56 protein-coding genes are annotated in these 54,393 nt (G+C 63.7%); 37 read left to right on the top strand and 19 right to left on the bottom strand.

Going from position 1 to position 54,393, the window contains the following annotated elements; translation table 11 throughout:
• Window positions 1-84: 84 nt before the first annotated feature.
• Complete coding sequence (locus tag ACCQ08_RS20770) at window positions 85-1,308, top strand: MFS transporter (RefSeq protein ID WP_373450864.1); 1,224 nt, start codon at window positions 85-87, stop codon at window positions 1,306-1,308.
• A gap of 69 nt (window positions 1,309-1,377) precedes the next feature.
• Here ACCQ08_RS20770 and ACCQ08_RS20765 read toward each other — a convergent pair whose 3' ends face one another.
• From ACCQ08_RS20765 to arfB, 5 genes are all read right to left on the bottom strand, one after another.
• Entirely contained in the window at window positions 1,378-3,513 is a 2,136-nt protein-coding gene (locus tag ACCQ08_RS20765; protein WP_373450863.1) for a TonB-dependent receptor domain-containing protein, read from the bottom strand.
• Window positions 3,514-3,827: 314 nt separating this feature from the next.
• Complete coding sequence (locus ACCQ08_RS20760; protein ID WP_373450862.1) at window positions 3,828-5,096, bottom strand: hypothetical protein; 1,269 nt, start codon at window positions 5,094-5,096, stop codon at window positions 3,828-3,830.
• Window positions 5,097-5,481: 385 nt separating this feature from the next.
• Window positions 5,482-6,900: an ATP-binding protein gene (locus tag ACCQ08_RS20755; RefSeq protein ID WP_373450861.1), complete on the bottom strand. Its 1,419-nt coding sequence runs from the start codon at window positions 6,898-6,900 to the stop codon at window positions 5,482-5,484.
• Window positions 6,897-7,646 (bottom strand): response regulator, encoded by a 750-nt coding sequence (locus ACCQ08_RS20750; protein WP_373450860.1) that lies wholly within the window; start codon window positions 7,644-7,646, stop codon window positions 6,897-6,899. Before ACCQ08_RS20750 ends, ACCQ08_RS20755 begins: the two co-directional genes overlap by 4 nt.
• A gap of 73 nt (window positions 7,647-7,719) precedes the next feature.
• Window positions 7,720-8,136, bottom strand: a complete 417-nt coding sequence (arfB, locus tag ACCQ08_RS20745) for an alternative ribosome rescue aminoacyl-tRNA hydrolase ArfB (RefSeq protein ID WP_373450885.1) — start codon at window positions 8,134-8,136, stop codon at window positions 7,720-7,722.
• A gap of 333 nt (window positions 8,137-8,469) precedes the next feature.
• Here arfB and ACCQ08_RS20740 point away from each other — a divergent pair, with 333 nt between their 5' ends.
• The 15 genes from ACCQ08_RS20740 (at window position 8,470) to ACCQ08_RS20670 (ending at window position 23,897) form a co-directional block, all read left to right on the top strand.
• The gene (locus ACCQ08_RS20740; protein ID WP_312408954.1) at window positions 8,470-10,704 is read left to right on the top strand and encodes an NADP-dependent isocitrate dehydrogenase; all 2,235 of its coding nucleotides are present in this window, start codon (window positions 8,470-8,472) and stop codon (window positions 10,702-10,704) included.
• A gap of 522 nt (window positions 10,705-11,226) precedes the next feature.
• Window positions 11,227-11,592 (top strand): hypothetical protein, encoded by a 366-nt coding sequence (locus ACCQ08_RS20735; RefSeq protein ID WP_312836021.1) that lies wholly within the window; start codon window positions 11,227-11,229, stop codon window positions 11,590-11,592.
• A 129-nt stretch (window positions 11,593-11,721) separates the two neighbouring features.
• Complete coding sequence (locus tag ACCQ08_RS20730; protein ID WP_312462775.1) at window positions 11,722-12,051, top strand: hypothetical protein; 330 nt, start codon at window positions 11,722-11,724, stop codon at window positions 12,049-12,051.
• A complete protein-coding gene (locus ACCQ08_RS20725; RefSeq protein WP_373450859.1) occupies window positions 12,048-12,998 on the top strand; it encodes a CorA family divalent cation transporter in 951 nt (316 codons plus the stop codon). Before ACCQ08_RS20730 ends, ACCQ08_RS20725 begins: the two co-directional genes overlap by 4 nt.
• Window positions 12,999-13,089: 91 nt before the next feature.
• On the top strand, window positions 13,090-13,428 hold the full coding sequence (locus ACCQ08_RS20720) for a hypothetical protein (protein ID WP_373450858.1): 339 nt from the start codon (window positions 13,090-13,092) through the stop codon (window positions 13,426-13,428).
• Window positions 13,425-14,378, top strand: a complete 954-nt coding sequence (locus tag ACCQ08_RS20715; protein WP_373450857.1) for a CorA family divalent cation transporter — start codon at window positions 13,425-13,427, stop codon at window positions 14,376-14,378. Before ACCQ08_RS20720 ends, ACCQ08_RS20715 begins: the two co-directional genes overlap by 4 nt.
• The gene (locus ACCQ08_RS20710; protein ID WP_373450856.1) at window positions 14,375-15,283 is read left to right on the top strand and encodes a CorA family divalent cation transporter; all 909 of its coding nucleotides are present in this window, start codon (window positions 14,375-14,377) and stop codon (window positions 15,281-15,283) included. Before ACCQ08_RS20715 ends, ACCQ08_RS20710 begins: the two co-directional genes overlap by 4 nt.
• Window positions 15,284-15,444: 161 nt before the next feature.
• Window positions 15,445-16,623, top strand: a complete 1,179-nt coding sequence (locus ACCQ08_RS20705; protein WP_373450855.1) for a porin — start codon at window positions 15,445-15,447, stop codon at window positions 16,621-16,623.
• An 81-nt stretch (window positions 16,624-16,704) separates the two neighbouring features.
• Complete coding sequence (locus ACCQ08_RS20700; protein ID WP_373450854.1) at window positions 16,705-17,106, top strand: hypothetical protein; 402 nt, start codon at window positions 16,705-16,707, stop codon at window positions 17,104-17,106.
• Window positions 17,103-17,777, top strand: a complete 675-nt coding sequence (locus ACCQ08_RS20695) for a sensor histidine kinase (RefSeq protein WP_373450853.1) — start codon at window positions 17,103-17,105, stop codon at window positions 17,775-17,777. The genes ACCQ08_RS20700 and ACCQ08_RS20695 overlap by 4 nt, the downstream gene beginning before the upstream one ends.
• Window positions 17,774-18,382: a response regulator transcription factor gene (locus ACCQ08_RS20690; protein WP_373450852.1), complete on the top strand. Its 609-nt coding sequence runs from the start codon at window positions 17,774-17,776 to the stop codon at window positions 18,380-18,382. Before ACCQ08_RS20695 ends, ACCQ08_RS20690 begins: the two co-directional genes overlap by 4 nt.
• A gap of 374 nt (window positions 18,383-18,756) precedes the next feature.
• Entirely contained in the window at window positions 18,757-20,871 is a 2,115-nt protein-coding gene (gene efeU / locus ACCQ08_RS20685) for an iron uptake transporter permease EfeU (RefSeq protein ID WP_373450851.1), read from the top strand.
• A gap of 45 nt (window positions 20,872-20,916) precedes the next feature.
• Complete coding sequence (gene efeB, locus ACCQ08_RS20680; protein ID WP_369459399.1) at window positions 20,917-22,263, top strand: iron uptake transporter deferrochelatase/peroxidase subunit; 1,347 nt, start codon at window positions 20,917-20,919, stop codon at window positions 22,261-22,263.
• Between the two features lie 138 nt (window positions 22,264-22,401).
• Window positions 22,402-23,241, top strand: coding sequence for an iron uptake system protein EfeO (gene efeO / locus ACCQ08_RS20675; protein ID WP_373450850.1), 840 nt, complete (start codon window positions 22,402-22,404; stop codon window positions 23,239-23,241).
• Between the two features lie 149 nt (window positions 23,242-23,390).
• Window positions 23,391-23,897, top strand: coding sequence for a DUF6882 domain-containing protein (locus tag ACCQ08_RS20670; RefSeq protein ID WP_373450849.1), 507 nt, complete (start codon window positions 23,391-23,393; stop codon window positions 23,895-23,897).
• A gap of 59 nt (window positions 23,898-23,956) precedes the next feature.
• Here the strand turns inward: ACCQ08_RS20670 and ACCQ08_RS20665 are convergent, their stop codons facing one another.
• Window positions 23,957-24,310 carry a VOC family protein gene (locus ACCQ08_RS20665; protein WP_373450848.1) on the bottom strand — a complete coding sequence of 118 codons (354 nt, stop codon included), beginning with the start codon at window positions 24,308-24,310 and terminating at the stop codon, window positions 23,957-23,959.
• 160 nt (window positions 24,311-24,470) lie between these two features.
• Between ACCQ08_RS20665 and ACCQ08_RS20660 the strand changes: the two genes are divergently transcribed.
• The 3 genes from ACCQ08_RS20660 to ACCQ08_RS20650 are packed head-to-tail and all read left to right on the top strand — an operon-like array spanning window position 24,471 to window position 26,069.
• Complete coding sequence (locus ACCQ08_RS20660; RefSeq protein ID WP_373450847.1) at window positions 24,471-24,956, top strand: Rrf2 family transcriptional regulator; 486 nt, start codon at window positions 24,471-24,473, stop codon at window positions 24,954-24,956.
• Window positions 24,940-25,839 carry an FAD-dependent oxidoreductase gene (locus ACCQ08_RS20655; RefSeq protein WP_373450846.1) on the top strand — a complete coding sequence of 300 codons (900 nt, stop codon included), beginning with the start codon at window positions 24,940-24,942 and terminating at the stop codon, window positions 25,837-25,839. Before ACCQ08_RS20660 ends, ACCQ08_RS20655 begins: the two co-directional genes overlap by 17 nt.
• A 50-nt stretch (window positions 25,840-25,889) precedes the next feature.
• Window positions 25,890-26,069, top strand: a complete 180-nt coding sequence (locus ACCQ08_RS20650) for a hypothetical protein (protein WP_239811810.1) — start codon at window positions 25,890-25,892, stop codon at window positions 26,067-26,069.
• A 62-nt stretch (window positions 26,070-26,131) separates the two neighbouring features.
• Here the strand turns inward: ACCQ08_RS20650 and katG are convergent, their stop codons facing one another.
• The 3 genes from katG to ACCQ08_RS20635 form a co-directional block, all read right to left on the bottom strand.
• Window positions 26,132-28,339, bottom strand: a complete 2,208-nt coding sequence (katG, locus tag ACCQ08_RS20645; protein ID WP_373450845.1) for a catalase/peroxidase HPI — start codon at window positions 28,337-28,339, stop codon at window positions 26,132-26,134.
• Between the two features lie 330 nt (window positions 28,340-28,669).
• Window positions 28,670-29,656, bottom strand: coding sequence for an arginase (gene rocF / locus ACCQ08_RS20640; protein ID WP_312836000.1), 987 nt, complete (start codon window positions 29,654-29,656; stop codon window positions 28,670-28,672).
• Window positions 29,640-30,734, bottom strand: a complete 1,095-nt coding sequence (locus ACCQ08_RS20635; RefSeq protein WP_373450844.1) for an ornithine cyclodeaminase — start codon at window positions 30,732-30,734, stop codon at window positions 29,640-29,642. Before ACCQ08_RS20635 ends, rocF begins: the two co-directional genes overlap by 17 nt.
• Window positions 30,735-30,898: 164 nt before the next feature.
• On the opposite strand from ACCQ08_RS20635, the gene ACCQ08_RS20630 reads away from it, so the two are divergent.
• Window positions 30,899-31,324, top strand: coding sequence for an Lrp/AsnC family transcriptional regulator (locus ACCQ08_RS20630; RefSeq protein WP_239812681.1), 426 nt, complete (start codon window positions 30,899-30,901; stop codon window positions 31,322-31,324).
• 72 nt (window positions 31,325-31,396) lie between these two features.
• Here ACCQ08_RS20630 and ACCQ08_RS20625 read toward each other — a convergent pair whose 3' ends face one another.
• On the bottom strand, window positions 31,397-32,080 hold the full coding sequence (locus tag ACCQ08_RS20625; protein WP_373450843.1) for a DUF4336 domain-containing protein: 684 nt from the start codon (window positions 32,078-32,080) through the stop codon (window positions 31,397-31,399).
• 116 nt (window positions 32,081-32,196) lie between these two features.
• Here ACCQ08_RS20625 and ACCQ08_RS20620 point away from each other — a divergent pair, with 116 nt between their 5' ends.
• Window positions 32,197-33,477, top strand: a complete 1,281-nt coding sequence (locus tag ACCQ08_RS20620) for an NAD(P)/FAD-dependent oxidoreductase (protein ID WP_373450842.1) — start codon at window positions 32,197-32,199, stop codon at window positions 33,475-33,477.
• A gap of 43 nt (window positions 33,478-33,520) precedes the next feature.
• On the opposite strand, the gene ACCQ08_RS20615 is transcribed toward ACCQ08_RS20620, so the two are convergent.
• Window positions 33,521-34,111: a PAS and helix-turn-helix domain-containing protein gene (locus tag ACCQ08_RS20615; RefSeq protein ID WP_230776784.1), complete on the bottom strand. Its 591-nt coding sequence runs from the start codon at window positions 34,109-34,111 to the stop codon at window positions 33,521-33,523.
• 91 nt (window positions 34,112-34,202) lie between these two features.
• Between ACCQ08_RS20615 and ACCQ08_RS20610 the strand changes: the two genes are divergently transcribed.
• From ACCQ08_RS20610 to mnmH, 6 genes are all read left to right on the top strand, one after another.
• Window positions 34,203-34,904, top strand: coding sequence for a CoA transferase subunit A (locus ACCQ08_RS20610; protein ID WP_133855995.1), 702 nt, complete (start codon window positions 34,203-34,205; stop codon window positions 34,902-34,904).
• Window positions 34,905-34,914: 10 nt separating this feature from the next.
• Window positions 34,915-35,553, top strand: coding sequence for a 3-oxoacid CoA-transferase subunit B (locus ACCQ08_RS20605; RefSeq protein WP_312408976.1), 639 nt, complete (start codon window positions 34,915-34,917; stop codon window positions 35,551-35,553).
• A 161-nt stretch (window positions 35,554-35,714) separates the two neighbouring features.
• Window positions 35,715-36,461: an aldolase gene (locus ACCQ08_RS20600; RefSeq protein ID WP_256460968.1), complete on the top strand. Its 747-nt coding sequence runs from the start codon at window positions 35,715-35,717 to the stop codon at window positions 36,459-36,461.
• A 193-nt stretch (window positions 36,462-36,654) separates the two neighbouring features.
• A complete protein-coding gene (locus ACCQ08_RS20595; protein WP_373450841.1) occupies window positions 36,655-37,269 on the top strand; it encodes a helix-turn-helix domain-containing protein in 615 nt (204 codons plus the stop codon).
• Window positions 37,262-37,792 carry an N-acetyltransferase family protein gene (locus ACCQ08_RS20590; RefSeq protein ID WP_373450840.1) on the top strand — a complete coding sequence of 177 codons (531 nt, stop codon included), beginning with the start codon at window positions 37,262-37,264 and terminating at the stop codon, window positions 37,790-37,792. Before ACCQ08_RS20595 ends, ACCQ08_RS20590 begins: the two co-directional genes overlap by 8 nt.
• 183 nt (window positions 37,793-37,975) lie before the next feature.
• Window positions 37,976-39,034, top strand: coding sequence for a tRNA 2-selenouridine(34) synthase MnmH (gene mnmH, locus ACCQ08_RS20585; RefSeq protein ID WP_373450839.1), 1,059 nt, complete (start codon window positions 37,976-37,978; stop codon window positions 39,032-39,034).
• 7 nt (window positions 39,035-39,041) lie between these two features.
• Here the strand turns inward: mnmH and ACCQ08_RS20580 are convergent, their stop codons facing one another.
• From ACCQ08_RS20580 to ACCQ08_RS20565, 4 genes are read right to left on the bottom strand one after another with little or no spacing between them, the layout of a single operon-like run.
• On the bottom strand, window positions 39,042-39,710 hold the full coding sequence (locus tag ACCQ08_RS20580; RefSeq protein WP_373450838.1) for a DUF1294 domain-containing protein: 669 nt from the start codon (window positions 39,708-39,710) through the stop codon (window positions 39,042-39,044).
• On the bottom strand, window positions 39,700-40,206 hold the full coding sequence (locus tag ACCQ08_RS20575; protein WP_312408980.1) for a DUF523 domain-containing protein: 507 nt from the start codon (window positions 40,204-40,206) through the stop codon (window positions 39,700-39,702). The genes ACCQ08_RS20580 and ACCQ08_RS20575 overlap by 11 nt, the downstream gene beginning before the upstream one ends.
• Complete coding sequence (locus ACCQ08_RS20570; RefSeq protein WP_373450837.1) at window positions 40,200-40,643, bottom strand: hypothetical protein; 444 nt, start codon at window positions 40,641-40,643, stop codon at window positions 40,200-40,202. The genes ACCQ08_RS20575 and ACCQ08_RS20570 overlap by 7 nt, the downstream gene beginning before the upstream one ends.
• On the bottom strand, window positions 40,640-41,032 hold the full coding sequence (locus ACCQ08_RS20565; RefSeq protein ID WP_312835993.1) for a GFA family protein: 393 nt from the start codon (window positions 41,030-41,032) through the stop codon (window positions 40,640-40,642). Before ACCQ08_RS20565 ends, ACCQ08_RS20570 begins: the two co-directional genes overlap by 4 nt.
• A 434-nt stretch (window positions 41,033-41,466) precedes the next feature.
• On the opposite strand from ACCQ08_RS20565, the gene ACCQ08_RS20560 reads away from it, so the two are divergent.
• Complete coding sequence (locus ACCQ08_RS20560; RefSeq protein ID WP_239811823.1) at window positions 41,467-42,105, top strand: C40 family peptidase; 639 nt, start codon at window positions 41,467-41,469, stop codon at window positions 42,103-42,105.
• Window positions 42,106-42,326: 221 nt separating this feature from the next.
• On the opposite strand, the gene ACCQ08_RS20555 is transcribed toward ACCQ08_RS20560, so the two are convergent.
• From ACCQ08_RS20555 to ACCQ08_RS20540, 4 genes are all read right to left on the bottom strand, one after another.
• Window positions 42,327-42,929 (bottom strand): isochorismatase family protein, encoded by a 603-nt coding sequence (locus tag ACCQ08_RS20555; protein ID WP_373450836.1) that lies wholly within the window; start codon window positions 42,927-42,929, stop codon window positions 42,327-42,329.
• A 117-nt stretch (window positions 42,930-43,046) separates the two neighbouring features.
• On the bottom strand, window positions 43,047-43,598 hold the full coding sequence (locus ACCQ08_RS20550) for a hypothetical protein (protein WP_312408983.1): 552 nt from the start codon (window positions 43,596-43,598) through the stop codon (window positions 43,047-43,049).
• Between the two features lie 80 nt (window positions 43,599-43,678).
• Window positions 43,679-43,924: a GlsB/YeaQ/YmgE family stress response membrane protein gene (locus ACCQ08_RS20545; RefSeq protein WP_239811826.1), complete on the bottom strand. Its 246-nt coding sequence runs from the start codon at window positions 43,922-43,924 to the stop codon at window positions 43,679-43,681.
• Window positions 43,925-44,171: 247 nt separating this feature from the next.
• Entirely contained in the window at window positions 44,172-45,371 is a 1,200-nt protein-coding gene (locus ACCQ08_RS20540; RefSeq protein ID WP_373450835.1) for an amino acid aminotransferase, read from the bottom strand.
• 144 nt (window positions 45,372-45,515) lie between these two features.
• Between ACCQ08_RS20540 and uvrB the strand changes: the two genes are divergently transcribed.
• From uvrB to dnaQ, 9 genes are all read left to right on the top strand, one after another.
• The gene (uvrB, locus tag ACCQ08_RS20535; RefSeq protein ID WP_312835992.1) at window positions 45,516-47,609 is read left to right on the top strand and encodes an excinuclease ABC subunit UvrB; all 2,094 of its coding nucleotides are present in this window, start codon (window positions 45,516-45,518) and stop codon (window positions 47,607-47,609) included.
• 221 nt (window positions 47,610-47,830) lie between these two features.
• Window positions 47,831-48,367 (top strand): Fe-S cluster assembly transcriptional regulator IscR, encoded by a 537-nt coding sequence (gene iscR, locus ACCQ08_RS20530; protein WP_021025851.1) that lies wholly within the window; start codon window positions 47,831-47,833, stop codon window positions 48,365-48,367.
• A gap of 148 nt (window positions 48,368-48,515) precedes the next feature.
• A complete protein-coding gene (locus tag ACCQ08_RS20525; protein WP_373450834.1) occupies window positions 48,516-49,736 on the top strand; it encodes an IscS subfamily cysteine desulfurase in 1,221 nt (406 codons plus the stop codon).
• Between the two features lie 36 nt (window positions 49,737-49,772).
• Complete coding sequence (gene iscU / locus ACCQ08_RS20520) at window positions 49,773-50,171, top strand: Fe-S cluster assembly scaffold IscU (protein ID WP_021025849.1); 399 nt, start codon at window positions 49,773-49,775, stop codon at window positions 50,169-50,171.
• A 6-nt stretch (window positions 50,172-50,177) separates the two neighbouring features.
• Window positions 50,178-50,501, top strand: a complete 324-nt coding sequence (gene iscA, locus ACCQ08_RS20515; RefSeq protein ID WP_021025848.1) for an iron-sulfur cluster assembly protein IscA — start codon at window positions 50,178-50,180, stop codon at window positions 50,499-50,501.
• A gap of 115 nt (window positions 50,502-50,616) precedes the next feature.
• On the top strand, window positions 50,617-51,135 hold the full coding sequence (hscB, locus tag ACCQ08_RS20510; protein WP_312528642.1) for a Fe-S protein assembly co-chaperone HscB: 519 nt from the start codon (window positions 50,617-50,619) through the stop codon (window positions 51,133-51,135).
• A 123-nt stretch (window positions 51,136-51,258) separates the two neighbouring features.
• A complete protein-coding gene (hscA, locus tag ACCQ08_RS20505; RefSeq protein WP_373450833.1) occupies window positions 51,259-53,124 on the top strand; it encodes a Fe-S protein assembly chaperone HscA in 1,866 nt (621 codons plus the stop codon).
• A 29-nt stretch (window positions 53,125-53,153) separates the two neighbouring features.
• Window positions 53,154-53,492, top strand: a complete 339-nt coding sequence (gene fdx / locus ACCQ08_RS20500; RefSeq protein ID WP_239811831.1) for an ISC system 2Fe-2S type ferredoxin — start codon at window positions 53,154-53,156, stop codon at window positions 53,490-53,492.
• Window positions 53,493-53,563: 71 nt separating this feature from the next.
• Complete coding sequence (dnaQ, locus tag ACCQ08_RS20495; protein WP_373450832.1) at window positions 53,564-54,280, top strand: DNA polymerase III subunit epsilon; 717 nt, start codon at window positions 53,564-53,566, stop codon at window positions 54,278-54,280.
• Window positions 54,281-54,393: the final 113 nt, after the last annotated feature.

Raw genomic sequence — 54,393 nt, 5'->3', positions numbered from 1 at the left:
TCGCTGCACCATGGCGGCTGATGCTTTTCACCCGGCAGCGGCCCTTGGCCTGCGCGGGTTTGTACAGGACTTTCGCTTAGCGCGATGGCAGATTCTTCTTCGCTTTCCTCTCACCCATCTCGCTGTCTTGAACCCAGCTGCACCCCCCAAAGCGGCGGCCTGCCGCTGGCATCGCTGCTGGCGCTGGCGCTGGCGGGCTTTGTCACCATCCTGACGGAAGCCTTGCCGGCCGGATTGCTGCCGCAGATCAGCGCCGGTCTGGGGGTGTCGCAGGCCATGGCCGGCCAGCTGGTCAGCCTGTATGCGATCGGCTCCTTGGTGGCCGCGATTCCGCTGACGGCGGCCACCCAGCGCATGCGCCGCAAGCCCTTGCTGCTGGCGGCATTGGCGGGTTTTGTGCTGGCCAACAGCGTCACCACGGTGTCGGGCAGCTATGCGCTCACGTTGCTGGCGCGCTTTGTGGCCGGGGTGGCGGCAGGCCTGCTTTGGGCGTTGCTGGCGGGCTATGCCACGCGCATGGTGGCGCCGCACCAAAGCGGACGCGCCATTGCGATTGCGATGCTGGGTGCGCCGCTGGCGCTTTCGCTGGGCCTGCCGCTGGGCACCTGGATGGGCCAGCACCTGGGCTGGCGCCTGTGCTTTGCCAGCATGAGCGTGCTGGCGCTGCTGCTGATGGCCTGGGTGCAACTGCGCCTGCCCGATTTTGCCGGCCAGCCTGCGGGCCAGGCTTTTGGGTTGGGCCAGGTCTTCCGCCTGCCTGGGGTGCGGCCGGTGCTGCTGGTGGTGCTGGCTTATGTGCTGGCGCACAACCTGCTCTACACCTATATAGCGCCTCTGCTGGCGCCTGCCGATCTGGGCGCGCAGATCGACCGGGTGCTGCTGGTGTTTGGGCTGATGTCGGTGCTCAGCATCTGGATCACCGGCCTGCTAATCGACCGCCATCTGCGTGCGCTGAGCGTGGCGAGCACGGCCCTGTTTCTGTTGGGCGCCGTGTTGCTGGCTTTGGCGATGCAGCTGCCCGCTGCCGTCTATCTGGCTGTGGCCGTTTGGGGCCTGGGTTTTGGCGGGCTGCCGCCGTTGCTGCAGACGGCCTTGGCCAAGAGCGCGGGGCCGGCGGCCGATGTGGCGCAGTCGATGCTGGTGACCTCATGGAACCTGGCCATTGCCGGGGGCGGCATGGCCGGCGGCGTATTGCTGGCGCAGTGGGGCGTGGCGGCTTTCTCGCCAGTGGTGCTGCTGCTGATGCTGCTGAGCCTGGCGGTCGTGCTGATGGCCAAGCGCCATGGCTTTGCAGCGGCCCGGCCCTGACAGAGCATGCCTAGAAAAAGGCGCTGAGACAGGATCTCAGCGCCTTTGCCTTCAGGGCGTTAAATTCGCTTAGAAGCTGGCCTTCAAGGTGGCAAAGAAGCGGCGGCCGGGCAGGTAGAAATTGTTGCCGACATCGCGGTTGCCGCTGGCATTGCGGTCAAACAGGTTCTTCACGCCGGCGTTGATGCGCAGCGCCTTGTTGATGCGGTAGTTGGCAGCCAGGTCGTAGAGCACATAGCTGTTCTGGATGCGCTGCTCGCCAAAGTTGGAGTTGTCGGCCAGGCGCTGGGCCAGGCCCATCTGCTTGCCCACCAGCTCGGCGCCCAGGCTCAGGCCCAGGGCGGAGTTGACCTGCCAATCCAGCACCGAGGAGCCGCTCCACTTGGAGACGGTGGTCAGCGCCACGCCGGTGGTCTTGTTCTCGGCCTTGAGCATATGGGTCAGGCTGTTGTTCCAGGTGATGCTGCGGCTCAGCGGCACGCGCAGATTGGCTTCAAGCCCGCGCGTGATGGCCGCGTCGATGTTCACATACTGGGCCCAGTAGTTGCTGCCGCCCGGCAGGTAGCCAATGCCTTGCGAATCGATCTTGTCCTTGAAGTCGGTGTTGAAGAAGGTCAGGCCCGCTTGCCAGCCCTCATGCTCCCAGGCGGCGCCCAGCTCCCAGTTCTGCGAGGTCTCGGGCTTGAGGTCGGAATTGCCCCGGATGCTGCAACCGCCACCGGTGTAGCCGGCAAAGCCGCAGCCCGCGCCTTGCGACTGGCTCACAAAGTTCTCGTTGGACTGGCGCAGGTTGGGCGCGCGGAAGCCTTCCGAGTAGCCGCCACGCAAGGTCCAGGCAGCGGTGGGATGGTAGACCAGGTAGGCGCGCGGGCTGATGTGCGAGCCGTAGTCGTCATGGCGGTCACCGCGCAGGCCCAGGGTCAGGGTCAGGTTGTCGCGCAGAAAGATCTGGTCTTCGACAAACAGGGCCTGCGACTTGGCCTGCTTGTAGCTGAGGCCGATCACGCCTGCCTCATTGGCGACCGAGCCCACCGAGTTCGGGTTGTCCAGCTCCTGGCGCTGCCACTGCGCACCCACGGTCAGCATCTGGTCAAAGCCCCATTTAAAGGGCATGGTCACCGATCCGTCGAGGATCAGGTCTTCCGATACCGAATGGGTGCTGTAGGTCTGGGTAGCGGTGCCGCCGGGCACCGGCACAAACTGGCCGTTTTCAATCCGAGGCGCAGTCGTCTCGTTGCTGTACTTGCTGTGGCTGAGCGAGAGCTTGGATGTACCAAAGCTGTACTTGCCCTGGTGGGTCAGGCTGGTGCTTTCGCGCTCCATATTGGACGGGCCGCGCGTGGTGGCCGCAGCCGCAAAGCCGCCCGGGTTGCTGGTGGAGGGCGAGGGGCCGCCCAGGGTCTTCCACTCGGCGCGCTGCACATCCAGGCTCAGCTTGTGCTGGTCGTTGATGTCCCAATCCAGGCGTGCACCCAGCGATTGGCGCTTGGCGCCTTCACGCCCGCCGCCCCAGCGGAAAGCGGTGGTGCCGTCTTCGAGGCCGCTGTCGGCCTGCCGGTAGGTTTGCTGGCCGTTCAGCTGCAGCTTGAAGCCCTTGCCCAGCGGGCCGCTGATGTTGAAACCACCGTTGTAGTCATTGCCACGGATGGATTCGGGATTGATCTCGGCACCGGCAGAGACCTGGCCGCCCCATGTGTCGCCGCCTTTCTTGGTGATGATGTTGATCACGCCACCCATTGCATCCGAGCCGTAGAGCGAGGACATGGGGCCGCGCACCACTTCAATGCGCTCGATCGCTTCAGGCGCAATCCAGTTGAGCTCGTTGCGGGTGTAGCGGTCAAAGGTCTCGCTGGAGCTGCCCACGCGCACGCCATCGACGAGGATCAAGGTGTACTGCTGCGGCAGACCGCGAATCTGGATGCTGGTGCCGCCATCGGGCGTGGTGGCTTGCGTGAGGCCGGGAACGCGGCGCAGCACCTCGTTCAAATCGGTGGCCGGCACGCGCGCGATGTCTTCGGCGGTCAGCACCGTCAAGCTGGCCGGTGCGTCCTTGACGGCTGTGGCCGTGGCCGCTGCCGTCACGGTGATTGTGTCCAGCGTGGTACCGGGCTCGGCACGGTCTTGCGCAGAAGCGGCCGGCGCCAGGCACAGGCCTGCGGCCAGCGCAATGGGAAGAAGGGGGAATGAAGCAGCGGGATGGGACATGACAACAAACAATGGCAATAAGACGGCCTGCAGGCGGCGCAGCCCCGGGCAAAGCCGGGCGGGCCAAAGGTATGCAGAGCGGGGCTGGCTGGCGTGGAAGCGGCGCGGGGCCGGTCACGTTGGCTGGGGATGCAAGTTGATTCGCAATCAGAATCATTTGCGACGCATGTGGCGGGTGTTTGCCTGTTTGTGTCAGTTTGTGACTTGGTTCGCTGCTTGCTTTTCGCCGTGAAGGCAGCAGTGGGGGCTGTGGTGACGAAAAAAAGCGCCCCGACAGCCTGAGCTGAGGAGGCGCACTCGGCTAAGCGTTGACGTTACACAGAATCGCGAGATTTCACTTGCCGGGCGCCCAGGCCTACCAGCAAGCCACTCAGCACCAATAAGGCCCATGGCGCATCAGCAGGCACCGGCGTCGGTGTCGTCACCGGCGGCGTGACGGGTGTGATCACCTCAATGCTGGCCGATGCCGTGCACTGGGTGGCACTCGCGCCGCCCGAAGTGGCCGAACACTGTGTGGTTGTGGCGTCCGGCGTGGCTTGGACTGTGTTGGTCAGCAAGCCGGGCGTTGCATTGGCCTCCACGCTGGCTTGGAGGGTAAACCTCAGTTGTCCGCCAGGATCTCCGGCTGCGGCAGCCGGTGGCAAGGCCAGGTTGGCCAGATTGAGAGTGCCGGTGCCGCTGCTGGGAACCGGGCAGCTGGCGCCATTGGCAGCTGTGCAGGCCCAAGCATTCAGCGTGATACCGGCCGGCGGGGTGTCCGTCAGTTGCAACACCGTGGCCTGCTGCGAGCCTTGGTTGGTCAGCACAATGTCATAGCTGAAGGTTCCACCCGCATTGACCTGGCTTGCGCTGGCGTTTTTGGTGATGTCGACTGAGGTGGGTTTGCAAACGGCCGTAGGCTCAGCCTGCACGAGCAGCCCCGTGACCCAGCCATAGTCCAGCACTTGAAAAACGATTTCGTTCAAACCGGGTTTCCAGTCCTGCGTCAACGTGCGAGAGACGGGCGGCGTGGAAAATGCCGATCCGGGGTTCACGATGGGCGCATAAGCACTTTGGGCCACGCCGTTGACGTAGATCTCTGTGGCGCTGTCGTCCACCAGGTACGACAGCTGGACCGCCAGATCTGCCGGATCGACGGCAGGGTCCAAGTTGAACTGGTACCGGTAATAGCCCCAGCGTTGGGAATTGGCTCTGTCAAAGCCCAACGGCGAAACCCAATTGGCGTTGGCATAAGGTGACTCGCTCCAAGGCGCTGTCCAGTAAACCGTGAGGGGTGTCCAAGCAGCGGGGGGTATGGCGCTCAAGGCGACGGCGGGGTTGGTGACTGGCCTGCCTGCAAATGCGAATTGCCAAGATGGTTCCACCGCGTTTTGGGGCAGGGCACCTCCGGTTGCTGCGTTATGTCCCGTGCTGAATGCCGCCGATGACGAGTTGCACGACACCGTAGGCAGCGCCGCTTGCGCCTGTGCGCCAAAAGACGACAGCAGTCCCGCCAATGCAATGAACAGGCCTGTCGCTGCCGGAGCCACGGTGGCGCTGAAGCCCTTTGTCCGAGGCATGTTTGTAGAGGTAATGAACTTCACGATAAGACTTTCTGTCGGATGCCTACGCATGGGCGACTGGACTGAAAAAGGCACAGGCTTAACGTATCGTCAGTGGTACTGGGCTTATACGATGCGTGAATCGTCACCGCGAAACATTGTTTCTGTCAGTCGCATATTGTAAGTTTGGTCACCAAATAAGTCTATTGGCTGCGGGTGCGCGATGGTTTGGCACTAGCGGTTCGGCTGGGATCGCGCGCGCCGGTACCACGCGAGTGATGCGTCGCGATGTTCCGAGGGGAAAACTCGTGCAACGAGCTGCGTCTGACGCGCCGAGCGGTCGTAGTGCGCAGGGTGTAACCGCTCCAAAGAACTCGGCCGCGAATTTGCCATTCCAGACGTTGGAATGCCAACCGATAGAAGTCACTCAAGCCGGCAACTCAATCACCGCTCTCAACCCACCCTCGCTGCGGTTATGCAGCTTCAACTCACCGCCATGCGCGCGCACGCATGAGCGCGCAATCGCCAGCCCCAACCCAAAGCCACCAGTCTCTCCATTGCGGGCGACCTCCAGCCGGCTGAAGGGCCGAAACGCCTGCTCGATGTCCTGCGGCGCAATGCCGGGGCCTTCGTCTTCAATTTCCATGCGCACGGTGGCGGCAGTGCCCGGGGCTGCGGCATCCGGGCCGGCCAGCCGCACGTGGACCCTGCCGTAGCGCGCGGCATTGTCGATCAGGTTGGCGAGGGCGCGCTTGAGGTGGGCCGGGCGGCAGCGGTAGCTGATGCTGTCTGGCGGGCTCCAGTGCACCTGGCGGCCCAGGGTGCGCTGCTGCTCGACCACGTCGCCCACCAGCGCGTCCAGATCGACAGGCTGGGTAGTTTCGCGCATCGCGTCGTCCTGGGCAAAGTGCAGGATCTCTTCGACCATGCTGTGCATCTCGTTGATGGTGTTCACCATCGCCTGGCGCAGTTCGTCGTCGTCCACCAGCTCGGCGCGGATGCGCAGCGAGGTGAGGGGGGTGCGCAGGTCGTGGCCGATGGCGGCAACCATGCGGGTGCGGTCGTTCACGACGCCGAGCAGGCGGTCCTGCATCTCGTTGAAGGCCTCGATGATTTCGCGCACCCCTTCGGGGCCGGACAGCGGCAGGTGCGCGGAGCGCTCGCCCCGGCTGATGCGCTGGGCCGCGTCGGTGAGCATGCGCAAGGGCTGCATGATGCGCCGGCCAAACAGCACCGCAATGACGATGATGGGCAGCATGCCCACGGGAATGGAGAAGCTCAGCACCCGGCTCCAGTGGCTGAGCAGCATGGTGGGCAGGTGCCAGCTGCTGAGCCACTGGCCATCGGGCAGGCGCACATCCACATGCAGCATCCAGCTGCCATCGTCATCAAATGCCGGGCTGAGCTTGCCCAGGATGTCCTGGTCCACATCGCCAGCCTCGCTGGCGGCTGCAGGAGAGCGCATGCGCAGATGGATGCGCACTGGCGGGTCTGCAGCGTTGGCACCGGCTTCCAGCCCCAGACGTTCTTGCAGCCTGGCGGTGAGTTTGGCTTCCTGCTCGGTGACAGCTTGGCCGTCGTCAAAAGGGCGTGGGCGGATGCGGAACTGCGAATCGGGCAGGCTAATGCTGTGCACCAGGCGCTGGGCGGATTCGGGGCTGCCCTCCAGCGCGCGGTAGGCGGCGGCCACCCGGGTCTCGATGGTGTGGGCCGACAGCGGGTGCACGACATCGCTGTCCTGGCGCAGCCAGGTCAGCAGCAGCACGGCAACCAGGTGGGCGACGATCAGCGCCAGCAGCAACAGGGCCAGCAACTGGCCGGCTAAGGTGCGCGGCAGCAGTTTCATGGGGCGAGGCTGATGTTTCTGGCAGCCAGCAGGTAGCCGTCGCCGCGCACGGTCTTGAGCATGCGCGGCTGGCGCGGATCGGATTCGAGCTTTTTGCGCAGGCGGCTGATCTGCGTGTCGATGCTGCGGTCAAAAAAAGCGTCCCCTTCGCGCTGGGTCAGGTCCATCAGCTGCTGGCGGCTCAGCACGCGGTTGGGGTTCTCCAGCAGCGCGCGCAGCAGGTGGAACTCTGCCGTGGTCAGCGGCACAGGGCTGAGGTTGGGGTCCTGCAGCTCGCGGGTGGCCAGGTCAAAGGACCAGCCTTCAAAGGTGTAGCGCCTTTCTGCCGATACGTCGGCGGTGGGCGCCGCCTGGGCTGCATCGTCTGCCCGGCGGCGGGCGCCGCGCCGCAGCACGCTGCGGACCCGGGCCACCAGCTCGCGCGGGTCAAAGGGCTTGAGCACATAATCGTCGGCGCCAATTTCCAGGCCCGCCACCCGGTCGGCCTGGTCGGTCATCGCGGTCAGCAGGATGACGGGGGTGCCGATGTGCTCGGCCACAAAGCCGCACAGCGACAGACCGTCCTCGCCAGGCAGCATGACGTCCAGGATGATCAGGTCATAGCTGCGGTCCTTCAGCAACTGCCGCATCGCCAGCCCATCGCAGGCAGTGTCGACATCAAAGTCATAGCGGCGCATGAAAGTGGCAAGAGGGTCGCGGATGCTTTGGTGGTCATCGACGATCAGGATGCTGCGTCGCACATTCATGGAAATTCGGGCATTAGCAAATGAGATTACTTCTTATTATCACCGGCCATCTGCCAGTGGGTGCGGTGCATGGTCAATCCCGCACCTTGCCGCGCTGGGCTTTGACATTGGCGCGCAGGCTCTTGCTTTGCAGGCGGCGCTGCTGCGATCCCCAGGTCGGTTTGGTGGCGCGGCGCTTGCGCGGCTCCACCGCCACGCTGGCCACCAGCGCGTTGAGGCGCTCCAGCGCATCCCACAGGTTTAGCTCCTGGGTGCGGTAGCTCTGCGCCTTGATGACAACCACGCCTTCCTGGGTGATGCGCGAATCGGCCAGGGCCAGCAAACGGGTCTGCACGGGCTCGGGCAGGCGCGATGCACGCACATCAAAGCGCAGGTGGATGGCACAGCTGACCTTGTTCACGTTCTGCCCGCCGGGCCCCTGGGCGCGGATGGCCGTCCACTGCACATCGGCTTCATGCAGGGTGAGGGCGGAGGGCAAGGGCGTGGTCATGTCGGGAGGCGTATCGCGGTAAAGCGGCAGGGAAAGGCGGGGTGGGGGTTTCACAGCGCTGTCGTGCAGCTCTGGCATAACCTGTATTTTGCGGCAGCTGTCCGGGAAGCCTCAACAAATCGCTGGGCCAACTCTTGTATAAGACTTAAAAAGCAGCGACAATCCTTGGCGTTGAATTCCGTATTGTGATATTGCATTGCAGCATTTGAGGGACAGGCTTCCCAACGGTGGTCGAGCAGTACATCATGAGGGAGTTTACGCGGGCGCGCCCTGAGCCGTGGAGACCAGCCAAGGCGCGACGCACATCAGAACTTTTGCCACTTGAAAGACCAGATGACTACCCAGCAACCCACCATCATCTACACCCTGACCGACGAAGCCCCTCGTCTGGCGACCGCAGCGTTCCTGCCCGTTGTTCGCAGCTTTGCGAGCGCCGCTGGCATCAATGTGGCCGAGAGTGATATTTCGCTGGCAGCCCGCATTCTGGGTGAATTCCCCGAGTTTCTGACCGAAGCACAGCGCGTGCCCAACAACCTGGCCGACCTGGGCAAGCTGACCTTGACGCCGGATGCCAACATCATCAAGCTGCCCAACATCTCCGCATCGGTGGGCCAGCTGCAAGAAGCGATCAAGGAACTGCAAGACCACGGCTACAAGCTGCCTGACTACCCAGACAGCCCTGCCAACGACGCAGAAAAAGACATCAAGGCCCGCTACAGCAAGTGCATCGGCTCGGCCGTGAACCCCGTGCTGCGCGAAGGCAACTCCGACCGCCGCGCACCGCTGGCCGTGAAGAACTACGCCAAGAAGCACCCCCATTCGATGGGCGAGTGGAAGCAGTGGTCGCAAACCCATGTGTCGCACATGGAAGAGGGCGACTTCTACCACGGCGAAAAGTCCATGACCCTGGACAAGGCCCGCGAAGTCAAGATGGTGCTGGAGACCAAGTCCGGCAAGACCGTGGTGCTCAAGGACAAGGTCAAGCTGCAGGACGCAGAAGTGGTTGACTCGATGTTCATGAGCAAGAAGGCCCTGCTGGCTTTCTACGAAAAGGAAATCGAAGACTGCAAGCAGTCGGGCATCCTGTTCTCGCTGCACGTCAAGGCCACGATGATGAAGGTGTCCCACCCCATCGTGTTCGGCCACTGCGTGCGCATTTTCTACAAGGAAGCGTTCGAGAAGCACGGCAAGCTGTTCGAGCAGCTGGGCGTGAACGTGAACAACGGCATGGCCAATCTCTACGAAAAGATTGAAACCCTGCCCGCATCGCAGCGCGAAGAAATCATCCGCGACCTGCACAAGTGCCAGGAAGGCCGCCCTGCGCTGGCCATGGTGGACTCTGCCAAGGGCATCACCAACTTCCATTCGCCCAACGACGTGATCGTGGACGCATCGATGCCTGCGATGATCCGCGCTGGCGGCAAGATGTGGGGCGCCGATGGCAAGCCTTACGATTGCAAGGCCGTGATGCCTGAGTCGACCTTTGCCCGCATCTACCAGGAAGTGATCAACTTCTGCAAGTGGCATGGCAACTTCGACCCCAAGACCATGGGCACCGTGCCCAACGTGGGCCTGATGGCGCAAAAGGCCGAAGAGTACGGCTCGCACGACAAGACCTTCGAGATCAGCGAAGACGGCGTGGCCAACATCGTCGACATCGCCACCGGCGAAGTGCTGATGAGCCAGAACGTGGAGCAGGGCGACATCTGGCGCATGTGCCAGGTCAAGGACGCTCCGATCCGCGACTGGGTCAAGCTGGCCGTTACCCGTGCCCGCAACTCCGGCATGCCTGCCGTGTTCTGGCTGGATCCCTACCGTCCGCACGAAGCCGAGCTGATCAAGAAGGTGCAAACCTACCTGAAGGACCACGACACCAGCGGCCTGGACATCCACATCCTGTCGCAGGTGCGCGCGATGCGCTTCACCTTGGAGCGCGCAGCCCGTGGCCTGGACACGATCTCGGTGACCGGCAACATCCTGCGTGACTACCTGACCGACCTGTTCCCGATCCTGGAGCTGGGCACCTCGGCCAAGATGCTGTCGATCGTGCCTTTGATGCAAGGCGGTGGTCTGTACGAAACCGGCGCCGGCGGCTCTGCCCCCAAGCATGTCGAGCAGCTGGTGGAAGAAAACCACCTGCGCTGGGATTCGCTGGGCGAGTTCCTGGCGCTGGCCGTGTCCTTCGAAGAGCTGGGCATCAAGAACAACAACGAGCGCGCCAAGCTGCTGGCCCAGACCCTGGACCAGGCCACCGGCAAGCTGTTGGACGAGAACAAGTCGCCATCGCGCCGCACCGGTGAGCTGGACAACCGTGGCTCGCAGTTCTACATCGCCCTGTACTGGGCCCAGGCGCTGGCCGCCCAAACCACCGATGCCGAACTGGCCGCCAAGTTTGCGCCACTGGCCAAGAGCCTGAGCGACAACGAGGCCAAGATCGTTGGCGAGTTCAAGGACGTGCAAGGCAAGCCTGCCGACATCGGCGGCTACTACCAGCCGGACACTGCCAAGCTGGACGCTGTGATGCGCCCCAGCAGCACCTTCAACGCAGCGGTGGCTGCACTGGGCTGATAAGGCCCTGGCCTGGGCTGGCGGATGCTGCCCGGGTTGCGATCCTCCAAGTAGAACCGGCAGTCCCTTGTGGGCTGCCGGTTTTTTTTGTTGGCTACCGGTTTGCTGACTGGGGGTGTTCGGTTGGCGTATACCTTCGTATATGGCTCCCATGCCAATGGCAGTGGCATGCACCCCAAAGGCCACTGGCGATCCCGCGCTTGGCCTGCGAAAATCCTGTCTGTCGTCGCGAAAGCCCTGAGTCTTGTTACTGCGATGACGCTTCGCCCTGTGGCCATGTACCAGCTCGGCGATTGCCGCCGATGCGCACTTCAGTTGTTGAAGGCAACCCATGGGCATCTCTAGAACTGTTCAACCGGAGAAAAGCATGGACCCCGATCCTGAGCCTGAAATGCGCTGCTGCCAGCGCCACCTCCCCTTGCACTGCATTACCACCCATCCCCATCGGGCCAACGCCCCGAGGCTGTCACGCATCTAAATGCATGAGAGGCCTTGGCGGCACCTGGCCCCAAGGAGCATCTCATGCTGTTCTTTCACTCCCCATCCAGCGCGCTGCTGCAGCGCGTCATTCGAGCCGCTGTAGCATCTGACGCCCCGTCCGTGCTGTCTGCCTTTCTGGCATCGCAGGGCGACAAACCCTTTGCCCAGGCGCTGTCCGGCCTGTCTGGCCCGGTCATTGCCGATGCGCTGTCGAAGCTGCCTAGCCCCGAGCGTGCACGGGTACTACCCCATTTGAGCCGGCTCGCCCGACGCCGCTTGCAGAGCGTCGATAGGCCTGCCCGGCTGGCGCCTTATCGGCCCACGGCCCGCTCGCGCGCGCTGTGCTGGATATTTGGCCATCGGGCAGGTCTGCCTGTATCGGTGACGGCTGCAAGCGCCCGCCGCTAACCCCTGCGCTGCGCTTTGCCACACGCAAAGCCTGCAGCCGGCTTATTCCCTACTTGTCAATCCGCCAGGCCTTGGCACGCATTGCGTGTGCCATCGCCAGCGCGGAGCTGCGCCAACCGAGGACGCGCGATGCCGTACTTTCAACATTTCTCGTCCGGTGGACCGCCACCGGCCGCCAATACCGGCCTGAACCTGCACAGCCTTGTCTGGAGCCGCTCTGCACGCCGCCCCTATGCGCTGCCGCTGCAGCCGCCTCGGCCCTGGTCGCGGTATGAGCGCCTCTCTTTTTCGATGCTGGGCGTCACCTGGGGCATCTTGGTGCTAGCCGTGGCGGCTCTGCATTTTGGCAACTACCACCTGGATACCAAAACCTCGTCCACCTCGGGCTCGCACGCCGGTTTCTACGAAAGTGCGAGGTCTCTCAAATCCGATAGCCCTGCGCAGGAGTCTTCCCGATGAACATGCAACACCGATCTGATCTTTTGCAGCCCTCTGCAGGTGCCGCGCGGGAAGCCTTGCCCCAGTGGCTGCGCATCCGAGCCGATGAACCCGGCAAGCTGACCGGCATCCAGCAGAGCCTGGGCGTGGACATTGCCCATGGCCTGCAGCGCAATCTGAGCCAGGATGGCGAATTCAGCTACTTTGCTATCACTTTTCTGGGCGTTGAGCAGGGCCTGAGAAAAGCCAGCCGCGTCATCTTTGTGCTGGGCCCACGCATGTTGGTATCGCTGGAACCCGGCACCGCGCCGCAGGCGCTGGAGACGGCGCAATCCAGGCTGGAGCGCCAAGGGCAAGCCTTGCCGGCATTTGAGAACTTTGCCATGGTGCTCCAGGCCATCAACGATGCGACGGACGAGCTGCTGGATTCGCTCAACAGCGATCTCGGCCGGGTGCTGGTGCAAACCAACTCGGTGTTGAACAGCCTGGAAGCGCGGGACCGCGATTTTGGCGTGAGCGATGTGGTCTCTGCGCAGCTGGATCTGGGCGAAGTCGAAGAGCTGCTGTCCGACTGCCTGGAGAGCCAGTTGCAGCTGGCGCTGGCAGCGCGCCATGCACAGGCGCGCATGCCGCAGGCCGACACCGCCCTTCAAGCGCTCTATGCGACCTTGATCGAAGACATTGAAGCCGTGGAGGACCATGTCAGCTTTGTGCATGACCGCGTGCGGCTGCTGCAAGCAACCAACAACATGGCGCTGAACGTCAAGCAGAACCAGATTGTCAAGGTCTTCTCGGTCGTCACAGCCGTGTTTCTACCTGCCATGCTGATTTCCACCTACTACAGCATGAACGTCGCCCGCATGCCCATTCTGGAGTGGCACTACGGCGAGCCCATCACCATCGCGCTGACGGCAGGGCTGGCGTTGCTGCCGCTGCTCTATGTCAAACACCGTGGCTGGCTGCGCTGAGCCCAGACCTGCCTCTGCAAAGACTGCGCTCGGGCTTTTGTCAAAGACCGGCGTGCTGTCTGCGATTTCCCCCCCACCAGGAGTTATTTCCATGCCGCCAACGACTGACAAGAGCCGCTATACCTACACCACGCTGAACCGCCAACTGGAGGGTTTGGTCTGGAATGCCGACCTGAGCCTGCAGGATGCGGGCGAGGCCGCATCGCAGCGCCGCCAGGCCATCAACGAGGCGCGTGCGAGCCGTCCGCGCACCGCGCAGATCGAGCGCGAGATCATGATCGCGGTGATCGTGCTCTATGCGCTGATTCTGGGCAGCTTCGCCGCGCTGCATCTCTATGGCGGCCATGTGCTGGAGCAACAGAGCCAGGCCGCGCAAGCCGATGCAACCGCCGCGCCGGCAGGCACTGCCATTCCCGAGGTGCAGCAATGACCGAAGACCGTACCAACCCCCATGCGGCAGGCGGCCTGATGGCGGCGCGCCTGGCCCAGGCTGGCTGGCAGCGGCTGCACACGCAGCAAGCCGAGACGCTGGCGGCTGAACAACACCTGCATGGACTGGATCTTTCCCCGATCCGAGGCAGAGCCGCGACGCTGGAGGGTGAGTTCATCGTCAGCCCGATGGAGCTGGTCGTCTGCCAGCAGGGGGAGTTCCGAGAAACCGTCCTCGTCCTGGCACTGGGCAAGGAGCAGCTGATCAGTGTTGAACAAGGCCCCGCGTTGCATGCGCTGGACCGGGCCAGCGAACAGCTGTTGACCCACTTGGCCGATGGTGGCGCCCTCGAGCCCGGCAAGATGATGCTCTACCTGCTCGAAGCGCTCAACGATGCCGCCCATGCGAGCTTGCGCGCCATCGCCGAGCGCCTGGACGAGCGCAGTGATGCCGTGGCGGCGGCCAGCGGCGGCTTCGATACCGCCCAGCGGCAGGCCGGGGTGGCCGACATTGCCGGCACGGCAATGGCATTGGCAGAAGCCGAGGAACTGGTTGCCAAAGCGGTGGAAGGCCAGCTGATGCTGGTCCGTGCCGGACGTTGGCTGCGGCGTGCTGCAGGGGATGCCCGCTTGGGCCCGCGCCTGACGGTCCTGCTGGCGGACATCCACAGCCTGCGCCGTTATGCCCGGTTTCAGCACGACAAGATCCGCAACCTGCAGCAGTCACTGATGACCACGTTGGACATCAAGCAAAACCAGGTCATCAAGGTGTTCACCGTAGTGACTGCCGTGTTCACGCCGCCCACGCTGGTCGCTGCGTTCTATGGGCAGAACTTTGCCTACATGCCCGAGCTGGCGTTGCCGTGGGGAGAGTGGATGGTCATGGGGCTCACGGGCCTGTTCGCGCTGGTGCCGCTGGCCTACATCAAACGCAAGGGGTGGATGCGATGACATGGGACCAGACCTTGCCCTTATGGGCCCGCCTGCACGCCGCCAGCCCCCAGGCGCTTGATGACCTGGGCAGGCACCATGGCATGGACCTGGCGCCGGCCAGCGCGGCGCAGCGACCGGATGCCGGGGCGGCGATACGCATCCGCTGCGCCCGTGTACAGGACGGGCGCGTGTTGGTGGCCGATCTGCTGTGGCACCAGACCGCAGATGCGCAGACCCTCTACACGGTCGAGACGGGGCACCGCATGCTCCGGCCCGGTCAGGCGCAGCAGCGCTTCAGGGCGCAGGGTTTGCCTGCGGGCAGCGCGCATGCCGTGGCGCTGGTGCTGCTGCACCAGTTGCTGGGCCAGACCGGGCTGGTGCTCGATCGCATGGATGAGGGGCTGACGCGCTCGATGCGCTCGCTGCGCAGCTTCCAGCTTGCGGTGGGTGGGCCGGACTCCCGGGGCGCCGAGGACCTGATCGATGTGGACAGCCATCTGTCCATGCTCAGCCGACCGCTGTCGGTCGTGATGCAGGCGCTGGATGATCTGGAACAGGCTGCCAAGCAACTGCGCCGCAGCGTATTGCAGGGCTCGCAGCTCGGGTGTCAGCATGTCGATGCGCTGTTGGCCGAGATCGACGGGGTGCAGCGGCGCAGTCGCTTCATGCTGGAACGCCAGCGCTTCCACCGCCGCTCGGCCGAGGAAACCGTGGCGATGAGCGACCTGAATGTCACCAAGGTGTTCAGCGTGCTCTGGGCGGCGTTCATCCCCGGCACGGCCCTGATCAACTGGTATGGCCAGAACTTCCGCGTGATGCCCGAACTGTCCTGGGAGGGTTCGCTGTGGACGCAGCTGCTTGCGGTGCTGGTGCTCACCGCGGTACCGGTCTGGATGGTCAAGCAATCGGGTACGCTGCGATGACACGAAACCGTCTTGCTGGCGCCGCACGATCGCACGGGGGAGGCTGGTGCCATGGCCTGCGCAGCCCTTGGTGCTGGTTATCTTCCTGTTTTCTGCAGCCGGGCCGCTGCGCCCGTCGCGCGTTGCAGCAGCGCCCCGGCCCCACCTTTACCGAGCCACCTATGTCACCGTTGTTTTTTGTATGGATTGCTGCGCGCCCGTTGGCGCCCCAGCAGACACGTATCCGCTGGGCTTGGTGCAGCGCCGCCGCTGTACTGGCCGCCGTGGTGGCCATGCCCGCCCAGGCGCAAACCCATGTACGCCTGTATGGCACCGTCGATGCGGCGGTCAGTTCAACCCGGGTGAGCGGCGGCCCCACCGAAAACGGCCTTTTGAGCGGGGGCCTGTCGGACTCGCTCTGGGGCCTGCAGGGCCGCGAGACGCTGGGCGGCGGCAGCTACGCCGCCTTCGCGCTGGAGGGCGGGCTGGATGTTGCCCATGGTGCGCCCGATGACCCGGCACGGCCGTTCAACTACCAGTCCTGGGTGGGGGTGGGGAGCGCCAGCCTGGGCGAGTTGCGCCTGGGGCGCCAGTACACCGTCGGCCAGGCCTTTGTCAGCGCGATCGAAGTGGGGGCCTGGCGCGATTTTGGCGTGGGTGCCTTGCTGCGGGCCTCCGACAACTACCAGGTGTCCAGACAGATCAGCTGGCGCAGCCCGCAGTGGAGTGGTGTGCAGTTGGGCGCCAGCTACAGTTTTGATGCAGGTGATGCAGCAGCCGCTGATGCGGCCGGCGGCTCTGCCTACAAGCTCTACAGTCTGGCGTTGCGCTATGAGCAAGGCCCATGGCTGCTGGCCGCGAGCTGGGAGCAAGCCAGTGCGCTGCGCTTGGATGCCCTGGGAGGGCGGCGCCCCAGCGCTGCGCAGCTGGGTGCCAGCTATAACTTTGGTGTGGCGCGCCTGGCAGCGGGCTGGAGCCGCCAGCGCAATGGCTTTGTCGGGCGCAATGGCGGTGATGGCCCGGCGCAGTTGCAGGCGGCCGGGCTCCAGGGCCTGGGGCCTGCCGAGTTCATCGATGGAGGCCGGCTGGACGCGGTCTATCTGGCGGCATCGATTCCGACGGGCCATGGCGAGTTTCAGATGCAGTGGTCCCAGGCACGGCCCAGCTGGGCTTGGCAGGACAGCGGCGCACGCGCCAAGACCAGCCAGGTGATGTCGCTGGGCTACATCTACCCGCTGTCGCTGCGCACCTCCCTCTACGCATTTGCCGCCCATGGCCGGGCCTATGCGATGGATGGGGCTCTGGATGCCAGCCAACCCTCGGTCAGCCAGGTGGCTTTCGGGCTGAACACCCGTTTCTGAGGCACAGGGACTTCGCTGCACCGCTGGGATCGGCGTGGTAGCCTTTGGCAATCCCTGTAACCCACAGACGCTCTGTTGCTGATGAAGACACCGTCCCTGCCAACCACGCCCCGGCGCCGCCCGGGCCTGCATCTGACCGCCATGGTGCTGGCCCTGGCGCTGCTGTTTTTGATAGACACGGCAACCCGCTATGAAGTGGCCGTGTCGGTCTTCTACACCGTGATCATTCTGGCGATGGCCCATGCGCTGACATGGCGTGGGCTCATCGTGCTGTCAGGCAGCTGCGTTGCGTTGACCTGGCTGAGCTTTCTCATCACCAGCTATGGTGACCAGCGCGCCGGGCTGGTCAACATGCTGATCAGCACGGTGGCGATTGTCATCACCGGCTACCTGGCCTGCACGGCGGAACTGGCGCGCGCGGCGGCGCACGAGGCACAGGCCAGGCTGCTGCGCATCTCGCGCATTCACAGCCTGGAGGGATGACCACGTCGATTGCGCATGAGCTGAACCAGCCGCTGGCGGCCATCGTCACCAGCGGCCACGCCTGCCAGCGCTGGATGGAGCAGGACCCGCCCCAGCTGGACAAGGCCCGTCAGGCCCTGCAGCGCATCCTTGGCGATGCGGACCGGGCCAGCGGCATCATTGCGCGGGTGCGAAAGCTCAGCAAAGGCGAGCCGGCCAGCACCAGGCCCTTCGTCTTCAACGCCGCCGTGCGTGAAGTGCTGGCCCTGTCGCACGCCGAGATGCAGCGGCTGGACATCGCGATGCGTGCCGATCTGGCGCCCGGATTGCCGCTGGCGCTGGCTGATCCGGTGCAGGTCCAGCAGGTGATCGCCAATCTGGTGCTCAATGCGATGGAGGCGACGGCCTTGGTCGATATAGCGCGCCGCACCATCCTTGTCGAATCGCTGCAGCAGGCCGACAAGCTGGTGTTCCGCATTTCGGACGGCGGCCCCGGCTTGCCCGCCGGTGCGCAGGAACAGGTATTCGAACCCTTCTGGACCACCAAGCACGAGGGCATTGGCGTCGGGCTGAGCATCAGCCGCAGCATTGTCGAGGCCAATGGCGGCCATATCTGGGCCGAACCCCATGCACCGGGCGGGGCGGTGTTCACATTCAGCGTACCGGTGGCACCTGGGGAGGGCGAGGCATGACGGACGCAGCGATGGTCTATGTGGTCGATGACGACAACTCGGTGCGCGCCGCGCTGGAGGATTTGCTCGCATCGGTCGGTCTGCCGGTGCGCGCCTTTGCCTCGGCGGCCCAATTCCTGGCACAGCCGCTGGCCGATGTGCCCGCCTGCCTGGTGCTGGATGTGCGCATGCCGGGGCTGAGCGGCATGGAGTTCCAGCGCCAGATGCAGACCCTGGGATTGCAGCTGCCGGTGGTGTTCATCACCGGCCATGGCGATATTGCGATGGGCGTCAAAGCCATGAAAAGCGGCGCCATCGACTTTCTGGCCAAGCCGTTTCGCGACCAGGACCTGCTGGACGCGATCCACCAAGGCATTGCGCAAGACCGCGCACGGCGCCTGGCGGATGCCGACCGTGCCGAGATCGGCGGACGCTGGCAGACCTTGAGCGACGGCGAGCGCGAGGTGGTGCAACTGGTGGTCAAGGGCCTGTTGAACAAGCAGATTGCACACCAGTTGCAACTCAGTGAAGTGACCGTGAAGGTGCGCCGCGGCAATGCGATGCGCAAGCTGCAGCTGAGCTCGCTGGCCGATCTGGTGCGGTTGACCGAAAAGCTGGGTGCGTAGTGGCCTGGCGCGAAACGGGCGGCACCAGGCGGCCCGGGCCATTCTGAAGCCCGGCTTACGCCATGTTGGCGGCAGGGGTGTTGGGTTCTGCAGGGTTGCTATGTAATTGATAGCTTGAAAGCCCCGTGAGCGGTGCTAAGATATACGTTTTCGCTTGTAAAGATGGTAGCTGCTTGTCGAAGACTGCACGCTGGACCGCCAGGGTCGCCAGTTTGGTCTTAACATGCTGCACCTGCCTTTGTTGCATTGCCGCATGGGCTGCCTGCGGCCAACCGTTGGCCATCCTGCAGGGTATGGGATTCATCGACAGAACTGAGAAAGATCAGCAGGCGGCGCAGCCTTGACGTGCGACCCCGGCTTGAGCAACACATTACATGCTGGTTCCTTTTTTGATTATGTTGCGCGAGGGCATCGAGGCCGCGCTGATCGTGGGCATCATTGCGAGTTTCCTCCGCCACACGGGCCGTGCCAGGCTGATGCCCGCTGTCTGGGCGGGGGTGTTCCTGGCGCTGGGTCTGTCGCTGTTTGTCGGCGCGGGTCTGCAGTGGATGGCCGCCGAGTTTCCGCAAAAGCAGCAGGAGCTGTTTGAAGCGCTGGTCGGCTTTATCGCCGTGGGCATGCTGACCGGCATGGTGTTCTGGATGCGCAAGGCCTCGCGCTCGATCAAAGGGGAGCTGCAGGCCTCGGTCGACAAGGCGCTCAGCACCTCGGGCAGTGCCAGCTGGGCACTGATCGGCATGGTCTTTTTGGCGGTGGCGCGCGAAGGCGTCGAATCCGTCTTCTTCTTGCTGGCCATCTTCCAGCAAAGCTCGGGCTGGAGTGCCGCAGCGGGCGCCTTCCTCGGCGTGGCGCTGTCGGTGCTGCTGGGCGTGGGCCTCTACAAAGGCGGCGTGCGCATCAATCTGCGCCAGTTCTTCCGCTACACCGGTATCTTTATCCTGGTCGTGGCGGCTGGCCTGCTGGCCGGCGCCGTGCGCCGCCTGCATGAGGCCGGGGTCTGGAACCAGCTGCAGCAAGTGGTGTTCGACAGCAGCGCCGTGCTGCCCGAAGACAGCCCGCTGGGTGTCATTCTGGGCGGCCTGCTGGGCTACATGCATGCACCCGTCGCAGGCGAAGTGCTGGCCTGGGCGCTGTACCTGGCCGTGACCTTGGTGATGTTCTTCTGGCCGGTCAAGGCGGCGCCTGCCGTGGCGGGCGCTCCTGCCGCGCCCACCCTTGCAGCCGCAGCGGCCGAAGTGGCCGAAGTGGCCGCTGATGAGCCTGCTCCGCGTCTTGGCCCGGTTGTCCTGGGTAGCGTCGTCGTGTTTCTGCTCGGTGCCGCCGCTTTCTGGCAGGCATCGACGGTGCCGCGTGCCAGCGAGGTTGCAGGCAGCAGTACATCGGTCGATGGCGTGCCGGTAGTGACCATCGAGATCAACCAGGGCACCTGCACCCCCAATGCGGTGACCGTGCCAGCGGGCAAGGTGATTTTCCGCATCGTCAACCAGTCGCAGCGGGCGCTGGAATGGGAAATTCTGGACGGCGTGATGGTGCTCGAAGAGCGCGAGAACATTCTGCCCGGCATGACGCAGCAGCTGAGCGCACGCCTGGTACCCGGCAACTATGAGATGACCTGCGGCCTGCTCAACGCCGCGCGCGGCAGCCTGACGGTGACGACGTCGGACGCCTTCAAGGCCGAAGCCGCCAAGCCGCCGGTGACCGCCTTCCTGGGCGCACTGGCCGAGTACCAGGTCTACATGCTGACCGAGACGGCCAGCCTGCAGGAGATGGTCGATGCGCTGCAGCAGCGCCTGGCCCATCCACTGGAAGCCGGTGCCACCTCGCCCGATGGCTACCCCGGCGATGCCCTGCAACTGGCAGCGCTGGCGCGCGGCCAGTACCAAAAGCTGGCCCCGTTGGCGGTGCAGTACGGCGATTTGAATGCCCGCATCGATGCGCGCGCCGCAGACTTTGCGCTGCGTTACAAGGACCCGGCCTTTGTGGGCTTGCAGCGCATTGCCGCCGGTCTGCAAGCGGGCGAGCCGGCTGAGCAGCTGCTGCCGCTGGCCACCAGCCTGCAGCAGGATGTGCAGCAACTGGCCCAGCGCCTGGGCGATGCGGCCTTGCAGCCGCAGTCGATTGCCGCCGCAGCGGCCAAGGCGCTGGAGCGTGCCTCCACCCTGATTCCCGGCGAGGCGACCACGCCCGAACAGGGCCGGGCGGTGCTGCAGTTCGTCTATGGCAGCTGGGCGGCGGCCAACAAGGCCCAGCAAGTGCTGTCCCCGGTACTTGGCAATGCCAACCCGGCCTTGAACCAGCAGTTGCAGGACAGCCTGGCCAAGCTGCGCCAGCGCATCGAAGAGCTGGGCGTGCCCGCCGATGACAGCCAGGTGGCCGACATGGCCGGCCAGGCACTGAACCCGGTGCAGTGCCAGAACCTGGCCCAGGCGCTCTACCAGAGTTCGCAAAGCATGGCCAAGGTCAATGCGGCGCTGGGCTTGCAGCCCTAAAGTTTCCGCCTTCTATTTCTACAAATAACATACAGAAAGCACCACATGTCTTGGTTCAAGAACAGGAACGAGTCTCAATCCATCGTCCGCGAGGGCACCGACCCGTCGCGCCGCCGCTGGCTGGGCGAGGCCGCTGGCGCCATGGGCGCCGGCGTGCTGGCCGGCATGCCCGTGCGCCAGGCGCTGGCTGCCGACGATGCCTCGCCGGGCAACACCCAGGTGGCCGATGCGCCGCACAGCAGCGTGTCTGCGCAGCGCGTGCCGTTTTACGGCAGGCACCAAGCCGGCATCGTCACGCCCCGGCCGCTGGCCGGCATGGTGGTCAGCTTTGATGTGCTGGCCAGCAACCCGGCAGAGTTGGAGCGCCTGTTCAAGACCTTGACCGAGCGCATACACTTTCTGACCCAGGGCGGTGCCCAGCCGGTGCTCGACCCCAAGCTGCCGCCGGCGGGCTCTGGCATTCTGGGCCCGGTGGTACAGCCCGATGCACTGACGGTCACCGTGGCCGTGGGCCACAGCCTGTTTGATGACCGCTTTGGCCTGAAGGACCAGCGGCCCAAGCGCCTGACCCCCATGCAGCAGCACCCCAACGATGCGCTGCAGGCCGCGCTCTGCCATGGCGATCTGTCGATCCAGTTCTGCGCCAACACGCCCGATACCAATATCCATGCGCTGCGTGACATCATCAAGAACCTGCCCGATCTGCTGATGGTGCGCTGGAAGCAGGAGGGCTCGGTACCGCCGATCCCCGCTGCCGTGGGCCAGCCCGCAGAGAGCGCGCGCAATTTTCTGGGCTTCCGCGATGGCTCGGCCAACCCGCCATCGGACGATGAGGCCATGATGCGCCGCATTGTCTGGGTGCAGCCTGAATCCGACGAGCCCGCCTGGGCCGCGGGCGGCAGCTACCAGGCCGTGCGCATCATCCGCAACTTTGTCGAGCGCTGGGACCGCACGCCGCTGGGCGAGCAGGAGGCCATCATGGGCCGCGACAAGGACAGCGGTGCGCCGCTGGATGCGCGCAAGAAGACCGAGCACGACACGCCGGACTATGCGGCCGATCCCGAAGGCCAGAAGACGCCGATGGACGCCCATATCCGGCTGGCCAACCCGCGCAACCATGGCAGCGAAGCGAACCTGATCCTGCGCCGGCCCTTCAACTATTCGAATGGTGTGACCAAGTCCGGCCAGCTGGAGATGGGCCTGCTGTTCATCTGCTACCAGGCCGATCTGGAAAAGGGCTTTGTCACCGTGCAAAAGCGCCTCGACGGCGAGCCGCTCGAAGAATACATCAAGCCCATTGGCGGCGGCTTTTTCTATGTGCTGCCCGGTGTGGCCGATGCCAATGACTGGCTGGGCCGTGGCCTGCTGGCCGCTGCCGCCAACAAGGCCTGACCTCGTTTCCTAACCAGCCACCGGTGTCTGTACGGCAAGGCCTGGGCGCGTTCTTCTTCATGAAGCACGTCAGCCGGGATTTGGCATGGGGATACCGGAAGCCAAAAATTATCAATCTAACAGTCTAGGAGTTCTCGTATGTTTATGCGTCGCCAATTCTTGCAAGGCCTGCTGCTGGCCGGCAGTGCCAGCGTCATCCCCTTGTCCAGTTGGGCAGCAGAAGGCGTGTCTGCGCTGGAGCTGGTCAAGCCGCTGGCGGAGTACAAGCTGTACGTCAACAACAACCTGCGCGAGCTGGTCAAGGGCGTGCAGGCCTTCACCGATGCGGTCAAGGCCGGCAAGATCGAAGAGGCCAAGAAGATGTACGCTGTCGTGCGCCGCCCCTACGAGCGCATCGAGCCGATTGCCGAGCTGTTTGCCGATCTGGACAAGAGCATGGATTCGCGTGCCGACGACCATGAAAAGGCCGAGAAGGACCCGGGCTTCACCGGCTTCCACCGCATCGAGTATGGCCTCTGGGTCGAAAAGAGCACCAAGGGCCTGACCCCTTTTGCCGACAAGCTGCTGGCCGATGCCAAGGAACTGCAAAAGCGCGTGAGCGGTTTGACCTTCCCGCCTGAAAAGGTCGTGGGCGGCGCTGCGGTGCTGATGGAAGAGGTGGCGGCCACCAAGATATCGGGTGAAGAAGAGCGCTACAGCCACACTGACCTGGACGACTTCCAGGCCAACTTCGAAGGTGCGGACAAGATTTTCGAACTGCTGCGCCCCCTGGTCGAGAAGCAGGACAAGGCCTTTGTCGAAAAGACTGCGGCCAACTTCAAGACCGTGTTCGACATCCTGGCCAAATACCGCAAGCCCGATGGCAGCTTTGAGCTGTACACCAAGCTGGGTGAGGGCGACCGCAAGATCCTGGCAGGCCGCGTCAACACGCTGGCTGAAGACCTGTCCAAGCTGCGCGGCATGCTCGGCCTGAACTGATCACGCCCGCAGGCGCTGAACGATGAACCGTCCCTGCGCTGTGCAAGGGGCGGTTTTTTTATGGCTGACGCAGTTGTCGACCATCAGGCTCTTAGAACAGGCTCTTGGATTGGCCGACAATGGCGGCTGCAATTTGAACGGCTAGCGCTATGAAAGACACCACCACCAGCCCCGACGGGGGCGAGACCGACTGGGCCGCCTGGAGCCGCGAGGCCGTCGAGACGATGATGGCCCGCAATACCGAATGGCCACGCCAGTTCGGCCTGCAGAATGCGCCGCAATACCACTGGGATCTGGAAAGCGCCAGCCTGGTGCTGCAGGCGCCCTTGCATGAGGTGCAGGGCACCGTCTGCCTGGTGGGCACCAGCAGCGAGCGCGAAGGCAGCTTTGTGTGGAGCTGGGCCAATGCCAATATCCCCACCCAGCATGGCCAGGCCCTGGAGGTCGTGCACGACTTTGGCCGCGAGCACCAGCTGGCCTTGCTGACCACCGCGCGCATCCCCGGTGGCCGGCCGGAAGCAACGGAGTGCCTCTGCATTGCCGCCCGCCTGCAGCGCGCGATCGGCACCTTTATCGACCAGCAGGGCGATATCACGCTGTACTTCAGCATCCTGCATCTGCAAGTGGTACAGAACCCGGACCAGGCGTTGCAGTAAAGGCTGGCCGCCCGCGACTGGCCGCCCGCGACTGGCCGTCCGCGACTAGCTACGCACGACTAGCGCGCTGGGCAAAGCAAGCCCAGGCTGCAACCAAAGGGGTCCAGCAGCATCGCGGCTGTAGCCCCCAGGCTGGTCGTCATCGGCCCCCGGTACAGCCGGGCGCCCTGCGCCTGCAGGCGCTCAATGGCCGCGCCCAGGTCGGCTACCTCCCAGTACACCGTGGTGCCGCTCACGCCGCCCGGGCATTTGCCATCGGTGAGGTGGAAGCCGATCAATAGTCCCGGGCCTTGCACAAAGGCATAGTGCGCGTTCTCGTGTTGCACCTCCGTGCCCAAAAGCTGCGCATACCAGGCGGCCGCCGCATTGATATCGGCGACAAACAGCACGACAGACTCCAGCTTCTTGAACAAGGCGATTTCCGTTGCTTTGGGGGGCGGTGGTGGGCTGCGCGATGGTGGCATGGCACAGCGGGGCGCTGGCTGCCATCGGCAAGCGCTTGACCTTAGCCTGGGTAATGGTTCTTGGCGAAGCCGCTGGCGCGGATTCATTTCATGTAACTACAATAGTTGCATGAAACACAACAGCCAGTTTTCCGACGTTTTGCGCGTGCTGCTGCACCTGGCCGAGGCGCAGACGCCGCTGACCTCTGAGGTCCTGGCACAGACCATGGACACCAACCCGGTGGTGCTGCGGCGCCTGATGGCCGGCTTGCGCGATGCGGGCATGGTCTCGTCCGGCAAGGGCCATGGGGGCGGCTGGCTGATTGCGCCCGGTTGGGGCGAGACGACATTGCGCGACATCCACCAGGCGCTGGGCGCGCCGGCGCTGGTGTCGCTGGGCTTTCGCGAGGACCACCCCGAATGCCTGGTCGCACAGGTGGTCAACCAGTCGCTGCGCAGCGCCATGCAGGAGGCCGAGGCCTCGTTGCTGGCCAAGCTGGGCGGCATCACCTTGGCGCAGCTGTCTGCCCAGATCGGCGCTTCGCTGCGCGCGCACCGGCTGGCCAAAACATCCACTTCCCACCGTATAGAGGACCACCATGGACATTCACACTGATTTCGCCATCGTCGGCGGCAGCTACGCCGGCATGTCGGCGGCGTTGCAGCTGGCGCGGGCGCGCCGCCAGGTCACCGTCATCGATGCCGGCCTGCGCCGCAACCGCTTTGTCGACGAGGCAGGCAGCACCTCGCACGGCTTTTTGTCGCGCGACGGTGTGGCGCCTGCCGCGCTGTGGACGCAGGCCCGCACGCAATTGCTGCAGTACCCCAGCGTGCGCTGGATCGGCGGCCAGGCCGAGCAGGCCCGGGTGCTGCCCAGCGGCGAACTGTCGCTACAGGTAGGCGGCCAGTTGCTGGTGGCGCGCCGCCTGCTGCTGGCCACCGGTGTGCGCGATGAGCTGCCCGCCGTGCCCGGCCTGGCCGAGCGCTGGGGCCACAGCGTGTTCCATTGCCCGTATTGCCATGGCTACGAGGTGGGTGGCGGCGCCATCGGGGTGATTGCCGCGTCGCCGATGGCGCACCACCATGCGATGATGCTGCCCGATTGGGGCCCGACCACCTTGTTTCTCAATGGCGTCTACGCGCCGACGGAGGCGGATCTGGCCGATTTCGCCCGGCGCGGCACCCAGATCGAGGCGACGCCGGTGCAGCGCATCGATGGTTTTGCGGATGTGGTGCTGGCCGATGGCCGCAGCATCCGCATGCAAGGCCTGTTTACCCAGCCACGCACCTCGCCCGCCAGCCCGCTGGCGCAGCAGCTCGGTTGCGTGCTGGCCGATGGCCCGATGGGCCCCTATGTGCAGGTGGATGCGATGCAGCAGACCAGCGTGGCCAATGTGTTTGCCTGCGGCGATGCTGCGCGTGCAGCGGGCAGCATTGCGCTGTCGGTGGCGGATGGTGCGATGGCCGGGGTGGCCGCGCACCGCGCCTCGATGTTCTGAGCCAAGGGCCGGATGCAGTAAACGCCCTCTAGAGGGCGTTTCTTCCCCGATTGCCGGGGCGAGCGATCTGGCTGCCGGCGCTGGGCTATGCCGCCAACCGCAGCCTGACCCAGCCGGTGCGTGCCACCGTGGCGGTGCTGCGCCAGATTCTGGAGGCGGCCGTGGCATCGGGCGGCTGGCCCAGCGGCCAATGGCTGGCTGCGGCATCGGCCAGTGGCACGCAGATGTAAAAAATGCCCGCCTGCCCCTGCAGCAGGGACGGGCGGGCAGCTTGGTGGGGTGGAGAAGGGGCTTACTTCAGGTCAAAGCGGTCCAGTTCCATCACCTTGGTCCAGGCAGCAACGAAGTCCTTGACCATTTTTTCCTTGGCGCCGGCCTGGGCATAGACCTCGGCGACGGCGCGCAGGATGGCGTTGGAGCCAAAGACCAGGTCGACGCGGCTGGCCGTCCAGCGCTGGGCACCGCTCTTGCGGTCCACGCCGACAAAGCTGCCGTCTTCCTGCGCCTTCCATTGCGTGCCCATGTCCAGCAGGTTGACGAAGAAGTCATTGCTCAGCTTGCCGGGCGCGGCTGTCAGCACACCCTGCTGGTTGCCCGCAGTGTTGATGTTGATGGCACGCAGCCCACCGACCAGCACGGTCAGCTCGGGCGCGGTCAACGTCAGCAGCTGGGCCTTGTCGATCAGCAGGGCCTCGGCGGCCGCCGCAAAGCGGCCTTGCAGGTGGTTGCGGAAACCGTCGGCCTTGGGCTCCAGGTACTGGAAGGATGCGGCATCGGTCTGCTCGGCCGTGGCATCGCTGCGGCCTGGGTGGAAGGGCACGGTGGTGGGGACGCCAGCATCGGTGGCGGCCTTCTCGACACCGGCATTGCCCGCCAGCACGATCAGGTCGGCCAGCGAGATGCGCTTGTCGCCGTCAGCCGCCTTGTTGAACGCGCGCTGGATGCCTTCGAGCACGCCCAGCACCTTGGCCAGTTGCGCAGGCTGGTTCACGTCCCAGTCCTTTTGCGGGGCCAGGCGGATGCGGGCACCGTTGGCGCCGCCGCGCATATCGGAACCCCGGTAGGTCGAGGCCGAAGCCCAGGCCGTGCCCACCAGCTCCTGCACCGTCAGGCCTGATGCCAGCACCTGCGCCTTGAGGCTGGCCACATCATCGGCATCGACCAGTGGATGCGTCACCGCAGGAATGGGATCTTGCCAGACCAGCTCTTCCTTCGGCACTTCCGGGCCCAGGTAGCGGCTGCGCGGGCCCATGTCGCGGTGGGTCAGCTTGAACCAGGCGCGGGCAAAGGCTTCGGCAAAGGCCTGCGGATTTTCCAGAAAGCGGCGTGAGATCTTTTCGTAGGCCGGGTCCTGGCGCAGCGACAGGTCGGTGGTCAGCATGGTGGGCTTTTTGTGGGGGCCGCCATGCGCATCGGGGATGACATCGGGCGCATCCTTGGCCACCCACTGGATCGCACCTGCGGGGCTTTTCTCCTGCACCCATTCGTACTTGAACAGGTTCTCGAAGAAGAAATTGCTCCACTGCGCGGGGGTCTGCGTCCAGGTCACTTCCAGGCCGGAGGTGATCGCATCGCGCCCGGAGCCGGAGCCAAAACTGCTGGTCCAGCCCAGGCCTTGGGCTTCGATGCCATCGGCCTCGGGCTCGGCACCCACATGGCTGGCTGCGCCGGCACCATGGGTCTTGCCAAAGGTGTGGCCACCGGCGATCAGCGCCACGGTCTCTTCGTCGTCCATCGCCATGCGGGCAAAGGTTTCACGAATGTCTCGCGCCGCCGAGATCGGGTCGCCATTGCCGTCCGGGCCTTCGGGGTTCACATAGATCAGGCCCATCTGCACGGCGGCCAGCGGGTTCTCCAGGTCGCGGTCGCCGCTGTAGCGGCTGTTAGCCTTGTCGCTGGTGGCCAGCCATTCCTTCTCTGCCCCCCAGTACACATCCTGGTCGGGCATCCAGGTATCGACCCGGCCACCGGCAAAGCCAAAGGTGCGAAAGCCCATGGTTTCCAGCGCGACGTTGCCGCAGAGGATCATCAGATCGCCCCAGGACAGTTGGTTGCCATACTTTTGCTTGATGGGCCAGAGCAGGCGGCGCGACTTGTCGATATTGACGTTGTCCGGCCAGCTGTTGAGGGGTGCAAAGCGCTGCTGCGCACGGCCTGCGCCGCCACGGCCATCCTGCACGCGGTAGGTGCCTGCGGCATGCCAGGCCATGCGGATGAACTGCGGGCCATAGTGGCCAAAGTCAGCCGGCCACCAGTCCTGCGAGTCGGTCATCAGCGCGCGCAGGTCGCGCTTGACGGCTTCGTAATCGAGCTTCTTGAATTCGTCGGCGTAGTTGAAGTCTGCGCCCAGCGGGTTGTTGGCCGGGTGGTGCTGGCTGAGCAGGTCCACGCGCAGCTGGTTGGGCCACCAGCTCTGGCTGGTCGTTCCGTTGCCTTGGGCAGCCGTTTCGCTGTTGCGTGCAGCTGCGGCGTGAAAGGGGCATTTGGCTTCTGTGGTCATGGGGTTCTCCGGTTCAAGCTGACAGGACGCCAGACAGCTGGCGGCATAGTGATAAGAAAACGCCGATGGCGGAGGCGGTTTCCATGTTTTTTGATTATGAATGCCAGTGCCTGTCCCAAGCCGCGTTTGCCGATTGAATATCCGCAACACGATGATTAATAAATACCTTAGACAGCCCTAGATCCGCCAAACCATGGTTGAAAAGAGCCATGGCGAAGACAGGCACGCGCCATTACAGCACCGGTTGGCAAACCGGTGTTGTCAGACAATGACTACAAGCGTGGCGTTGGGGGAGGGTAGCGTGCAGGGGCGCAACGGCCCAGGCACCGGTCAGCGGCGCAGGTCCTTGACGAGCGTGCTCTTGCCAAACAGGCTTTGCACCAGATCCACCACCAACTCGGCGGTCTGGTTGCGCAGGTCGAGCGCAGGGTTGAGCTCGACGATGTCCACCGAGCCGAGCAGGCCGGTATCGGCAATCATCTCCATGCACAGCTGCGCTTCACGGTAGTTGGGGCCGCCCCGCACTGTGGTGCCCGTGCCCGGCGCAATCTCGGGGTCGAGAAAATCCACATCAAAGCTCAGGTGCAGATGGGTCTGGCTCGGGTCGCAGCCGGCCAATGGCGCCAGCGCGCGCAGCATGGTTTCGCGCATGCCCAGCTCGTCAATGGCACGCATGTCGAACACATCGATGTTGTGGGTCTTTATCAGGTGCTTTTCCTGCGCATCGACACTGCGCAAACCGATCTGGCACAGCGACTGCGGCCCCAGTGCGGGCGCAAAGCCGGCCAGGTGCGTGAGCTCGCGCGGGCCCAGACCCGAGAGGCAGGCCACCGGAATACCATGGACATTGCCCGATGGGGAGGTGTCGGGCGTGTTGAAATCGGCATGCGCATCGAGCCAAAGCACATAGAGGCGCTTGCCGGTGTCGCGGCAATGGCGCGCCACGGCGCTGATGGAGCCGACGGCCAGGCTGTGGTCTCCCCCCAGCATCAAGGGCATGCGGCCTGCGGCCAACTGCCCGTGCACAGCGTCATGCACCGCCTGGTTCCAGACAACGGCCTCGCCAAAGTTGCGCAGATCGCCATGCGCGGGGTCACGCGGCTTGCGCTGGTTGGCGGGCCCGGCCAGGTTGCCCAGGTCGTGCACGTCGCAACCCAGCTCGCTGAGCGCCGGCCCCAGTTGGGCGACGCGCAAGGCATCCGGCCCCATCGCGGCGCCCAGGCGTCCGGCACCGATATCAGTGGGTACGCCGATCAGGCTGATGGGCGTGGCGGGCGCGTGCACGGGGGCGGAGGTCAGGTCAGGCTGGAATGGCATGGCGGTCGGCTTCGGCGGGAGCTGGTTCGTCGTGGGTTGCGGGCGGCAACAGCAGCTCGAACAGGTTTTTAGGATTGCTCAATTGTGGCAGCAGGGCCAGCGGCTGCAACAGCTGGTGCTGCCGGGCCAGCGCATGCATGTAGCGCAAGGCGGTGTAGTCCTCCAGCGCAAAGCCGACGGAGTCTAACACCGTGATCTCGTCATCTCGCTGGCGGCCTGCCTGCTCGCCGCGCAATACCTGCCACAGTTCGGTCACGGCAAAGTCCTCAGGCATGTGCTGGATCTCGCCCTCGATGCGGCTTTGGGGCGCAAATTCAACGAATACCCTGGCATCCGGCAGGATCGCGGCATCAAGCTCGGTCTTGCCTGGGCAGTCGCCGCCCACCGCATTCAGGTGCATGCCGGGCGCGACCATGTCGCGGCGCAGGATGGTGGCATTGGTCTTGTCCGCTGTGACCGTGGTGACGATGTCGGCGCCTTGCACGGCTTCGGCGGCGCTGCGGCAGCGCTGTACCTGCAGGCCGGGCATCTGGGTGTGCAGGTTGTGGATGAGCTTGTCGGTGGCGGCGGGGTCGATATCAAACAAGCGCAGACACTGGATGCCCAGCAGGCCGACAAAGGCCAGCGCCTGGAATTCGCTTTGCGAGCCGTTGCCAATCAGCGCCATGGTGCGGCTGCTGCGCCGGGCGAGCAGCTTGGCCGCCATCACCGAAGTGGCGGCGGTGCGCAGCGCGGTCGTCAAGGTGAGCTCGCTCAGCAGGATGGGCGCGCCGGTGTCGGCCCGCATCAGTGCACCGAAGGCCATGATCGACGGAATGCCCAGTTGGGGATTCTTGGGATGGCCGTTGACGTACTTGAACGCGAAATGGCTGGCATCGGCCACCGGCATCAGCTCCATCACGCCGTCGGGGGTGTGCTGGGCCAGGCGCGCGCTCTTGTCAAAGTCCTGCCAGCGGGAAAAGTCCTGTTCCAGTGCGCTGACCAAGCCGCGCAGCAGCTCGGTCAGGCCCACACGCTGCACCAGCGTGGCGGCGGCATCGGTGCTGAGAAAGTCGACTTGGCCTGGGTGGGTTGTCATGGTGATGGCTCCTGGTTTTTCGTTATGGCTGCCCGCTGCGCAGGCCAAAGAGGCGCTGCCGCAGCGGCTGCAACCAGTGTCTCGCCAAGCCGCCATAAAGCAAAGTGCAAAAAATGGTAGAAAATGACAGTATTCAGAGCAATTAGTCAGTCCGTATTGTGCATATCGATAATATTGACCAAGCCTTGATCAGTCTGTTGCGCCAGAATGCGCGCGAGAGCGTGGCCACGTTGGCGGGCAGGCTGGGCGTGTCGCGCGGCACTGTCACCAACCGCATGGAGCGCCTGGAGCGCGAGGGCCTGATCGTGGGCTACAGCGTGCGCCTGCGCCCCGATGTGCAGCCTGACGTGCTGCGCGCCTGGATGAGCATCGAGATCACCGGCAATGACACGCGGCGCGTGATGGCGTCGCTGCTCGGGGAGCCGGGCGTGGCGGCGCTGCACAGCACCAATGGCCGCTGGGATCTGCTGGCCGAGCTGCAGGTGGCCAGCCTGGAGGCGCTGTCCCAGGTGCTGGAGCGCATTCGGCTGATCAAGGGCATCAGCAACAGCGAAACCAGCATCCATTTGGAGAGTTTTCGGGTGTCCTGAGCGCGTATTGGCGATTGCTACACCTTCGCGTTGGGATGACACCGGGCTGTGTTCAAAGGGCTGTGTTCAGGCCTAGTCAGCCAGCAAAAACGCCAGCGCCTGCTGCAGCTGCTGGGGGGCCTGCTCGGTGATGTGCGCATCATGGGTCAGCACCAGGCGCTGCACCGGCCAGGCACAGATGCGGGCGGCGGCCGCGCTCGCAGCGGCCCGGTCCCGGATCGCAAAGCGCAGCGCGCGCGGCATCGCCAGGCGGCTGCGCGTGCCGTTGAGGCTGTTGAACAGCCGTGCCGACAGCGACAAATCCTGCGGGTAGTACTGCAGCACATCGGTCACGATCAGGCTGGCGCTGGGCTGGTGCAGCCAGACGCATTCATTCAGTATCGGCAAACCTGCAAACGGCTGCATCTGCAGGCTGGGTTGCCAGGCCGCAGGCAGTGTCTGGTCCAGGCTTTGTAACTGGGGCAGGTCAGGGCGCTTGGCGCCCAGCCCTGGCGCGCCCCACAATGCTGCCTGCGGGTAATGCCCCTGCCAATCGCCGGCAAACAGATGGTGCATGCGGTTGGGCGCGACGATCCAGCGCACATCGCCCAGCGTATCCAGCGCCGCACGCAACGCAGCTGCTGGTGCTATGGGCGAGTGCAGCCACAGCGCGCCGCCCGCCAGGCGCACGACCGTCATGCGGGTGCGCACCGGCAGGCCGTGCACGCTGATCTGTTGGGTAGCGCTCCAGAGGTCGTTGGCGATAGGGTCGAGCATGGCTGGCCTGGTTGCAATGGAGGGAATGCCTTGGATTTTCATTGTGAATCCAGGCGCGCAGGTGCAGAAAAGCTGGCAATGGTCAACAATGGCAGCCATCTTTTGAGGAATCGTACATGCACTATGACGTGGTGATTGTGGGCGGCGGTGCAGGTGGACTGGAACTGGCCGCACAACTGGGGCGCAAACTGGGCGCGCGCGAAGGGCGCGAGCGGGTATTGCTGGTGGACAAGATGCCCTTCCACATCTGGAAGCCGACCTTGCACGAAGTAGCGGCCGGCACGCTGGATGCGCACCAGGAGGGCCTGTCTTACACCGTGCTGGCGCGCCGCAACCATTTCAGTTTTGCGATGGGCGAATGCATGGGTCTGGATGCCGCCAAGCAGAGCATTGTGCTGGCGCCGGTGATCAACGATGCCGGCAAGCAGGTGGTGCCCGAGCGTGTCATCAGCTACCAGCACCTGGTGCTGGCGATGGGCAGCGGCTCCAATTCCTTTGGCACCCCGGGGATCGAGCATGCCTATCTGCTGGAGAGCGTGCGCGATGCGCAGCGCTTTCACGCCGACTGGCTCGGTGCCTGTGCCCATGCGTCGTATGCCGAGCCGCGTTCGCTGGCGGTCGCCATCGTCGGTGCCGGAGCCACCGGCGTGGAGCTGTCGGCCGAGCTGATCGAGGCGCACCAGATGCTGCTGGAGAGCCTGTCGGACAGCCAGCGCTTCCGGCTCGATATCAGCCTGATCGAAGGCGGTGAGCGCATTCTGGGTGGACTGCCACCGCGCATCTCGGAGCAGGCCCGCGTCGCACTGGAGCGCAAGGGCGTGCGGGTGATGACCGGCACACGTGTGCAGTCGCTGGCGCAGGGCCAGGTGATCACCTCCAATGGCGAGGTGCCGGCCGATCTGATCGTCTGGGCCGCCGGCATCAAGGCAGCGGACAGCAATGCCCGTCTGGGGCTGGAGGTCAACCGCATCAACCAGTTTGTCGTGGACGACCACCTGCGCGCCAGTGCCAGCCGCATCTATGCAATGGGCGATTGCGCCGCCGCCACCTGGACCGAAGGCAAGACGGTGCCCGCGCGCGCGCAGGCTGCGCACCAGCAGGGCAGCTATTTGTGCAAGCTGCTGTTTGCCGCGCTCAAGGAGCGCTCGTTCAACGAGGTGTTTGTCTACCAGGACTTTGGTTCGCTGGTCTCGCTGGGTGACAACAAGGGCGTGGGCAATCTGATGGGCGGTCTGTCGGGCAAGAACTTCTTTGTGCAGGGCCTCATCGCCAAGTGGATGTATATGTCCCTGCACCTGATGCACCACCGTGCCATTCTGGGCACCGGCAAGACGGCGGTGCTGGCACTGGCCCGTTTGCTGCAGCAACGCGTGTCGGGCCGGATGAAGCTGCATTGACGCGGCACTGCCTGGCAGGCCCAGGCAGCGTCAAGCCCTGGGTTCAGATGTCGTCCGGCCCGAGGACGATATCGAGCGAGCTGCCGCCAGCGAGCAGCTTTTGCACCAGCTCTGCAGAGGAGTCGGCGCCGTATTTGCGCATCAGCCGGGTGCGGTAGATCTCGACCGTGCGGTGGCTGATGCCCAGGCCCCGGCCAATCTCCTTGCTGGTCATGCCTTCGAGCAGATGGGCAGCGACCTCGCGCTCGCGGGCGGTGAGCTCGGCGCGCACCGGGCGCAGCGCACTCAGGTCCTCAAAGCTCCAGACACCGCCTTCATGCGGGTCGTCGCGGTTGAACGCGCGGCCCATCACATGGCACCAGAACATCTCGCCATTGGCGCGCTTCATGATGCGGTTGTCCGAATACAGGCCCTGCGCGCCCATGATCGGGGCGATGCGGCGGCCCAGGCGCTCGAACTCGTCGGCACTCGGGTAGAGGATCTGGAAGGACTGGCCCATCATCAGCTCGCGCGAGGTGCGGAACATGTCGCAGACCTGTTCGTTGCAGTCGATCATGACCCGCCGGTGGGACACCACCAGGCCCACAGGCGCCATTTCGAAGGCTTGTCGGTAGTCGAGTGGTGTCACTGCCATGGCAAAAATTGTCCCCTTTACGAAATACTACGTATCCTAATACGTAGTATGCTTGATTGGCGAAACAAGCCCTTCTTATCAGGAGACAAGTGTGAATAAGATCTACCCCAGTGCTGCGGACGCGCTCAAAGGCGTGGTGGCAGACAAGCAGTTAATGGCCGTGGGCGGCTTTGGCCTTTGCGGGATTCCCGAGGCCTTGATCGAAGCGCTGCGCGACAGCGGCGTCAAGGATCTGACGGTGGCATCGAACAATGCCGGTGTCGACGGTTTTGGCCTGGGCAAGCTGCTGGAGACGCGCCAGATCAAGAAGATGATTGCGTCCTATGTGGGCGAGAACAAGGAGTTCGAGCGCCAGTACCTGGCTGGCGAGCTGGAGCTGGAGTTCACTCCCCAGGGCACCCTGGCCGAGAAGATGCGCGCTGGCGGCGCCGGCATCCCCGCCTTCTTCACGAAGACCGGTGTGGGCACGCAAGTGGCCGAAGGCAAGGAGCTGCGCGAGTTTGACGGCGAAACCTATGTGATGGAGCGCTCCATCGTTGCGGATGTGTCGCTGGTCAAGGCCTGGCGCGCCGACAAGAGTGGCAACCTGCAGTTCCGCCTGACGGCGCGCAACTTCAACCCGGCAGCGGCCACCTGCGGCAAGGTCTGCATTGTGGAGGTGGAGGAGATTGTCGAAGTCGGCGCGCTCAAGCCCGATGAGATCCATCTGCCCGGCATCTATGTGCACCGCCTGGTGCTCAATGCCACCCCCGAGAAGCGCATCGAAAAGCGCACCATCACCGAGAAGCAGTAAGGAGCCTGTCATGCCTTGGACCCAAGACCAAATGGCCGCACGTGCGGCGCAAGAGCTGGAAGACGGCTTCTATGTAAACCTCGGTATCGGCATTCCTACCTTGGTGGCCAACCACACCGGTGACAAGGAAGTGTGGCTGCAATCGGAAAACGGTATGCTGGGCATCGGCCCATTCCCGACCGAGGATGCCATCGACGCCGACCTGATCAATGCGGGCAAGCAAACGGTGACCACGATTGCCGGCTCGTCCATCTTCAGCTCGGACCAGTCCTTTGCGATGATCCGTGGCGGCAAGATCAACCTGTCCATCCTGGGCGCGATGCAGGTGTCCGAAAAGGGTGACCTGGCCAACTGGATGATTCCGGGCAAGATGGTCAAGGGCATGGGCGGCGCGATGGATCTGGTGGCTGGTGTCAAGCGCGTGATCGTGCTGATGGAGCATGTGGCCAGGAAGAAGGACGGCACGACCGACCTGAAGATCCTCAAGGACTGCACCTTGCCGCTGACGGGTGTGGGCGTGGTGGACCGCATCATCACCGACCTGGGTGTGTTCGATGTGGTGCCCGAAGGCCTGAAGGTGGTGGAGCTGGCCCCCGAGGTGAGCTTTGACGACGTGCAGTCCAAGACCGGCGTCAGCCTGATCCAGTAAGCACCGCTGCCCAGCCGCTACCGGTTGGCGCTGTAGCCATGAGCCCGCGCATCGATCGATGGCGGGCTTTTTCCATGGCGGGTGGCAGCTGTCGCTTTCCCCATTGCCGGGGAGGGGAGCAGAGGACATACTCAGTGAATATCTTTATCGACCCACCCACTATGAACGCTCCGTTTGCCCCTGCCGACCTTTCCCACCCGCTGTTCACCCGGCCCGATGTACTGCGCATGCGCGAGGACATGGCGCTGGCGCTGCGTGCGGCGGCGCACTTTGGTCTGGGGGAGGGCGTGTGCAACCATTTCAGCATGGCGCTGCCCGATGGCCAGCATTTCTTGCTGAACCCGCGCGGCCTGATGTGGGGCGAGATCCAGGCGGACGATGTGGTGATGGTGGACGCACAGGGTGCCGTGGTGGCGGGCGGCCATGTCGTCGAGCCCACGGCGATGTTCATCCATGCGGCCGTGCACCGCATTGCCCGCAAAACCTGCGTGCTGCACACCCATATGCCGTATGCCACCGCGTTGACCTTGACGACGCAGCGCGCACTGGACACCACGTTGAGCCAGAACGCGATGCGTTTTCATGGCCGGCTGGCCATTGATGCGCAGTACAACGGCTTTGCGCTCGATGACCGCGAGGGCGAGCGTATCGCCCACGCGATGCAGGGCGCGGACATCAGTTTTTTAGGCAACCACGGCATCATCGTGTGCGGAGAACGCATGGACTATGCGTTTGACGACCTGTATTACCTGGAGCGCGCCTGCCAGGCCCAGGTGCTGGCGCAGTCCACCGGTGTGCCGCTGGCGCCTTGCGAGCCAGCCTTGGCGGCCACCGTGGCGGAGCAGGCCAATGGCGAGCGGCTGCAATCGACGCTGTTCTTTGAGGCGCTGCGCCGCCAATTGCGCTGAGCAGCCTCTGCAGCACTTGCCACACGGGCCGGAGCGCGGACTCGGGCGGAGCCGCGTCCCTCCGGTGGGACGCTTTGCAGGCGATTCGCAAGCTTGATCTTCTCCGTTGCTGTCCTGCATCGCTGTGACTGCTACTGCAGGCGTCAACATCGTCATTCCAATATACAGGAATAAATTCTGTTAAATTGGAGGAATGACCATTGATGAGTTGCTCTCCACCCGCGTGCGCGCGCTGCGCAAGCAGCGTGGCTACACGTTGGAGGAGCTGGCGCAGCGCAGCAGTGTCAGCCGGTCGATGATTTCGCTGATCGAGCGTGGCCAGACCAGCGCCACCGCGGCCGTGTTGGGCAAGCTGGCGCAGGCCTTGCAGGTGCCGCTGGCAGCGCTGTTTGCCGATGAGCGCCAGACCCGCGCTCCGCAGCCGTTGGCCCGTGCCGACGCCCAGCCATGTTGGCGCGACCCTGCGACCGGCTATGAGCGCCGGCAACTGAGCCCGGTGGGCTTTCCCGCGCCGTTCGAGATGCTGGAGGTGGTGTTTCCGCCCGGCCAGCGTGTGGCGTTTGACAACGGCCTGCGCAGCCAGGCCTTGCACCAGCAACTGTGGCTGCTGCAAGGCGAGTTGCAGCTGACGCTGGGCACCGAGAGCTGGCATTTGCGGGCGGGCGACTGCCTGGCGATGGTGCTCGACCAAACCCTGGTATTTAGCAATCCCGGCCGCGAGCCCGCCCGCTATCTGCTGGTGCTGGCCGCGCCAGGCAGCAGCCTGCCGCCGTTGCCTGTGGTTTTTCCTGGAGAGATGGATGACTGAGAGACATGCGGTGCGCTGCACCCACGACCGGCATGCGCCGGCCATTTTGGCGATTCTGAACGACGCCATCGTCAACAGCACGGCGCTGTATGACTACCAGCCCCGCAATGCCGACAATATGCGCAGCTGGTTCGATGCCAAGCGCCAGGGCGGCTACCCTGTGATCGGGATTGAGGATGCGGCAGGCGAGTTGCTGGGCTTTGCCAGCTATGGGGCCTTTCGCGCCTACCCCGCCTACAAGTACACGGTGGAGCACTCGGTCTATGTGCGTGCTGACCAGCGCGGCCAGGGACTGGGCCTGCAGCTGATGGAGGCCATCATCGAGGAGGCGCGTTTGAACGATGTGCATGCGCTGGTCGGCGCCATTGACGCGGCCAATGCCGGCTCGATTGCCTTGCATCAGCGGCTGGGTTTCCAATCGGTGGGGCTGCGGCCGCAGGTGGGTTTCAAGTTTGGCCGCTGGCTGGACCTGGCCTTTTACCAATTGCTGTTGCAAACCCCGGCCCACCCGGTGGACGGTTGAGTCCAGCTGTCCTGCAGTGCACGCATGGGATAATCCGCTTTTTCGCGCAGCGCGGGCCCAGGTGGCCTGCGATGGCTGTATCGAGGCTCGATCACTCTGCGCAGTTGCTGTGCCGGCGTTCATCGCTGGCGCCGGTGCTTGCCCCTGATCTTGAGACTGGCCTGTGTAGCCAGCTTGTGCCTTATGTCCCATCGACAGCCTGTTCGCATCAGCGATATCGAGAAGTTTGACACCATCATCGACGCCCGCTCACCCGCCGAGTTCGCGCTGGACCACATTCCCGGGGCCATCAACTGCCCGGTGCTGAGCAACGAGGAACGGGCCCAGATCGGCACCATCTACAAGCAGGTCAGCCCCTTCGAGGCCAAGCGCCTGGGCGCTGCCTATGTGAGCGCCAACCTGGCGCGCCATCTGCACGACACCTTCCATGACCGGCCCGCCCACTGGAAGCCGCTGGTCTACTGCTGGCGCGGCGGTCTGCGCAGCGGCTCGATGGTGACCTGGCTGCGCCTGGTCGGCTGGGATGCACAGCAGCTGGCAGGCGGCTACAAGGGTTTTCGCGGCCATGTGATCGAGCGGCTGGAGTCGCTGGTGCCGCGCCTGCGCTTGCAGGTGCTGTGCGGTGCCACCGGCAGTGCCAAAACCCGGGTGCTGCATGCGCTGGCAGCGCAGGGCGCGCAGGTGATTGACCTGGAGGGCTACGCCAGCCACAAAGGTTCGCTGCTGGGCCACCTGCCTGGCGTGGAGCAGCCCAGCCAGAAGCACTTCGAGACCTTGCTCGCGACGCAGATCGGCCAGTTCGATCTGGAGCGCCCGGTGTTCATCGAAGGTGAAAGCGCCAAGATCGGGCGCATCTCGGTGCCGATGGCGCTGGTCGAGCATATGCGCCAGGCACCGGTTATCGAGGTCAAGGCCTCGGCGCAGGCGCGCCTGGCCTATTTGCTGCGTGACTACGCCTACCTGGGCGCTGACGCTGGTCTGCTGGCCACCAAGCTGGGCTACCTGAAGGAACTGCAAGGCAAGGAGGTCGTCGGCCGCTGGCAGGGTTGGGCAGCGCAGGGCGAGCTCGCCCCCCTGTTTGCCGAACTGATGGCCTTGCACTACGACCCGCACTACGAGCGCAGCCAGGCGCGCAATTTTGCCCGCTGGGCCGAGCGCCGGACCCTGGAGGCCGATGACCTGTCGGACGCGTGCATCGCTGCGCTGGCGGCGCAGGTGATGCAGCAGGCGGGGCGCTCCTGAAGGGCCGTTAGAAGACAGGCAGCCCCAGCCGCTGCCCCAGTGGAGAGAACAGCAGGCACAGGCCCACCAGGTTGAGCACCACGGTCAGCCAGAACACCTGCAGAAATTCCTGCTTGCTGGATTTGTGGCGCAGCCAGCGCTGGGCGAGCAAGGCGCCCGGCCAGCCGCCGAGCAAGCCCAGCAGCCACAAGTGCTTCTCGGGGGTGCGCCAATGCCCTTGCTGCGCGGCAGCCTTGTCCCAGGCATACCAGGCAAAGGTGACAAGCGAGGCCAACAGATACCAGCCTGCAGCCCGCCAGGTGGGGCCAAAGCTCAGGCCCAGTACCAGCAGCAACGCCGCCAGCGCGGGGATGAACAACAGGGCGGCGCCACCGGATGCGCCCGATCGGGCCGCACTGGTGGCCTGGCGCCGGGCGCGCGTGGTTGCGGCCCGTGGGCGTGCAGGATGCGTTGATGGCGGTACCGCTGCACCCAGCACGCGGGCGCGGCTGGCCCGGGGTCTGTCGCCTGCGGGCTTGTCCAGCACATAGCTCAGGCGCTGGCCGGCTTGGGGCCGGGCGGCGGTGTTCTGAAAGGCGGAGATGTGCACAAAAACTTGCGGGCCGCCGCCATCGGGGGCGATGAAGCCAAAGCCGCGCTCATCGTTCCAGGATTGCAGGGTGCCTTCAAGCAGCATAGGCCTCCAGCTGCGCCGCGGCGGCTTCCCATTGGGTCTCGCTGAATACCGCTACCCCGGCCTGGCGCAGCAGGCTGCAGGCCAGGCCTTCGCCCGGCACGGTATGGCCGGCAAACTGCCCGTCATAGACCTGGCTGGATCCGCAGGTCGGGCTGAACTCCTTGAGCACCGCCACCCGTATGCCATGGCGCTGCACCAGCTGCAGTGCCAGCTGGGCGCCCAGCACAAAGGCGGCAGTTACGTCGTTGCCAGCGCTGTCGCGTACCTGGGCGGCTTGGCGCAGCACCGCCATGCTGGTGCCGCCGACGATTTCAGCAGGCAGCCGGGGAGTGGGCAGGCCTGCGGCCGTCTCGGGGCAGAGGCTCACCACCTGCTGCCGTGCCAGCCAGCGGTCAAGCACCGCGTGCTGGGCCCCTTTGTGGCTGCCGTCATAGCGCACGGGCTGGCCAAGCAGGCAGCCGCTGACCAGGACCTTGGGAGGCGCAGACTTCAGCATGCCAGCACCTCCACCTGCCGGGCCTGTTCGCTGGCCTCGCAGCGCAGGCTGCTGCCGCTCAGTTGCATTTGCAGCCCGTTGGCAAATTGCAGATGCAGGTTGAGCGCCTCAGCCTGGTAATCGCTGGGCACTGGCAGCACGCTGAGCCTTTGCAGGCCCCGTTGCAGCCATCCGCTAGTCAGCAAGCCAAAGGCTTGCGCCTGGTCAGCGATTGCGGGCGGGCAGGGGTTGAGCAGCAGGCGCAGGCCATTGCTGTAGCCTTGCTGGGTGTCGCTTCCCTGGCGCTCAGCGACCAGTGCGGCCGAAAATTCGATGCTGCAGCCTTCTGCAGTGCGGTGGATGCGGCTGATTTCGGAGTCAGCAAATTCAAACTGGCGAGCCATCCCGTGATTGTCGCAGACCGAGGTGAGGGCCTGCACCACATCTGCGCTGGTCATGCGGCCCCGGATGGCGCCACGCAGTCACCGAGCCAGGGCATCGCTGAGGCGGTCCAGATCTGCCGATGTGGCGGCAGCTGCGCGCGTTCTTCCACGCAGCCCAGGCGGATCACGACAAACTCCGGGTTCAGTGCGGCGCAGCCGTACAGCGGCGTTCCGCAGACGGGACAGAAGACCTGGTCGCGGCGCTGGCCGCTTTGCGCGGTCTTGGTATAGGTCTGCACGGTGCCCTGCAGCGAGAAGTCGGCGATCGCGGCTTTGACAATGGCCCGCATCGGCGCGCCCGACAGCACCTGGCAGTCGCTGCAATGGCATACGCTGACCTGCGCGGGATCGATCAGCGCGGTAAAGCGAACCGCTTCGCAGTGGCATGCGCCGTGGATGAGCATGGCAGGGGCCTCCAGGTGGTTGTTGTTCGCGGGAGAAGCAATACGGTCTGCCTTTTTATCGTATTGAGCAGGCGCTGCCAAGGACCGCGGCGAGGAGGAATACGGATGGAACACGGCGGGTAATGGCATGACCCTTGCTTGACTGTCAACAACCTATGTTCGTCCTGGTCTGACTCCCCCGTAGGAATATCTTTACAGTCTTGGTTGCAGTAACTATGGTTGCATATAGAAACAACCAAGAGTTGGGTGTGAAAGTGCGAAGCCTGGAGGGAACTCAATAAAAACAACACATTGCGGAATAGATGCAGTTGATTGGATAGCTAATGGGGCAAAATTCGAAGGGTAAACCCCGGTATTTTGTGACATGAGGGGTTTGGGTTTTGTTACATATTTATGAATTGTCTTCAAAATAAACCGTGCTAAAGTCGCCCGCTATGTCACCGAAATGGATTTGCACCCTCATCGTCGCCGCGTCTGTCAGCGCACATGCCGCCCCCGAGAGCGAACACAAGCCATCCGATTTGGATCTGCTGCTGGGCATTGGCCAAAGCAGTCTTTCCAAGCTCGATTCGGTGCATCACCAGGTCAAGGACCAGGCCAATGTGCTGATCAGCAATGCCCTCGGGCTTATCGGCGTGCCTTACCGCCGTGGTGGTAACAGCGCTGAGACGGGGTTTGATTGCAGTGGCCTTGTTCGTGCTGTCTATGCCGAGAGCTGGGGCAAGATTTTGCCGCGCCGCGCAGAAGAGCAGGCCGCCGCTACCGACAAGATTGAAAAAGCCGAACTCAAGCCCGGGGATCTGGTGTTCTTCAACACCATGCGCCGGGCTTTCAGCCATGTGGGGATCTACATGGGGGACGGCAAGTTCATCCATTCTCCCCGCACCGGCAAGACTGTTCGGGTCGAGAGCATGGATATCGCCTACTGGGAAAAGCGCTTCGATGGCGCGCGCCGCGTGGAGTTGAGTGAAGAGGCGCGCACCAAGCTGATGCAGCAGGTCAACCTCGATGGTGCGGAGGCGCAGGATCTGATTGGCCGGGTGATGTCCAAAGCCAATATGCGTGTGAACTGAGCGCCTTGCGCTCTGCAGCGCGCGAAAGCGAACCAAGCTTCCTTCGGGAAGCTTTTTTGTTGTCTGCGCGGCATTGGTTCGCTGGGCTCAACGGTAAGGAGAGGGGGGCGTCACGCACCCCTGCATATAAGTAGATGGGCGCGCCAGAAGCAGACGCGTAAAAAAGGCTGCCTGTGGAGCAGCCTGGGCGGGTGACATGCTGGAGAGGCTCCAGCCAGGTCTTACTTGATCATCTGCAGGATATCGCGGAAGTCTTCGTGCTCGCAGCTGCGCAGCCATTCGAAGATGACCATCTCGGTGGTGACCAGCTCGGCGCCGGCACCGGCCAGGCGGTCGAAGGCGGCATCGCGGTTGCGCTCGGTGCGGCTGCTGCAGGCATCGGTGACCACGCAGACATCGAACTCGTCTTCGAGCAGCTCCAGCGCGGTCTGCAGCAGGCAGACATGGGCTTCGCAACCGGCAATGATGATGCTGTTGCGTTCAGGTGCGGCTTGTTGCGGCTTTTGCAGGTGCTTGGGGAGGCTGCGGGCATTGCCGCCCTGGGGCTTGGCCGGAGGGCGCAACCATTCGTTCAGGCCCTCGGGTACAGCACTGAAGAACATCTTGGCCAAGGTCTTGTTGCACAGCCCGCGCAGCTCTGCGGCATTGGGGCCGACCTTGCTGGGGTTTTGCTCGGTACCGAACACGGGTACCTGCAGTTGTTGGGCTACCTTTGCCAGCAGGGTGGCATTTTTCAGCACCTGCGCGCCATCGAAAATGGCGGGCATCAGTTTTTCCTGGTAGTCGACCAGCACCAGCTGGGATTCTTCAAAATCTAAAAGCATGCGGCATTTTACCTGTGACGGCGCCCGGCCGCTGCTGCGGCATCGCGCAGGGACTGACGAAGGCTGCAAAAGCCATCCAACAGCGGCAGGCCTGGCAGCCGCACCGCCGGGCGGGATTCAGCGCTGGTCCTGGTCCAGAGCAGGCGCATAGACGACCGGCAGCACAATGCCCGCTTCGTGTGCTACCCGCACGCAGTCGCGCAAATGCTGTTCGCCCAGGTAGCGCAAGGTGGCGTACCCCAGGGCGGCTGACACGGCCTGGCCGGCGATCGGCACATATTTGCTGGCCTGCTGCACGGTCAGGCGCATGCCCAGCGCCTTGGCGCCGCGCATGATCACATCCTTGGTGATCAGCTTGCCCACCAGCACACCGCCCAGCATATTGACGGTGTTCTGTACTTTTGCACGCTTGGCGGGGGTCAGGCGCGCAATCTGCTCATCACTCAAGCCAAAGTAGTTGCTGATTTGCGGGATCAGGCGCGACAGCAACGCGGCGTCCACGGCCATATCGAGCCCGGGCACCGGCGTCGCGCTGGCCAGCGCGGCCATCAGGGCTTTGCGGTGCAGCAGCTTTTGGGACTGCTCAACCGCCTCCAGCAGCGCAGGGTTGCCGGTTTGTGCGGCCAGTTGCAGTGCGGACAGGGGGCGGGGCTTGCGTCCAAGTTTCATGGGTGTCGGGGTGAAGTAAACAGCTGAAAAAAAATGCCTGCGTCCGCGGGCCCTCCCGCCTGGCGCAGGCTGCTTTGCGCTTAGCGCTTGCGGATCAGGCCGTAGAGTACCAGCAAGATGATGGCGCCGACCACCGAGGCGATCCAGCCGGCGGCCTGGCCTTCTTGGTACCACCCCATGGCGACACCGGCGTAGGTCGCCAGCAGCGAGCCGGCAATGCCCAGCAGGATGGTCATGATCCAGCCCATCTTGTCGTCTCCGGGCTTGATGGCGCGTGCAATAAGGCCCACGATCAGGCCGATGAAAATGGTTCCAATGATGGACATGCGTAGTTCTCCGTTGAGCTGTGAACGCCAGCGCCTGCGCAAGGTGGGCCTGGCCAATACGCCCTGAAGCGTACCAAGGCACTGTAAGGCTGTTTGTAGGAGAAGGGTCTGAATACAGCGGCTTTACGTGATAAACAACGGTGAACTGGCATTGTCACGCGCATGAAAAAAGCAGCCGGCGCTGCTGGGGCGCGGGCTGCTTTTGCAGGTCTGGGCCTTGGCAGCCGCAGACCGAGGGGGCAGGGGATCAGGCGACGACCTTGGCAATCGATGCGCAGACGTGCTCGATGTTCTTGCTGTTCAGCGCAGCCACGCACATGCGGCCCGTGTCCGTACCGTACACACCAAACTCGGAGCGCAGACGCACCATCTGGTCCTTGCTCAGGCCGGAGTACGAGAACATGCCGATCTGCGTGGTGATGAAGCTCATGTCCTGCTTCACACCGGCGGCTTTGAGGCCGGCGACCAGCTTCTGGCGCATTTCCTTGATGCGCACGCGCATCTCACCCAGTTCCTTTTCCCACAGTGCGCGCAGCTCGGGGTTGTTCAGCACTGCAGCAACGACGGCACCGCCGTGGGTGGGCGGGTTGGAGTAGTTGGTGCGGATGACGACCTTGAGCTGGCTCAGCACGCGGCTGGCTTCTTCCTTGTCGGTGGCAACCACGGACAGTGCGCCCACGCGCTCGCCGTACAGCGAGAAGCTCTTGGAGAACGAGGTCGACACGAAAATGTTCAGGCCGGCAGCGATGAACTTGCCGATCACGGCGCCGTCTTCGGCAATGCCGTGGCCAAAGCCCTGGTAGGCCATGTCCAGGAAGGCGACGAGGTTCTTGGCCTTGACCACCTCGATGACCTTGTCCCACTGGGCGGCGGTGATGTCATAGCCGGTCGGGTTGTGGCAGCATGCGTGCAGCACCACCACGGTGCCGGCGGCGGCGGCGTTCAGGTCGGCGATCATGCCGTCGAAATCGATGGCACGGTTGGCCGCGTCGTAATAGCGGTAGCTGGCAACTTCAAAACCGGCGTTCTGGAAGATCGCACGGTGGTTCTCCCAGCTCGGGTCGGAGATCAGCACCTTGGCCTGGGGGTTGAGGCGCTTGAGAAAGTCTGCACCGATCTTCAGGCCGCCGGTGCCGCCGACGGCTTGCACGGTCGCCACGCGGCCGGAGGTGACGACTTGCGAGTCAGCGCCGAACACCAGCGCCTTGACCGCGTTGTCGTAGGCAGCGATACCGTCGATAGGCAGGTAGCCACGGGGGGTGGGCTTGTCCATCATGGCTTTCTCTGCGGCCTGCACGCATTGCAGCAGCGGCAGCTTGCCGTTGTCGTCGAAATACACACCCACGCCCAGGTTCACCTTGTTGGGGTTGGTATCGGCGGTGTACTGCTCGTTGAGACCCAGGATCGGGTCGCGTGGGGCCATTTCGACGGAAGAGAAAAGAGACATGTGTAGTCCTTGGTAGGTAGAAATCTGGCTTTGCACCCCCAAATGCCAAACAAGAGGCCATCGCCTCTACCGCAATTTTGCAGTACGCTTTGGGGTTAACCCCGTATTCTAGCGACGCCCGCTCGCGCGTGGCATACCCGACCTATGCACGAAGTCACTCCAGAGGCACCCCGCGAGGGGGAATTCATCCAATATCCCGGCTCTCCATTCACGCTGTTCCAGCCATATCCGCCCGCTGGTGACCAGCCGGCGGCCATCGACGGGCTTGTGGAAGGCATTGATGACGGTGAGGCCTTTCAGACCTTGCTGGGCGTCACCGGCTCGGGCAAGACCTTCACGATGGCCAATGTGATTGCGCGCACCGGGCGCCCGGCCATCGTGTTTGCGCCCAACAAAACGCTGGCCGCACAGCTGTACAGCGAGTTCCGCGAGTTCTTTCCGAAGAACGCGGTGGAATACTTCGTCAGCTACTACGACTACTACCAGCCCGAGGCCTATGTGCCCCAGCGCGACCTGTTCATCGAAAAGGACAGTGCCATCAACGAGCACATCGAGCAGATGCGCCTGTCGGCCACCAAGAGTGTGCTCGAGCGCCGCGACACCATCGTCGTGGCGACCGTGTCGGCGATCTACGGTATCGGCTCGCCCGAGTCCTATACCAAGATGCGCTTCATCTTGCGGGTGGGCGACGAGTTGAGCCAGCGCGATGCGATCGCGCAACTGGTGCGCATGCAGTACAAGCGCAACGATGCAGATTTCTCGCGCGGCACCTTCCGCGTGCGCGGCGACACCATCGATGTGTTTCCGTCCGAGCACAGTGAAATGGCAGTGCGCATCGAGCTGTTCGATGACGAGGTCGAGAGTCTGCAGCTGTTCGATCCGTTGACCGGGCGCGTGCGCCAGAAGGTGCCGCGTTTCACCATCTACCCGAGCAGCCACTATGTGACGCCGCGCGACCAGGTGCTGGTTGCGGTGGAAACCATCAAGGAAGAGCTGGCCCAGCGCCTCAAGCAATTGGTCGGGGAGGGCAAGCTGGTCGAAGCGCAGCGCCTGGAGCAGCGCACCCGGTTCGATCTGGAGATGCTGACCGAAGTGGGGCACTGCAAGGGCATTGAGAACTACAGCCGCCACCTCTCGGGCGCCGCGCCCGGCGATCCGCCGCCGACGATGACGGACTACATGCCCAAGGATGCGCTGATGTTTCTCGATGAGAGCCACCAGATGATTGGCCAGCTCAATGCCATGTACAACGGCGACAAGGCACGCAAGACCACGTTGGTGGAGTATGGCTTTCGCCTGCCCAGCGCGCTGGACAACCGGCCGCTGAAGTTTGGCGAATTCGAGCAGCGCATGCGCCAGGTGGTGTTCGTTTCGGCCACGCCAGCCGACTACGAGAAGACTCATGCCGGCAAGATCGTCGAGCAGGTGGTGCGTCCCACCGGCCTGGTCGATCCCGAAGTGGAGGTGCGCCCCGCCACCCACCAGGTGGACGACGTGCTGCAGGAGATCCACGCGCGGGTCAAGGTGCAGGAGCGGGTACTGATCACCACCTTGACCAAACGCATGGCCGAGCAGCTGACCGAGTACCTGACCGACAACGGCGTGAAAGTGCGCTACCTGCACTCCGATGTTGACACCGTCGAGCGGGTCGAGATCATTCGCGATCTGCGTCTGGGCACGTTCGATGTGCTGGTCGGCATCAATTTGCTGCGCGAGGGCCTGGACATTCCCGAGGTATCGCTGGTCGCGATTCTGGATGCGGACAAGGAAGGTTTTCTGCGTGCGGAGCGCAGCCTGATCCAGACCATTGGCCGTGCCGCGCGGAACATGAACGGCAAGGCCATCCTCTATGCGGACCGCATCACGGACTCGATGCGCAAGGCCATGGACGAAACCAGCCGCCGCCGGGAAAAGCAGATGGCCTTCAATGCGGAGCATGGCATCGTGCCGCGCAGCATCGTCAAGCAAGTGCGTGATTTGATCGATGGCGTCTACAGCACCAAGGCCAGCGATGACATGGACCGTGCCCAGCAGGTGGCAATGAGCCGCGCCCAGGTCGAGGACATGTCCGAAAAGGAGATTGCCAAGGAAATCAAGCGCCTGGAAAAACAGATGCTGGAGGCGGCGCGCAATCTCGAGTTCGAGGCAGCAGCCCAGGCCCGCGACCAATTAACCATTTTGAAACAAAGGGCTTTTGGTGGCGCTTCTCCAGGGGCAGGGAATACCCGCAGCCTCTAGCGTTGTCAGTTTCTGTAAGTAATCTTTGCTTACCCGAGCGAATTTAGGGGGCATTGTGCTATACTGACACAAATTACTCAACAACAAGAAAAAAGCCTATCGATGAATGGGACCTACCCTGCACACGCAGGGTGGAGCGACAGGCTACGACGATGTCATTGCGGGTGGCTTGCTTGCATTGGGCGTCTATGGTTATCAAGCCTGACCTCTAAGGAACGATTATGCGTCTCACTACCAAAGGCCGATTTGCAGTCACTGCAATGATTGATCTGGCTTTGCGCCAGAACAATGGCCCGGTAACTTTGGCTGCCATCAGCCAGCGTCAGCAGATCTCGCTGTCGTATCTGGAGCAGCTGTTTGGCAAGCTGCGCCGCCATGAGCTGGTGGAATCCACCCGTGGCCCCGGTGGCGGCTACACCCTGGCTCGCAAGGCCGCCGAGATCACAGTTGCCGACATCATTGTGTCGGTAGATGAACCTATTGACGCCACGCAGTGTGGCGGCAAGGAAAACTGCATGGGTGAAGCCGGCCGTTGCATGACGCACGAGTTGTGGGCATCGCTGAACCAGCGCATGGTTGAATTTCTGGATTCCGTCACCTTGCAAAAGCTGGTGGACGACCAGTTGGCCAAGGGCATCCAGATCGAAGACAAGCCGATCGTGCGCCGCGCCATCTCGACCACGCCGGTGGTCAAGCCCATTCGCGTGACGGCACCGAACTCGGTGTTTGCGCTGGGCAATGTGTTTGCCAAATCCTGATTCTTGATGCGGCGCTGGTCGCCGCATCCCCGGTGCCTTTCACGGTGCCGGGAGGTCTTGTTGCGCCTTCCAGAAGGTGTGCAAGTCATTCGATGATTGCGTTTTGAGTTTTTGCGGGTGCCACCAGCACGCGCCAGTAGAGCCAGATATGGACACGACCCCACATTTCCCTATTTACCTTGATTACGGTGCTACCACGCCGGTGGACCCACGCGTGGTTGAAGCGATGATTCCCTGGTTGTCCGAGAACTACGGCAACCCTGCATCGCGCAGCCATGCCTGGGGCTGGACGGCGGAAGAGGCGGTTGAAAAGGCCCGCGCCCAAGTCGCCGCACTGATCAACGCCGATCCGCGCGAGATCGTCTGGACCAGCGGTGCCACCGAGTCTGACAATCTGGCGCTCAAAGGCGCTGCCCAGTTCTACAAGGGCAAGGGCAAGCACCTGATCACCGTCAAGACCGAGCACAAGGCGGTGCTCGACACGATGCGTGCACTGGAGCGCGAAGGCTTTGAGGTCACCTATCTGGATGTCAAGGAAGATGGTCTGCTGGACCTGGACGTGTTCAAGGCGGCGATCCGCCCCGACACGATTCTGGTCAGCGTCATGTTCGTGAACAACGAAACCGGCGTGATCCAGGACATCGACACCATCGGGAACATCTGCCGCGAAAAGGGCATCATTTTCCACGTGGATGCGGCGCAAGCCACCGGCAAGGTCGAGATCGATGTCACCGCGCTGAAGGTGGACCTGATGAGTCTGGCCTCGCACAAGACCTATGGTCCCAAGGGCATTGGTGCGCTGTACGTGCGCCGCAAGCCACGCGTGCGCATTGAAGCACAGATGCACGGCGGTGGCCATGAGCGCGGCATGCGTTCGGGCACCCTCGCTACGCACCAGATCGTTGGTATGGGCGAGGCTTTCCGCATCGCCAAGGAAGACATGGCCAAGGACTACGCCCATGCCAAGGCGCTGCAGCAGCGCATGCTCGACGGCCTGATGGACATCGAGCAGGTGTTCGTCAACGGCGACCTGACCCACCGCGTGCCCCACAACCTGAACATCAGCTTCAACTTCGTCGAAGGCGAATCGCTGATCATGGGTATCAAGGGCCTGGCCGTGTCCTCGGGTTCTGCTTGCACCTCCGCCAGCCTGGAGCCCAGCTACGTGCTGCGCGCCCTGGGCCGCAGCGATGAGCTGGCGCACAGCAGCCTGCGCATGACGTTTGGCCGCTTCACGACGAATGAAGACATCGACTACGCCGTCGCATCGATCCGTGAGAACGTGACCAAGCTGCGCGAGTTGAGCCCCCTGTGGGAAATGTACAAAGACGGTGTTGATCTGAGCACCATCCAGTGGGCTGCCCACTAAAGCCGGCGCAGCCGATAACTGTTAAGAGGTACCAAGATGGCATATTCCGACAAAGTGATTGATCATTACGAGAACCCCCGTAACGTGGGCTCTTTTGACAAGGGTGATGAATCCGTGGGCACCGGCATGGTCGGCGCTCCGGCCTGCGGCGACGTGATGAAGCTGCAGATCAAGGTCAATGCCGACACCGGCGTGATCGAGGATGCTCGCTTCAAAACCTACGGTTGCGGCTCGGCGATTGCATCGTCGTCGCTGGTGACCGAATGGGTCAAGGGCAAGACGCTTGATGAAGCCGCTGCGCTCAAGAACGCGCAGATCGCCGAAGAGCTGGCGCTGCCACCGGTGAAGATCCACTGCTCGATCCTGGCGGAAGACGCGATCAAGGCTGCAGTCAACGACTACAAGGCCAAGCACACCGCCAAGGCGGAGGCTTAAGGCGCCATGGCTGTCACGCTTTCTGAATCGGCTGCGCGCCATATCAACCGCTACCTGTCACGCCGTGGCCACGGCGTGGGTGTGCGTCTGGGCGTGAAGACCACCGGCTGCTCGGGCCTGGCCTACAAGCTCGAGTATGTGGACGAGGCAGCGCCCGAAGATGTGGTGTTCGAGGACCACGGCGTCAAGGTGCTGGTCGATCCCAAGAGCATGGCCTATATCGACGGCACCGAGCTGGACTTTGTGCGTGAGGGCCTCAACGAGGGCTTCAAGTTCCACAATCCCAATGAGCGCGATCGCTGCGGCTGTGGCGAGAGCTTCAGAATCTGAGGCCTCAGGTTCAGGCGCCCGGTTGGCCGTTACTGGCCGATCTGGCCTTGTTTGTCGGCATCGCTGATGCCAAAACTGCAAACCGCCTGTGCTTCTGCCAGGCGGTTTTTTCATGATGAATCTGCAATCCAACGATTTCGAACTGTTCGCCGTGCCGATGCAGTTTGCGCAAGACGCCCAGCAATTGGCCGAGCGCTGGAAGGCCTTGCAAAAGCAGGCCCATCCGGACCGCTTTGCGTCGCAAGGTGCTGCTGCCCAGCGCGTAGCGATGCAGTGGTCGGTGCGCATCAATGAGGCCTACCAGCGCCTCAAGGACCCGCTCAAGCGCGCCGCCTATCTGTGCGAGCTGCATGACGCACCCATCCGTGCCGAAGACAACACCGCCATGCCCACCGCTTTTCTGATGGAGCAGATGGAGTGGCGCGAGGCGCTGGAAGAGGCGCAGTCGCAAGCCGACGTGGACGCGCTGGACGACCAGGTGGCCAGCGCCCGCCGCGCGATGCTGGAGCGCTGCCAGCAACTGCTGGATGTGGAGCGTGACTACGCACAGGCGGCCCAGCAGGTGAGAGCCCTCATGTTTGTTGCGCGATTTAGCGGCGACATCGACCGCCGCCGCGAGCAACTGGGACAATAGGCTTTTGACCAAGGCAGGGTGGCCCACCAGGCCGCACAGCATGCCTTGGCGCCCCCCGTTGAGACCGCTGCGCCCGCATCCCCTGCGGGCCGCAGGCAAGAGAACACAAGATAGATCGCATCCATGGCATTGCTCCAAATTTCAGAACCTGGCCAATCTCCCGATCCCCACCAGCGCCGCATCGCGGTGGGCATTGATCTGGGCACCACGCATTCCCTGGTCGCTGCCGTGCGCAACGGCGTGGCCGAATGCCTGCCGGATGATGAAGGCCGGGTGCTGCTGCCATCGGTGGTGCACTACCACGCCAATGGCAAGCGCGACATCGGTCATGCGGCGCTCGCCCATCCCGGTGTGGATGCCGCCAACACCATTGCCTCGGCCAAGCGCCTGATGGGCCGCAACCTCGCCGATATCCATGCGCCCGAGCAACTGGCCTATGCGCTGGTGCAGCCCGAGGGCAGCGGCATGGTGGCCATCGAGACGGTGGCCGGCCGCAAGACCCCGGTGGAGATCAGCGCCGAGATCCTGGCCACCTTGCGCTACCGCGCAGAAGACACTTTCGACAATGACCTGTATGGCGCGGTGATCACCGTGCCGGCCTATTTTGACGATGCACAGCGCCAGGCCACCAAGGATGCGGCCCAGCTTGCCGGTATCAAGCTGCTGCGCCTGATCAACGAACCCACGGCTGCGGCCATTGCCTATGGCCTGGACAATGCCTCTGAAGGCATCTACGCCGTCTATGACCTGGGCGGCGGCACGTTCGACATCTCTGTGCTGCGCCTGGCGCGCGGCGTGTTCGAGGTCATTGCCACCGGCGGTGACTCGGCGCTCGGCGGGGACGACTATGACGCGGCGCTGGGCCAATGGGTGCTGGAGAAAACCGGCGCCGCGGTGCAGACCGCGCAGGACAAGGCGGTACTGCGCCTGGCCGCCAAGGCCGCCAAAGAGGCACTGACCGAGGCCGAGCAGGTCATCTTCTCGGCGCAGCTGTCGGGCCAGACCATCTCGCTGCCCCTGAGCCGTGCCGATTTTGATGTGGCCACCCAGGCCTTGACCGCCCGGACCCTGACGGCCGTGCGCCGTGCGCTGGCCGATGCCCAGCTCGCCAAGGACGAGGTACAAGGCGTTGTGATGGTGGGCGGCTCTACGCGCATGCCCCAGGTGCAGACGGCGGTCGGCAACTTCTTTGGCAAGCCGCCGCTGACCAACCTGAACCCCGACGAGGTGGTGGCCCTGGGTGCCGCCATCCAGGCCAACCAACTGGCCGGCAATGACACCAATGGCGACTTGCTGCTGCTCGATGTGATCCCGCTGTCGCTGGGCATCGAGACCATGGGAGGCCTGGTCGAGCGCATTGTCAGCCGCAACGAAACCATTCCGACCGCACGCGGCCAGGACTTCACGACCTACAAGGACGGCCAGACGGCCCTGGCCATCCATGTGGTGCAGGGCGAACGCGATCTGGTGGCCGACTGCCGCAGCCTGGCGCGCTTTGAGCTGCGCGGCATCCCGCCGATGGCCGCGGGCGCGGCGCGCATCCGCGTGTCCTTCACCATCGACGCCGATGGGCTGCTGAGCGTGGGCGCGCAAGAACTGGTGAGTGGTGTAGAGGCGCATATCGATGTCAAGCCCTCGTATGGCCTCTCGGACGAGCAGATCGCGAACATGCTGCGCGACAGCTTCAGCACCGCCCAGGCCGATATGCAGGCACGCGCGCTGGTCGAGGCGCGGGTCGATGGCGACCGCCTGCTGATCGCCACCCAAAGCGCGCTGGACGCCGATGGCGACCTGCTGGCCGACGCCGAGCGCAGCCAGGTCGATGCGCTGATGGACCAGCTGCGCCATGCGCTGGCCAACAGCGAAAGCGCCGCCGAGATCGAGGCCAGCACCGACGCGCTGGCCAAGGGCACGGAGGCCTTTGCCGCCGAGCGCATGAACCGTGGCATCCGCCAGGCCCTGGCCGGCAAGAACGTGCAATCCATTTAACCGACTACAGCAAGAAGAACCACACTCCCATGCCTATCATCAAAATCCTGCCCCATGCCGAATACTGTCCCCAAGGCGCCGAGATCAAGGCGCCTACCGGTACATCGATCTGCGAGGCGCTGCTGGACAATGGCATCAACATCGAGCACGCCTGCGACATGAGCCGTGCCTGCACGACTTGCCATGTGATCGTGCGCCAGGGTTTCGATTCCATGGAGCCTTCCGAGGAGGAAGAAGACGATTTGCTCGACCGTGCCTGGGGCCTGGAGCCGCAGTCCCGCCTGTCCTGCCAGGCCATTCTGGCGCGCGAGGATGTGACCGTGGAGATTCCCAAGTACTCGATCAACCACGCCAAGGAAAACCACTGAGCATCTGCCGGGCCGGGCGTATCGAAGCGCCCGGCTTTTACAATCGCTGTTTTGAGTCGAGGAAGTTGTAGATGTCGCGCCAAATTGTTCTGGATACGGAAACCACGGGTCTGTCTGTCGTCGATGGTGACCGTGTCATTGAGCTGGGCTGCGTCGAGCTGCTCAACCGCAAGCTCACCGGCAACAATCTGCACCTGTACTTCAACCCCGACCGGGAAAGCCATGAAGACGCGCTGCGTGTGCACGGCATCTCCAGCGCGTTTCTCGCTGACAAACCACGCTTTCACGAGAAGGCCGAAGAGATCCGGGCCTACCTGGAAGGCGCCGAGCTGATCATCCACAATGCACCCTTCGACATGGGCTTCCTGAACAAGGAGTTCGAGCGGGTGGGCATGCCTGCTCTATCGAGCATGGTCAGCGGTGTGCTCGACTCGCTGTTGATGGCGCGCGATCTGTTCCCGGGTAAGCGCAATTCGCTCGATGCCTTGTGCGATCGCCTCGAAGTGGACAATTCCGGCCGCGACCTGCATGGCGCTTTGCTCGATGCCGAGCTGCTGGCCGACGTCTACATCAACATGACGCGCGGGCAGGAGCAGCTGCTGTCATCTGACAGCATGGCGTCCAACAACAAATCCGGCTCGGCGGTGGTCATCAAGAAGGTGGACTTTGCGCAGTTCGATCTGCCGGTGATCCTGCCTTCCGATGCGGAGCTGGCAGCCCATGAGGACGTGCTCGCGCAGTTGGACAAATCGAGTGGCGGTAAAACTATTTGGAGAAAATTGGCCTAATTTTTACGGCCAGCAAATATTTGCTGTCATAATAGAGGGCTTGACGGCGAGAGATTTCGGGTGATTAGCTCAGCGGTAGAGCACTGCCTTCACACGGCAGGGGTCACATGTTC

The sequence above is a fragment of the Comamonas sp. SY3 genome (assembly GCF_041730275.1).
Classification (GTDB): domain Bacteria; phylum Pseudomonadota; class Gammaproteobacteria; order Burkholderiales; family Burkholderiaceae_C; genus Comamonas; species Comamonas sediminis.
The sequence above is the reverse complement of the archived record's forward strand: the minus strand, read 5'-3'. Positions and strand labels throughout refer to the sequence as shown.

Bases quoted from the DNA above. Each gene is read 5' to 3' on its own strand.
- iscU (WP_021025849.1), top strand. From the start codon at position 49,773: ATGGCATATTCCGACAAAGTGATTGATCATTACGAGAACCCCCGTAAC.
- ACCQ08_RS20765 (WP_373450863.1), bottom strand. From the start codon at position 3,513: ATGTCCCATCCCGCTGCTTCATTCCCCCTTCTTCCCATTGCGCTGGCC.
- uvrB (WP_312835992.1), top strand. From the start codon at position 45,516: ATGCACGAAGTCACTCCAGAGGCACCCCGCGAGGGGGAATTCATCCAA.
- dnaQ (WP_373450832.1), top strand. From the start codon at position 53,564: ATGTCGCGCCAAATTGTTCTGGATACGGAAACCACGGGTCTGTCTGTC.
- ACCQ08_RS20590 (WP_373450840.1), top strand. From the start codon at position 37,262: ATGACTGAGAGACATGCGGTGCGCTGCACCCACGACCGGCATGCGCCG.
- ACCQ08_RS20705 (WP_373450855.1), top strand. From the start codon at position 15,445: ATGTCACCGTTGTTTTTTGTATGGATTGCTGCGCGCCCGTTGGCGCCC.
- ACCQ08_RS20725 (WP_373450859.1), top strand. From the start codon at position 12,048: ATGAACATGCAACACCGATCTGATCTTTTGCAGCCCTCTGCAGGTGCC.
- ACCQ08_RS20670 (WP_373450849.1), top strand. From the start codon at position 23,391: ATGAAAGACACCACCACCAGCCCCGACGGGGGCGAGACCGACTGGGCC.
- ACCQ08_RS20720 (WP_373450858.1), top strand. From the start codon at position 13,090: ATGCCGCCAACGACTGACAAGAGCCGCTATACCTACACCACGCTGAAC.
- ACCQ08_RS20730 (WP_312462775.1), top strand. From the start codon at position 11,722: ATGCCGTACTTTCAACATTTCTCGTCCGGTGGACCGCCACCGGCCGCC.
- ACCQ08_RS20620 (WP_373450842.1), top strand. From the start codon at position 32,197: ATGCACTATGACGTGGTGATTGTGGGCGGCGGTGCAGGTGGACTGGAA.
- ACCQ08_RS20740 (WP_312408954.1), top strand. From the start codon at position 8,470: ATGACTACCCAGCAACCCACCATCATCTACACCCTGACCGACGAAGCC.
- ACCQ08_RS20575 (WP_312408980.1), bottom strand. From the start codon at position 40,206: ATGCTGAAGTCTGCGCCTCCCAAGGTCCTGGTCAGCGGCTGCCTGCTT.
- ACCQ08_RS20710 (WP_373450856.1), top strand. From the start codon at position 14,375: ATGACATGGGACCAGACCTTGCCCTTATGGGCCCGCCTGCACGCCGCC.
- ACCQ08_RS20695 (WP_373450853.1), top strand. From the start codon at position 17,103: ATGACCACGTCGATTGCGCATGAGCTGAACCAGCCGCTGGCGGCCATC.
- ACCQ08_RS20580 (WP_373450838.1), bottom strand. From the start codon at position 39,710: ATGCTGCTTGAAGGCACCCTGCAATCCTGGAACGATGAGCGCGGCTTT.
- iscA (WP_021025848.1), top strand. From the start codon at position 50,178: ATGGCTGTCACGCTTTCTGAATCGGCTGCGCGCCATATCAACCGCTAC.
- hscA (WP_373450833.1), top strand. From the start codon at position 51,259: ATGGCATTGCTCCAAATTTCAGAACCTGGCCAATCTCCCGATCCCCAC.
- ACCQ08_RS20550 (WP_312408983.1), bottom strand. From the start codon at position 43,598: ATGAAACTTGGACGCAAGCCCCGCCCCCTGTCCGCACTGCAACTGGCC.
- ACCQ08_RS20735 (WP_312836021.1), top strand. From the start codon at position 11,227: ATGCTGTTCTTTCACTCCCCATCCAGCGCGCTGCTGCAGCGCGTCATT.
- ACCQ08_RS20700 (WP_373450854.1), top strand. From the start codon at position 16,705: ATGAAGACACCGTCCCTGCCAACCACGCCCCGGCGCCGCCCGGGCCTG.
- hscB (WP_312528642.1), top strand. From the start codon at position 50,617: ATGAATCTGCAATCCAACGATTTCGAACTGTTCGCCGTGCCGATGCAG.
- katG (WP_373450845.1), bottom strand. From the start codon at position 28,339: ATGACCACAGAAGCCAAATGCCCCTTTCACGCCGCAGCTGCACGCAAC.
- ACCQ08_RS20655 (WP_373450846.1), top strand. From the start codon at position 24,940: ATGGACATTCACACTGATTTCGCCATCGTCGGCGGCAGCTACGCCGGC.
- rocF (WP_312836000.1), bottom strand. From the start codon at position 29,656: ATGCCATTCCAGCCTGACCTGACCTCCGCCCCCGTGCACGCGCCCGCC.
- ACCQ08_RS20750 (WP_373450860.1), bottom strand. From the start codon at position 7,646: ATGAATGTGCGACGCAGCATCCTGATCGTCGATGACCACCAAAGCATC.
- iscR (WP_021025851.1), top strand. From the start codon at position 47,831: ATGCGTCTCACTACCAAAGGCCGATTTGCAGTCACTGCAATGATTGAT.
- efeO (WP_373450850.1), top strand. From the start codon at position 22,402: ATGTTTATGCGTCGCCAATTCTTGCAAGGCCTGCTGCTGGCCGGCAGT.
- ACCQ08_RS20600 (WP_256460968.1), top strand. From the start codon at position 35,715: ATGAACGCTCCGTTTGCCCCTGCCGACCTTTCCCACCCGCTGTTCACC.
- arfB (WP_373450885.1), bottom strand. From the start codon at position 8,136: ATGACCACGCCCTTGCCCTCCGCCCTCACCCTGCATGAAGCCGATGTG.
- ACCQ08_RS20545 (WP_239811826.1), bottom strand. From the start codon at position 43,924: ATGTCCATCATTGGAACCATTTTCATCGGCCTGATCGTGGGCCTTATT.
- ACCQ08_RS20715 (WP_373450857.1), top strand. From the start codon at position 13,425: ATGACCGAAGACCGTACCAACCCCCATGCGGCAGGCGGCCTGATGGCG.
- ACCQ08_RS20625 (WP_373450843.1), bottom strand. From the start codon at position 32,080: ATGCTCGACCCTATCGCCAACGACCTCTGGAGCGCTACCCAACAGATC.
- fdx (WP_239811831.1), top strand. From the start codon at position 53,154: ATGCCTATCATCAAAATCCTGCCCCATGCCGAATACTGTCCCCAAGGC.
- ACCQ08_RS20690 (WP_373450852.1), top strand. From the start codon at position 17,774: ATGACGGACGCAGCGATGGTCTATGTGGTCGATGACGACAACTCGGTG.
- ACCQ08_RS20565 (WP_312835993.1), bottom strand. From the start codon at position 41,032: ATGCTCATCCACGGCGCATGCCACTGCGAAGCGGTTCGCTTTACCGCG.
- efeB (WP_369459399.1), top strand. From the start codon at position 20,917: ATGTCTTGGTTCAAGAACAGGAACGAGTCTCAATCCATCGTCCGCGAG.
- ACCQ08_RS20660 (WP_373450847.1), top strand. From the start codon at position 24,471: ATGAAACACAACAGCCAGTTTTCCGACGTTTTGCGCGTGCTGCTGCAC.
- ACCQ08_RS20540 (WP_373450835.1), bottom strand. From the start codon at position 45,371: ATGTCTCTTTTCTCTTCCGTCGAAATGGCCCCACGCGACCCGATCCTG.
- ACCQ08_RS20560 (WP_239811823.1), top strand. From the start codon at position 41,467: ATGTCACCGAAATGGATTTGCACCCTCATCGTCGCCGCGTCTGTCAGC.
- mnmH (WP_373450839.1), top strand. From the start codon at position 37,976: ATGTCCCATCGACAGCCTGTTCGCATCAGCGATATCGAGAAGTTTGAC.
- ACCQ08_RS20525 (WP_373450834.1), top strand. From the start codon at position 48,516: ATGGACACGACCCCACATTTCCCTATTTACCTTGATTACGGTGCTACC.
- ACCQ08_RS20755 (WP_373450861.1), bottom strand. From the start codon at position 6,900: ATGAAACTGCTGCCGCGCACCTTAGCCGGCCAGTTGCTGGCCCTGTTG.
- ACCQ08_RS20605 (WP_312408976.1), top strand. From the start codon at position 34,915: ATGCCTTGGACCCAAGACCAAATGGCCGCACGTGCGGCGCAAGAGCTG.
- ACCQ08_RS20595 (WP_373450841.1), top strand. From the start codon at position 36,655: ATGACCATTGATGAGTTGCTCTCCACCCGCGTGCGCGCGCTGCGCAAG.
- ACCQ08_RS20570 (WP_373450837.1), bottom strand. From the start codon at position 40,643: ATGACCAGCGCAGATGTGGTGCAGGCCCTCACCTCGGTCTGCGACAAT.
- ACCQ08_RS20615 (WP_230776784.1), bottom strand. From the start codon at position 34,111: ATGGCAGTGACACCACTCGACTACCGACAAGCCTTCGAAATGGCGCCT.
- ACCQ08_RS20770 (WP_373450864.1), top strand. From the start codon at position 85: ATGGCAGATTCTTCTTCGCTTTCCTCTCACCCATCTCGCTGTCTTGAA.
- ACCQ08_RS20555 (WP_373450836.1), bottom strand. From the start codon at position 42,929: ATGCTTTTAGATTTTGAAGAATCCCAGCTGGTGCTGGTCGACTACCAG.
- efeU (WP_373450851.1), top strand. From the start codon at position 18,757: ATGCTGGTTCCTTTTTTGATTATGTTGCGCGAGGGCATCGAGGCCGCG.
- ACCQ08_RS20635 (WP_373450844.1), bottom strand. From the start codon at position 30,734: ATGACAACCCACCCAGGCCAAGTCGACTTTCTCAGCACCGATGCCGCC.